This window comes from Lacrimispora sphenoides JCM 1415, assembly GCF_900105615.1.
Classification (GTDB): domain Bacteria; phylum Bacillota; class Clostridia; order Lachnospirales; family Lachnospiraceae; genus Lacrimispora; species Lacrimispora sphenoides.
Genome location: NZ_LT630003.1, coordinates 4,056,887 through 4,114,557 on the forward strand (window position 1 = coordinate 4,056,887; position 57,671 = coordinate 4,114,557).

Sequence of the window (57,671 nt, forward strand, 5' to 3'; positions counted from 1 at the left end):
TAAAAAGACTGGGAATGCCATTAAAAGAAATTAAAAAGTATATGGATGAAAGAAATCCTGTAAAGCTTGTTGATTTACTGGAACAAAAATCAAATGAAGTGTCTAAGGAAATTAAAAAGTTAAAAAACACGAAACGTGAAATCGACTCCCTTAAGGAATTAACAGAAAAGGCCCTATCCGTGGAATATAATACCATAGGAACGGCTTATCATAAAAGCATGAAAGCGCTATGCAGTACCTTAATGGATAATGACAATGACAACTCTTATCCGAACTTTTTAACAGAGCTGATCGCATTCCGTAATAACAGCAATGCAAGTATGATAGATTTTCTGGGAGCATCGCTTACCATTGATAATATCCGTGATAAAAGATTCGACAGCTTCTCCTATTTGTATACAAAAACGAATAATGCTGATAAAAAAAACAACACTCTGGTGCGAAAAGAGGGTTGGTATCTCCAGGTTTATTATAAGGGAAGTTATCCAAGGATCAGTGAAATGTATACAGAGATTATGCAGTACGCAAAGGAACATCAGATAAACCTCGGAAAAAATGCTTATGAGGAGTATCTTATATTTGAGATAGGCACTAAAAACAGAGACGACTATGTTACGTTAATATTGGTAGAAATTGAGGATGACTTGCAGCCAAAATAAAAGGCCCGGATAATTATCAGAGCCTTTTAGGCAGTAAAGCTTATAAATTTTGAATTAACAGCATCTGCAGTTATTATCTGTGGCTATTGCGGAAAGTCTTGCGCTGAAGGTAGGATATTTCTGCAAATAATTTTACACACGGTTTGCAGAAAGGTTTGGAGAATATAATATGCCAAGAGACACAATATATAAATGACCATAGACTTGACATATCTTTTTTCGTGTGCTATATTACTGTGAAAGCAAAATTGAATAAAGCTAAAGTTTTCTAGGGTTCCGTAATAAAAATATTAGTCTGGTCCAAGGGAAAACGCATGACGGTATATTAAGTCATGTAACACGGTGGGATAAAAGCCTGGGAGTATATATACTCCCAGGCTTTATTATTTTGCTCTGAAAAAGGAGGGATAATGAATGTGAATAATGTAAACCAGTTAAATAAATCAGTACCTATGGTGTTAATTGATATCTTCTATTCCATATCAGATTAATCCGTTATATGTTTTCATCATAGGGATATCAGTTTTTATGATTTCCTTGAAAGAGAGGGTTTTATGCATAATCTGCATACTTTCCAGCGGGATTAACTGTTCTCTTATGATTAATTTTGGACTACTTGAAAGGAGTTTCTTTTATGCGTATTTTATCAAATTTTATAAAAAGGAATAAAGCACTTACTCTTTTTACGCTGCTGTTCCTGCTGTTACAGACATTGTGTATTCTTTTAATTCCATATTTCACGGAGGAAATCGTTGATATCGGTATTGCACAGAACGATATCAACGTTGTTTTATCCATTGCAATAAAGATGTTAATCGCAGCCGGAGTTGGCGTTCTTTTCTCAACATCGTGTACATACTTTTCCGCTCGACTGTCTTCTCTTTTGGGTAAAACTATCCGGGAGGATTTGTTTTCACATATTCAAGCGCTTTCTCTGGAGGACCAAAAGAAATATGGGCCAGCTTCTTTGGCTACGCGAAGCAGCGGTGACGTTGCCAATATTCAGCAGGTCTTGGTTATGATTATTCAGATGATTCTTCCTGGGCCGTTTATTGGAATCATCGCAGTGATTATGACTGCCCGTGTTTCGATAGAACTGGCTGTAACCGTAGCTTTGACTATTATCCTCTTTTTCGGCGCTGTCGTTTACATCTTCTATAAATGTATGGGTAATATGAAAGCAATACAAGTGCGAATAGATGCAATGGTAGCGAAATTGCGCGAAGTCTTTGTCGGTGTAAAAATTATCCGTGCTTTTGACAACGCTGTCTACGAACAGAACCGGACGGATGACACCTTTGAAGCACACGCCGATAATATGATCCAGATCAATCGTCGTTTCGCTTTTATCAGCCCTATTGCTTTTCTGGCCTTAGGTCTTGTGCTGTCCGCTGTATTGTGGCTAGGTATTTTTGATGTGGCAGATGGAACCGTGCAAATCGGAACCATCACAGCGGTGATCGAATATGTAACCCTAGCGCTTCTGCAGCTATTGGCAGGTGCACTGGTTACGGTTATGATTCCCCGCTCCGTAGCATCGCTGGCCCGAATTGAAGCTGTGCTAAATCATGATCCGGCTATTTCGGATGCGCAGGCTGTGGAGGACAGCAAATACAATGCCGGTGCCCATGAGGTTGTTCGGTTTGATCACGTTTGCTTTCAATATCCCGGTGCGGAAAACGCTGTTTTAAACGATATCAACTTTAGTTGTAAACGCGGACAAACCTTGGCAATTATCGGGGCCACCGCTTCCGGTAAAAGCACGATTGCTAAAATCCTGATGCGTTTTGATGATATTCAGGCGGGTTCCATCCGTTTGGGTGATGTAGATATCCGAAATCTTTCGCAAAACTTTCTGCGAAGCCGTATGAGCTATGTGCCGCAAACCGCATTCCTCTTTAGCGGTACGATACGGGACAATTTAAAGTATGCCGATGCTGCGATTAGTGATGAGCAGATGTACAGGGCAGCTAAAATTGCGCAGGCCGATGAGTTTATAAGTCAGTTGCAGGACGGCTACGAGTCCTTTGTCGCGCGAGGGGGAGGCAACTTCTCCGGCGGACAAAAACAAAGGCTCTGCATCGCCCGTGCTTTGGCAAAACCGGCAGATGTGTATATGTTTGATGACAGTTTTTCTGCACTGGACAATCAAACAGATGCTAATCTTAGAAAAGCGATTAAGCAGAATTTGCAGGATGCGGCAATTATAATCGTAGCACAAAAGTTGAGCAGTATTGTGGATGCTGACGAGATTATCGTTTTGGATAAGGGCGAGATCGTGGGGAAAGGCACTCACAAAGAGCTGTTGGCCCAAAATGCTGTTTATCAGGAATTTGCACGATCGCAGCAGCTCAAAGGGAGGGATGAATAAATGTCTAACAACAAAATGAACCATAAAAATGCAAAACAGCCATTACGGTTGTTCTGGGATTTGCTAATGTTGCAAAAAGGGAAAGTCTTTCTTACCATTTTTGCTTGTATCTTTGGCAGTATGCTGTATACAGCTATACCATGGTTTATGGGTATTGCCATTGATAATATGGTGGCAATCTTAAAAGAGTTTGCTCTGCCTAATATTAATAAAGACATGGTGATCGCTGCCATAGGCACACCGGTCTTAATCATCATTGCTGCATCTGCACTCTCCTTTCTCTTTTCCTATATCGCAGAAAGGTTCATGGCAGATGTTAGCGAAGAAACATCTCTATATCTTCGCAAGGAGATAAGTAAGAAGCTTACCAATCTTCCCTTGAGATTCTATGATAGAACAAAAATCGGTTCGCTCCTTAGTATTTGCAGTACGGATATTGACAAAATCTCCGAAATCCTGGTCATAGGGTTTAACCAGTTTATGTTGGCCTTTTTTGACTTGATTTTCGGTATTGCTATTATGCTCTGGATCAGCCCCAAGCTAACGGGTATTGTTTTAGTAGTGGTTGCCTTCAGTATGTTTACTACCTTATTCATCTCAAGGAAAAGTCAGGCTGCCTTCAGGAAAAACCTTGCTACACTAGGTAACTTTAATGCGACTGTGGAAGAACTGTACAGCGGCAGCCTTCTTATCAAAGCCTTTAATACACAGGATGCCTCCATTGAAAAAATGAAAGAGGTCAACGAAAAGCAATACCATGCGCATTTGAAAGCGCAATTTATGAACTATGTCATTTATCCAGCGGTGCGTTTTATCAACCAATTGGCATTCATTCTAAGTGCTATTCTAGGAGCGATATTGGTTATCCGAGGAATGATTACCCTTGGGGTTGTTCAAGCGTACTTGCAGTATGTAAGCCAGGTGTCTGAGCCTATGACGCAATTTGCGTTTGTAACGAATTCCTTCCAAGCAGCGTTAGCATCCATAAGCAGGGTTTATGAAATTCTGGATGCCGAGGAAGAAATTCCGGACAGTGCAAATTCTATTGAGATTAAAAAGCCTAAGGGCGAGATAGCGTTTCAGGGAGTCAGCTTTGGTTATGAGCCGAACAACCTATTGATGAAAAAGGTGAATTTTATTGCCAAAGCAAACCAGACAATCGCCATTGTCGGCCCTACAGGTGCGGGTAAAACCACTTTAGTCAATCTCCTAATGCGGTTTTATGAGATTGATAACGGTAAAATTCTCTTTGATGGAAAAGATACATCGCAGATGACCCGCCAGCACCTAAGAAGTCTGTTTGGCATGGTCTTACAGGATACATGGCTGTTTAAAGGAACCGTTGCTGATAATATTGCATATGGAAGAAAGGATGCAACGCGGGAGGAAATCGTTGCGGCTGCAAAGCTTGCTCAATGTGACAGCTTTATCCGAACGCTTCCGGACGGCTATGATACGGTCATCTCCAGTGAGCAGAGTGTTTTGTCCCAAGGGCAGCAGCAATTGCTTACGATTGCCCGTACTGCACTGGCGAATCCCCATGTCCTGATTTTAGACGAGGCTACTTCCAGTATCGATACGATTACGGAGATACGCATTCAAACTGCATTGGCAAAATTGATGCAAAACAGAACCAGCTTTATGATTGCTCACCGGTTATCCACTATCCGCAATGCCAATCTGATTTTGGTGATGAAGGACGGTGATATCATTGAAACTGGTTCTCACGATGAATTGATTGCCCGAGACTCCTTTTATGCTAGACTTTATAACAGCTAAAGTGAAAGTTAAAAGTGCTTTTTACGAATACTGAGTTTTCCGATTAAAAATATTAGCACATTTATAACGACCTGGCTTATTGTGGCAATAAATAATAAGAGTCTGGAATTTGAAAATTATTTCTCAGGCTCTTATTATTTATCCGTAAAAAATGCTTGTCCAAGATACTTTCCTCTTATTAATATACTTTTTTTAAAAAATAAAGTGACTTAAATCATAATATTTCCTGGACTCTCCCCACTTGTCCATTCGTTAACATCACTTTGATACCATGAGGGTGAAAGCTGCTGTTTGTTAGTATTTTTCCAACAATTCCCTCTGTTAGTTTTCCGGTTCTTTGGTCAGATTTCAATACAATTTTTACTGTTGCACCTATTTTAATATCAATTTTATTTTGTCCGTTCATTTTTATCCTCGCTTTAGCATCGGGCGGGTTCTTCCTTTTCCAACTATGAATTCATTGTCATGTTCCCTCATATTGCGTATATCATCAATAGTTGTCTTACCCCAATTATTATAAATATCATTTCTTATGGCATCAAAATCATTAAATTTATTAAAGAAATCGATTGACTTTGCTAATGCTATAATATTATCACACTAATTAGTAAATATCCATACTATTACAAGAACTCATTGGGGGCATTAATATCAATGAAATACGTAACAGGTCAGCCATGATGACGGAGCGCACCAATCTGAAAAACTACTGCTTCAACCGAAAAACCCGTGTTGAAAATTAATATAGAAAAGGCTTTAGCGGTTTAATTACAAATCAAAAAATAGCGGAAACCCTGATAAAACCTAGGTTTCCGCTACCAATAAAAAGAGCGCGAGACGGGACTCGAACCCGCGACCCCGACCTTGGCAAGGTCGTACTCCACCAACTGAGCCACTCGCGCATATAAATTATAAATTATATTCATTTGCTACAACACTGGAATTATATCATACGTTTTTAATAAATGCAAGAGGTTAATATCATTTTTTTGTTGTTTTGTACTATATATTTCCATAAATCCCTTCTAATTTCAACTCTTTTGGACATACACTTCTCAGTCCGGACATAGCCGATGAATTTGTTCTTCCCCTTCTATTTCTTTATACCCAGGGATATATCAAAGGTCGACTTCTACCATTTTTTGTTATATACTATTACTCATAATCCACAACATAAATCGTTCACGCCTGTTTCGGAGGGATCATGGATTTTAAGTCTTGTATTGATAAAGAGCATAGTATTTTAATGGAAGGCGCTCTGGGTGAGCGGCTTAAGAGAGAATACCATTTGCAGTTCAATGACCAAGTGGCTATGGCAGATCTTATATACGATGCCAAAGGACAATCTGCTCTCGCCAGTCTATGGCAGGAATACATCCATATAGCAGGATGCCATGGCCTGCCTTTTTTGGCTACTACGCCTACCCGCCGTGCAAACAAAGAACGGGTGGCCTTAGCTGGCTATTCCTCCTCCATTATCACCGATAATGTGAAATTCCTCCGCAGTATGCAGCAAAAAAGCGGCATAGAGATGTATGTCGGCGGGTTGATGGGCGCTAAAGGGGATGCATAAATTGACGGAACGGCAAATGCTGATGCCATCGCCTATATTGACGGTCTGGTCCAGCCGAAACCGGTCTGCTATATGTCCAATTGCGTCCACCCGGGAATTGTATATCAGGCGCTGTTACAGCCCTTTAACCAGAATGCCCTTGTGCACCGTTTTCGGGGAATTCAGGCTAATACTTCGCCATTGTCCTACGCAGAACTGGATGGCTCTTTGGATTTAAAATGTTCAGACCCAGAACCATTTGCGGAAGAAATGATGAAGCTGCGCCGCATAAGCAGCATGAATATATATGGAGGCTGCTGCGGTACAGATGGCAGACATATGGAGCAGGTAGCCCGCAGATTACGGGCATAATCGCCGGTTCGCTCCCGGCACCTGCAGCATCAAATTGAGTAGCTTTTTTCAGCAAAGAATGATAAAATATAGAAAGATATTGCATACAAGTTTCAATTCCTGTCCTGTCCATACCTGGTATCATATAAAACCATGTACCAGAAAAGCCTTATGTTAATCTTTGATGGCAAACAGGACAGCCACCAACGCCCCAGGCGTTATTTATTTGATTTGTGCCGCCAGTCAAGGCGGCAGAACGGAGTTTTACATGTCACTCATACCGTTTCAAAAATTGCCGCCCCGGAGACATACGGAAGATGCACGCCAATATGCATACCGGATTATCCGGCATTTCATTTTGAACCTTCATCTGCCCCCGGGCCGTAAGATGAACGAGGTAGAACTTGCAGATGCTCTGAGCATAAGCCGGACGCCGGTCCATGATACGCTCTACAAGCTTTCCCGTAAAAATCTGGTGGACGTCATCCCACAAAAGGGAGCCTTTGTATCCAGAATTGACATTAACCGGATTGAGCAAACCTTATGGATTAACAAGCAGCTTGGGACAGCCATGCTTCAAAACATCTTCATCCGAAAAGTGAAACGGCCTCAGTTTGATATTCTTTATCATAACCTGATGCAGCAGGAGGACTATCTGGCCCAAAAGGACTTATCCCAGTCCGTCCGGCTGATCACCGAATATTATCATCTGCTTTATGATCTGGCGGGCAAGATGGACTTCATCTGGGAACCCGTCCAGAAAGCCGGAATGGACTTGCAAAGACTTCTTTACTTATCTGCCTCCGACGCTTCCGTAATGGAAGACTTTCTCAGGGATTTAACTGCACTTACTGATGCGCTTGCAGAACGGGATACAGACCGGGCATGCACCATTTACCATCATCATCTGGCCCGGATCCTTTTGTTAATATCCCCTTTGAAGGAACGCTATCCGGACTATTTTATTGAAAGTAATAAAGAACAGACAGATACCAGTTTACAGGAACAGAAAGGGCTTCTTTATGAAAAATGAGATCTATCAAAATATGTTCACACTGGCTGGAAAGAAGGCCCTGATCCCGGGAGGAACCGGAGGTCTGGGAAGCGCCATTGCCAGAGCCTTCCTGCAAAACGGAGCTGATGTGGCTGTATGCGGCGGGCATCCGGAAAAGGCTGCCCATCTTGAGGAAGAGGCAAAACAGGCCAGCCGCAGTTTTTTTTCCCTGCGCTGCGACATTCGTGACCGGGATGATGTATCAGATATGCTTGATCAGGTGGACAAGGCATTTGGCCGAATCGATATCCTGGTTAACAGCGCCGGGATGAACCGGCTGCTTCCGGCGGAGGATTACGACGAAGATACCTTTGATCAGGTAATGGACTTAAATGTAAAAGGCATTCACACAGTAACCCGTGCGGTAGGAAAGCGTTTCATGATTCCCAACCGGTATGGGCGTATCGTCAATCTCTCTTCCGTAAAGGGCTTTATCGGCGCAAAACAGGATTATATCGCTTATTGCACCAGCAAAGGCGCAGCCAATATGTACACAAAGCAATTAGCCTGTGAATGGGGAAAATACGGCATTACCTGCAATGCCATCGCACCCACCTTTGTGCGGACGCCTATTAACTCATTCCAGCTGGATGATCCTGCATTTTTAGAAAAGCTGACGGACCGCATCCCTCTTGGGCGCATCGGCCGTGAAGAGGATATTGCTGCCGCCGCACTGTATTTATGCAGCGATGCCGCCTCCTTTGTGACCGGCCAGATCCTTGGTGTGGACGGAGGCTTAACGGCCATGCAGTAACAGGCGCCTGTAGATGAAAGAATCCATTAATCCATAAAACAGGAGGAACTACCCATGATTTTCGGAAACATATATAAACCCATGCTGGAGGAACAGTTTGCCGTGCTTCCGGCTCCCCTGCGCAATGCCATCCGCTTTTTAAAGGACAACGATATGGCAGCTCATGAACCAGGGGTATTTAATATAGAACTGGACGGCCTGCCCATTATTCTGCAGGTCCTTGATTTAGAAACAAAAGGCCGGGAGGACCTTCGTCCGGAAATTCATAGAAAAAATATTGACGTACAGTTTCTTGCCAAGGGCGGTCCGGAAGAGGCCGGTTTTTACAGCAAGGAAGAAACAGGGCAGGTGGACGAGGATCTTCTTGACACTCCCAGGGACATTCTTTTCTTTTGCAATGATCCTGAAGCTCCGGAGGGACGCATCCGCCTGGTTCCAGGCTCCTATGCCATTTATTTCCCTTGGGATGTCCATATCCCCGCTATCCAGGCCGGAGACAGCCCTGCGGCGATCCGTAAGATCGTTATAAAAGTACCTCTTGAAAGCTGCCTGCCCGGTGACGTCCGGCAGGGGGAATGATCATGAGCCTGAACAAATATCTGAATGAACTTTCCATGAAGGATCCTGACCTGCGCCGTATGGCTCTTGAAAGGGTTCTGGAGCAGGAACACCTGCCTTTTGAGCGCCAGGAAGAAGCGCCCTCCCCCAATGCTCCCAGAGGAATCATCAATTATCTGATTTCTCCGGAAGACAGCAGGCCCAGCCTCTTGTTCTGCGCCCATTACGATGCGGTTTACGGAAGCTTTGGAGCCAATGACAACGCTGCTGCCCTTTGCATCCTGATCGCTCTTGCCAAAGCCCTGCGCGCCGAAAACTTTCCTGTACGTTTCGCATTTTTTGACGGAGAAGAAACAGGCAATACGGGAAGCCGTCATTATGTCAGCCAAATGGACCGCCAGGCCATTACCGGTGTGATTAATCTGGATGTATGCGGTTACGGCGATACCATTGCAGTCTATGACCGGGGGAATGCAAAAAAAGAGTCTGTACGCACTTTCTGCAGCAAGGAAATCCTGGCGGCCCACAACGGCCTCCTGGTGAAATTTTTACCAAAGAGCGACGAAGCCTCTTTCACCGGCCTTCGAATTCCTGCAATCAGCATAGCCTCAATTCCCCGTTGGGATATCCAATATCTAAATGCCCTATCCAATCTGGGCAGTGGATTTTTAGGCCATCCCCCGGAGTTTGATATGATCCTCAGTCAGATGGATGTCTCAAGCACCATGCACGGCGGCTACCGGGACTCTCCTGAATGGGTTGAGCCGGAAGCCATGACGCGTATATATGATTATCTTATGGATGCGCTGCACGCGCCGGCAGATAAGAAAAAGCGGTTCCTTCTGTTTTAAAAGCAGAAGGAACCGCTTACTTTATTTCAAGATAAATAATTAAAAATCAAAGGTCAGAACGATCTTACGAATGGACGGATCATGGCTGTCCACAAGGTCAAACGCCTCCTGGGCACGAATCAGGGGGAAGGTATGAGAAACAGAACCGCTAAGATCCAGTTTTCCCTCATTGATCAGTTCAATGGCCTTTCCAAACATCTTATTCTGCAGACGGGAACCTCTTACATCAAGCTCCTTAGAGGTAACGGCAAACTGAGTGATCTCCGTAGGGGACGTAGAAAATCCCATGGTCATGACCCGGCCGGCATTTCCGGTAGCCTGGAGAAGCTGGGTCAGGGAATCCTTGCTGCAAACGGCATCTATGGAAACCGTGGCTCCTCTCATGTGAGTATACTCCTTAACCTTTTCCTGAAGGTCCTCCTTCAAGGTATTGATCGTATAAGCAGCCCCGTTCTTTTTAGCTGTTTCCAGCTTATCATCCTGGATGTCCGCAACAATGATATGGTCACAGATCAAACGGGCGGTCTTTAATATGGAGCTTCCAAGAGCGCCGGAACCGTAAATTAAAAGCATGTCATCCTTGTCTAACTCTGCACGGGTGCAGGATTGGATGCCAATGGTAGCAGGCTCGATCATAACAGCGTCTTCATCAGAAAGGGAATCCGGAAGTACATAACAATCTGATTCCGGTACGGCTATGTATTCACGGTAGCCTCCGTCAATGTGAACGCCGCGTACAGCCAGATGGTCGCATACATTCCCTCTTCCGATCCGGCAGGGATAACAATGGCCGCAGCTTGTCACCTGGTTGATGATCACACGGTCACCCACCTTTAAGTTCTTGATTGAGGGTCCGGTTTCCGCCACTTTTCCCACCATCTCATGTCCAATGACCCTGGGATAAGTAGCCGCAGCATTGGTTCCATGATAAATACCTACATCAGAGCCGCAAATTCCCGCAGCGGTCATTTTAATCAGCACGTTATTTTTTTCGTCCATTACCGGCATTTCTACATCGATGACTTTTAACTCATATGGTTTTACAATCTGTACCGCTTTCATAAGTCTTTAAATCTCCTTTATAATTTTAAGCCTGATCCTGTAGCTTGTATCCAAAAAACACTAACGGATTTCCAGATACTGCTTAAGCACCTGATCCATCTCAGCTTTCTTCTCTTGAGTCAAAGGCAGCATGGGCTTTCTCACTTCTCCGGCCGGAATTCCCTGGCTGGAAACGATATACTTTAAGCTCGCGCACAATCCGTTCTTTAAAAGTACATCCAGGATGTTGTTGCATTTGGTCTGGAGGATTCTGGCTTCCTCCTCCTTTCCTTCCAGATACTGCTCCATCACACGCTGAAACTGGGGCAGCATAAAATTGAAGCTGCTTCCGATAAAGCCGTCACAGCCAAAGGCAAGGAAAGCCACCATACAGCTTTCAAAGCCTCCGAAGCACTTAATATCCGGATTTATATTCCTCATCCGCTCCATCTGAAGCAGATTAAGATTGGTATGCTTTACAGATCCTATTGCACCGGATTTTAAGAGCGCCTGAATATCCGGATGGGAAACTTCCAGCTCTCTGTGGGTGCTGGATGGGATGTTATAATAGAGAACCGGCTGGCCGATTGCCTCAGCAATATCGTAGTAATATCCTGCGATCTCCTTCTCCGAGAATCCAAAGTAAAGCGGAGGAGTCGCTGCAATATTCCGAATGCCCATATCCTTTGCCTTTTTTGCATAGAATACAGCCTCCTCCGTACTGATGGATCCTACATGAGCGAATATATCCGCACGGTCTGCATATTCTGAAGCAAGTTCAAAGGAACGGACCCTCTCCTCTCTGGTCAGCAGAAAACACTCTCCCGAGCTTCCTCCGATAAAGAATCCATCCGCTCCCTCTGAAATGTTTCTCTCCCACAGCTGCCTTGCAGCGGATTCATTGATTTCTCCATTCTCTTGAAACGGAGTGATGGAAGCAACGTATAATTTCTTCATGGTTTGTAATCCCCCTTATCATTTGACTTTTCCCCTGTACATGTATAAGACCCCCTTCTCTGGGTCCGGCTGCCTTCACAAGAACAAAAGATAAAGAGGCTGGTATCCGGCAGCGCATACACCCTGCGGCGGAAAACCAGCCTCTTTCTATATCCTGTTACCGGCTTTTGTCTTCCATAGCGTGTACCATTTCCACCAGGAACTCATGGATCGGTACCGGAATGCCGCATTTCTTTGCAGCCCTTATTACGGAGCCGCTGATCGTATCTACTTCTGTTTTCCGTCCATTTTGAAGATCTGCACGGATGGAAGTGCAGCCGTTAGGAGACATCTCCGATGTCTTCTTCACCTTTTCTATGATCTCATCGTCATCCGCATGGAGGCCCAGACCGCGGGCCACGGAAGCCGCCTCTTTAATCAGGCGGACCGTCATATTCCAGGCATGTTCATTGGATGCGATATACCCAATATCCACCTGAAGGATGCCTGTGACCGCACTTAATGATACATTAGTGAAAAGCTTGTTCCAGATAAGCTGCTGGATATTGGAATGGACATTTACCCGAAAGCCGCAGCTTTCGAAAGCTTCTTTCAGCCTTGGAAGGAACTGCTCTTTATCTTCTGCCAGCATGCCTACGTTGGTATTGCCTGTACCGCCTCGTTTCACATAGCCAAGGCCCAAAACTGCGCCGTTGTCTTCTGTGGTACCGATGACCATATGATCCCTGGAAACAAACTCCTCCAGGATATCCTCGTGGCCGGAACCATTCTGCAGGGTCATCACGTAGGTCCCAGGACCGATCAGGCTTCTGTTTGTATCCAGTGCTGCTCTGGAATATAAGGATTTAACGAACAGAATGACAAGGTCCACAGGCTCCATACCCTCTGTGGAAGTAACAGCATTGGGACGGTAAACATGCTCCTCGTTATCTTCCAGAAGCATGATCCCTTCCTTTTGAATGTGCTCCACAACTGCAGGCGCCGTATCTACCATATATACTTCATTGTTCAGGGACAAATGGGAACCATAGATGGAACCCATGGCCCCTGCCCCTATAACAGCAATCTTCATTAATTTCACCCTCTATTATTTCGAAAATTCCGCAATTCCTTCGATGGCATATGCACGGATCGGGCAGGAATCCAGACCTTTGATCGGCATTGGAGCGTAGGACATGAAGAATGTGTCAGTGGTCAGCTCTTCTAAATTCTTTAATACCTCTAAGAATACCACATCAACCTCCATCAGAACGTCATGGAATGCGCACACATCTTCATTGTTGCTCTCAATGGAAACGCCGTCGCCAAAGCCAACGCATTTTACTTTCTTCTCCTTTAACCACTCTGCAGTCTCACGGCAGATGAAAAGGCGCTCATCCTCTTTCGTGTTAGAAGCAGGAGTGAATGGAGGAAGCTTACGCGGGGAATCCAGGATAACAATATCACCTTCTTTGATGCGGCCGCCGCAGGCTTTTTCTAAATCTTCTCCCTTAATCTTGCCATTAGGCTCCATATGATCGATGTTTACAAGGATCGCACGGCCCATGAAGGTGCTGATCGGCAGACCCTGTACGTCTGTCCAGTTATCATTGTGGTGATATGGACATTCCACATGAGTGCCTAAGTGGCTGGTTAAGTCCATAATGGTGTGGAAATCCGGGATTGGACCACCTGTGTTAAAACGGAATAAATGACACCTTCTTGTCTCAGTTTCCGGATCCAGCTGCTTTGTTAAATCAATGACTCTTAACCCATTTCCCAGTTCATATGCGCTCATTGTTTGTACCTCCTGTGTTAAAAAATAGTTTTTTCTTTCTCTATTTATTATACCAGTATACCGGTATACCGGTCAATCTTTTTTTATTGACTTCATGGTTCTTTTCAGGTATGATAATTTCCGTAACACTTATAGCCAGACAAGGTTGTCTGGTATTTCCAAAAACGACAGGAGTCTTTCATGAACGATACCGGTTCCCTGCAATATCAGGCTTATCATACAATTAAAGAACAGATTCTTTCCAAATCCCTGGACTCAGAGGTTTTGTACTCGGAAACCAGACTGGCAAAGGAACTGGGGATCTCCCGGACCCCTCTGCGTGAGGCACTTCAGTATCTCTCTCAGGAAGGTTATATCACCATCATACCCAGCCGAGGATTCATGATCCGGCGTCTGGACAAGGAGACCATGCGGGAATCCATCCAGGTCCGCTGTGCCATTGAAGGCTTTTGTGTCCATCTGGCCGCAGGCTGCGAGGATAAGAAACGGCTTCACAAGCTTTTAAAGGATATGGAAGAATCCCTTGCCAGGCAGAAAACCGCTCTCTCCGCAAAGAACTTCCCGGAGTCCTTTACCGAAGAGGACCATCAGTTTCATATGCTTTTAGTCCATTTCGCTGAGAACGGCGAATTTGATCATCTGTTCCAGCGTCTTCTTTATACCATTCATCTGACCACTGCCAATGCCCTGACCGTTGCCGGCCGTGCACAGGCAACCTATGAAGAGCATTTAACCTTTTACCAGCATCTGAAAAAAGGGGATAGCCTCCAGGCCTATCAGGTCCTGATCAATCACCTTATGATGCCTTTGACCATGAATATCATTTAACGTTTTCTGTCCGACCTGGAATTACAATAGGCCGGACAGATTTGTTTTTTAAAGAGCGATCTTTACTACGACCTTCTTTACATCACAGGGCTTTCCTGCCGCGCAGCGGGGCTTATGGGCATCTTCAGGGGCCACAATGATTAAATCTCCTTCTTCCAGCAGAACGCTTCCGCTAAACTCGGGTTCTTCATAGAAGATCACATCGTTTTCCTCGATCCGTTCCTTCACCTTTAAGCCGTCTCTTTTGCAGACGCCGAACTGTTCCCTTCCGGAAACCATGTACTGAATATCAAAATATTTCTCATGGGTCTCAAAGGATCCCTGCTCCGCAGGAAATGTGGTGTATTCCTGTACATTAGCCACCACGATGTCTCCCATGACCTGATAGCTTCCTGCCGGTAAAGAACGGATATCCGTTTCTCTCAGCCACTCATAGGCTGCCCGGAATTTTTCTTCCAGATAATCGTATGTTTCTGCAACTGAAATATTAGAAAAAAGCATAAGTTTTCTCCCTTCTGCTCCCCATGAGGAGCAGTTCCTTTTTATTTGCTTGCAATATCCTTTGTATCCAGATTGCCTTCTGAAATGGCAACCACCTGGGCCCATACAGTCTCATCCACGGATACGCCATCCTTCATGCTGCGTTCCCTGGTAGTAATGGTACGTTCTCCCGGACAGGTAACCTGGCCGCCTTCCCGCTCAGGATGGCTTGCATCCGCTGCAGCAACACGCCGGTTAAGCATTTCCTGGATTTCTTCCTTTGTTCCGAAAAGATATGGATCATAAGCAATGAAAATCTGACAGCAGCCAGTGCAGCTTCCTCTTCCTTCCTCATCCATATCAAATCCGCTGTTTCCATTTGCCATAAGAGCAGCTGCCAAATCTAACGCAATTGCCATGCCGCTTCCCTTCCAGTATCCGGTGGGAAGGATCCGTCTGCTCTCCTCGATGGCTCCCGGATCATCCGTCAAGTTTCCGTCTTTATCAAAGCCTCCGGGGAATGGAAGCTTTTTGTCTGCCAGACGGTAAACTCCAAGCTTTCCATAAGCATACTGGCTCATCGCCATATCAAGAACAATCGGGCCATCCTCTCTTGGAATGGCAATGCAGAATGGGTTATTTCCGACACCCGGCTCATCGCTGCCCCACAGAGGCATACAGCTCTCCGTATTGATCCAGCTCATGCCCATGAAACCTGCTTCCGCCATTCTCCAGGCATAGGTGCCGCCACGCATCCAGTGAGTCGTATTTCTAAGAGCAACACATCCGATCCCATGTTCCTTGGCAAGCTCCATGGCCCGGTCTGCACAAAACATTGCATTGGTAATACCGATTCCTAAATGTCCGTCGTAATTTTCAACGGCTCCTCTGGCCCCTATAAGCTCCGGCTGACCCTTTGGATCCACCCAGCCCTTCTGCACATATTCTACAAAACGCGGAACACGGTTTAGTCCATGGCTCTCTACTCCATCGGCACTGGACTGGGCATGGATAGTTGCGCAGGCCTCAGCTTGTTCCATGGTAAGCCCTGCATGTAACAACGCCTTTTTTATTGTTTCTTTTACTGTTTCAAATGGAATTTTTAAACTCATATCTTCTCCTGCTTTCTCTTAAGCGGTCCGCGGCGTTCTCCCCGCACAGACCATCATCTCCTCGTAAAGTCCGCTGGCTTCTTCCGGTGAATAGCCATAGACCAAAAATACATCCATTATATAGGGGGAATAGGTGATTCCCATGATTTCCTGGGCAAACCCCATTGCCGCAATTTCACTGAAGGCGATCACGTTGGAATCGTTATGAAGAAAACCAAGGGACCATAGTCTGACTTTTTCTGTCTTCGTGAAAATTTCATGTTTGTACTGCTCTTCCACGAAATGAAAAAGCTCATGGGCCAGCAGAAGGCGGCTGATATCAAGCCCCTCTGCTAACACCTCCGAGATCCCCGGTCTTTCAAAGAGCTTCTCTCCTTTTTTCACCGCATCCAAATAGATGCAGATTTTATTAGGAACCCTGTATTCAGCGAAAAGCACCCGGTCGGTTTTCTCCGGGAATTCCGGAAAGGAGATATCCATTCCCATGGCTTGTGCCAGCTTCTTAGGATCCCTGGTCTGGTACTTTTCACGAACCTTCTGTGCATATTCTCTGCCGCAGGCCAGGCTTTTCTCCATCCATTCCTTTCGCTGCTCCTCATTAAACCTTCCATTTAAAGGCTCTCTGGAAAATGCATAGGAATACCATTCCGCCGGCTCAATTTCCGCTAAGTCATTTACCATATCCTCGATTGGACGAACGTCAAAGTGGGGGCGCTCATACACGCTTGTCCTCTGCTTTCCGAAAAGTCCATCTGTAATGGGCTTTAGGGCATTTCGAAACTCTTCTTTCTTCATAATCGATTAAATCTCCTGTACGGAAGCTATGATCAGAACATCTTCCTCTGGCTCCCGGTCACCTAAGTCCAGATTCATAAGAAGCATAACCTGCTCCAAGTCTACTGCACTGTAGTCGCATACCCTGGGTCCGAAACATACAAAGAAATCCGGACGCAGCACGGTATCCGTCTTAAATACGGCATTTTCCTTCCAAAGCTTTTCTACAACCTCTTCGTAATCCTTTGCCTTGCATTTCTCTACAACACCGTCGGAACACTGCACTTTAATGAATCCCTTGCTGTCTACAATACGCAGAGGCGTTTTACCGTCTTTCTCTCCTTTATAAACATAAAACTTGTCTGTCATCTCAGCCAATTCCACATTGCAGATCTTGGGACCGAAATCCTGTAATGCAAGCTCGCAAGCCTCCGGCTCCTCGCAGGCCTTTAAGAGATCTGTGGTCTTTACCTCTGTGGATCCTGTAGCTATGGCCGTCACCTTTCCGGTCTGGCTGTCGATCTCTATATGGATCTCTACTGAATCAGGAGAAGCGCCTGAACTGACTGCCAGATCTGCCGCCTCTTTTTTCAGCTCACGGATGTCTTCCTGTGTTGGGTTTGGGATGACTCGCTCAACCACGTCGCGGACCATGGACAGTGCCACGCCAATGGAAGAAATTACTTCCGCATTTTCCGGGATGCTGTACTGCAGTCCCATCTTGCCTGCGCAGTAAGGAACCAGGGAAGCAGCACCGCCGCCGCAGCCTACCAGTTTCATGCTGTCATGATCCAGTTTGTACTTTTCAGCCAGAGAGTTTATGCAGGCGTTGATCTTTTCAAAGTCCTTATCCAGAATCTGGGTAGCCAGTTCTTCTACTGTTATGCCAAGCTTATCAGCAACAGGCTGCATAGCTTTTATGGCGGAATTTGCATTGCCGTGGGCAAAGTATTTTTCATCAATAAGTCCCAGGACATTTGCAGCATCCGTATTGGTAAAGCAGATGCGTTTTCCATTCTTTAACCGCAGGGTCACATAGTCGCCCGGATCTCCTGGCTTTGGACTGACCATTTCGATCTGTGGATCAACGATCTCTTCTTCCGGCATAAAGCAGGCATATTCACAGCCGGCGATATGGGCGGAACGTGGGCCTACGTCTACCACGCATTTATCATTGACACGGACCATGGAACCGCCTGCGCAGCCTAAGATCCGAACATCCAGAGAGTTGATATAGGTGTCGTGACCGCCGATTTTGGCATAATCCACGCCAGGACGGCCGTTCTTAATGACTCCGATATTGGTGGTAGTACCTCCAACCTCAAAATAGATGGCATTGGAAGCACGAAGATACATGAGGGAGCCCATAACTGATGCTGCCGGACCGGAAAGTGCCGTTAAGATCGGGCGCTTTCTCATTTCGCCGATCTCCATAACACCGCCGTCACCTCTCATAATCATTAAGGGCACGTTGACGCCCGCAGATTTTACTGAGGTTTCTGTTGCATTTGCAGTCATCATCATCTTCGGCAGAATGGAAGCATTGATTGCCGCCGTACGGGTACGGCGGGTAAGTCCGTAAAGTTTTGTAATATCGGAAGCCATTGTTACAGGCACATTTTTCTTCTTTGCGCAGTCATGGATCATCTGCTCTTCCCCCATACTGTCCACTCCAAAGGCCATGGATGCTACCATTACCTGAGAGCCCTGGGCAAGCAGATCATCGATGTTCTTATTGATGATATCTTCTGTCAGCATTTTTTTCTTAATAAATGTATTATACACCTTGATCATACGGCCGACTTTTTCATCCAGCATAATGTCTTTTAAAGCCAACTGGCGCTTTGCCAGAAAGCCCTCAAGACCACCCCCTGCTACTCCTACGACTCCAACGCTTGCCACATCGCCCTCAATAAAGGCATTGGTAGCCTGGGTGGTGGAGTGAGCCACGAAAACCACATCTTCCGGAGAGATATTATTTTCGTTCATGCAGTTCTTAAAGCTCTGCACAACACCGGCAGCAACGCCGTCTTTATGGTCATGTGTCGTTTTTACTTCGTTTTTTCCGATAATTTCATGGGTATCGTTATCCATTGCAACGCATTTGGTATAGGTACCGCCTACGTCAATTCCCATACGAACCGGTCTGTGTATTCGTTCTGCCATTAATTTTCCATTCCTTTCTATTTCCTAGCCACGCATTCTGGCATAAAGGTATACTTGTTAGGTGTTTGCACCTTAGTTTTAACAATATTGATTCTCTCATTCAGATGAATTGTGAAAAGCGTCCGGGTGCGCAAAGGCGCGCCCGGACCTATGGGGGATCTATCTTAGATTAGGAGAGTTCGAGTTTTCATATTTATTGTGCAGCTCGGTTTGCATGCTGCTTATCGAACAGCGAAAATATTCCTATGATAGGAACCATGTGGCTCCAAGTCCGCCTAGCATAATAAAGATTGCGACATACTGCAGCACACCGGTAAGATATGCATTGGGGATGGATAGCTTTAGGAAATCTCTTGATTCAACCTTTGTATAAGCAAGTCCCCATGCAACCCATGACTGGGTGATACAGCTTCCGATATTTACTGTAATTGTCGGAATAGCGAATACCGCATATAAGAACGGTACAGAGAAGGATGCAACATTGGATAACACACCAAGGGTTGCAGCTCCACAGCCTACCAGAGTCATCGGTCCACGGAATAATCCCATGCAAAGCAGAGCAGCGAACACGATACAGACTACGATCTCGCTCTTTGGCATTACGTTACCTAAAATCACTTTAAAATAAGGAGAAGCATAAGCTGCTACCTGGTTAAACATAGGCAGAGTAAGAAGGAAACCTACTAGTGGAGCGGTATCAACCACACCATCATAGAACAGCTTGTTAACAAGCTGGCAGTTCTCTTTGAACGTTCCATTCATTCTTCCGCAAAGGAACAGAGCCAGGAATCCGGCGATTACAAAGCCGCCGATTACGGAGAAATCCAGCCAGATCTTAAGAACAACAGGTACAACAGGAAGAAGCAGTGTGTAGAAAGGAGCATTCTTCTGTTCAGATGCTGTACTGCGGGTCTGAGCAGCCCATGCATGTACGGTTTTTGCACGCTTTAAATAGAATGCGGCCAGCACTGTTGTTGCAACCAGCATGATAATCAGGGCAGCATAACCCCAGTGTGATGCGTACCAGCCAAGGGTAAACTCCGGCATCTCTTCTGGTTTAATAAAGAATGCACGGTACTGTGCAAAGTTTACCGGGTTTAAGTAAATACCTGATGCAACGGAACCCATAAAAGTAAACAGTGCAACAGACTTGGGAATTCCCAAAGACATAAGAATTGGAAGCACGATAACGCCGATTGCGATAACCGGGCCAGCTCCTGTCATGGCAGTGAAGATCAAAGCCGTAACAATGTTTAACAGAGCCACTGTAACAAATGGCTTATCTCCGCCTAATTCAACGGTCTTACGGATCAGAGTGGATGCAATTCCGGTATCCATAAGCACGCGGCCAAACCAGGCACCCCAGCAAACGTTTACAAGAGTGGTTCCCCAACCTTCAGGGGCAGACTGGTAAATCTTGTTTAAGGCAGCGATCAGTGTGTTGTCTTTTCCAAACTGCAGAATTGGATTAGACGCCAGGAATGACTCACTTGCAAAAAATGTTCCTCCAATTGGAAGGATGGTCCAAAGAAGCGTAATCAGCAGGAAGCCGATCATCAGGTTATGACCCTTGATGCAGTAATACGCCAGGCCAAAGAACGAAATTAATAAAATGATTCCAATAATGTACTCCAAAATAATACCTCCTATGACTTTTTATTCTCCATACAATGCAAACTCTTTTGCCGCTCCCTTAAGGCGGCAGTCTCTCTCAAATCTTTACCCATACTCCTTTCATCTTTTCTGCCCATGCCTTTTGGACATAAAGGTATGCCCGCAGGGCGTTCATCATAATAATAAATATTTATTTCTATCCGGGCCGGTTTTTACGCCTGTCCGTAAAAGAACTGCGGATAGATTCCCCGAAGCGTTCCCGCATTCCAAAGAACCGAATTAAAGTGATTGGCGCAGATCAGGCATGCAGCTTCCGCATCCCGGCGCTTTAGATTATCAAGCAAAAGACGTCCTTCCACCTGGACATGCTCAAGGCTCGTCAGGGAAGACATGTCTGTCTTATAGTTAAATGTTGTATACTGAAGATAATTCAAACGCAGCAAATCACAATCCATGGTCCTAAAAACCTCCCAGACATACTCATGACCGCAAAAGGTCGAAAGCAGATAATGAAGCTGCTGCTCCACGATCAGAAAATCAATGGGATTTTCTTTATCAACCTCGAATTTCTGATAGCTAAGGACCTCCTCCAGCTGTTCAAGCTGAGATTTTGTTAGACCCTGGCGGCAGATTTCCTCAATGATTGCCTGTTCCAGCACATTATGAGAAAAAACAGCTTGCCTGATTCGTTCGCTGTCAAGCAGCGTGACCTCAGTTCCTCTCTGAGGATAAACGACAATATATCCTTCCTCTACCAGGCGGGAAAGTGCATCTCTCACCATCGTCCGGCTGGCATTCATCTGACTGGAAAGAATATTTTCACTCAGGCGTTCACCTGGCCGAATATCCAGATTCAATATCTGCATGCGCAGTTGATTGTAGATGTCGCTTCTCTGGTCACCTTTTCCTACTTCCACTTCCATCACTCTTTTGCCTCCCTATGAAAACTGTTGTATCTAATTGCACACAAGCATTTGTCAGGATTGCACATCAGTATCCCGCGAAATGCATATCAGTACTTGAAATACGCGTTTTTGCATTCATTTTTTATTTGTTTACTTTGTAAAATATATCATATCCGATATTTAAAATCAACTATTTTATTAGCATTTTCTACATTATTTTTTAATCTTTTGGCATACTTATGGTTTTTTTCACAAATAAGCGCCATATTTTCCCAAAAATACTCTAGCTAAAAGATTGCATACAAGTTGCCTTGCAATCTTCAAAAATCCGCCTCTATCGTAGTGCAGAAGGCGATAAACAAACCCTTTTCATAAAGAAAAAGGAGCCTCGCTCCATGACCGGGATCCAGTCATTTTGCGAAACTCCATATAGAAAAATTATAAAAGTTTACAGGCTTGATGGAATGTTTATAGTTCTCGTTGAATACAATTGATGCTTTCCAGTGCATTTTGAATGTCCTTGCAAATCAGTGGCTGCATACTGTTTTTATATCTTTGTGGATTGGCTGTTTCCAGCGCATCGATGATGCACTCAGCCAAATGGCACTTGCTTACAGCAATCTGAGGAAGAACCTTAATACACTGTCTTGCCGTGACGGGCTTCTCGTCCATCACATGAATTAAAAGCTCATCGATTATTTCATCAATCTGGTTGTCCCTGTCCCATTTGGCATTGGAGGCAATCAGGATAATGCCTCTTGTTCTGACATATGAGTTTGGATCATGAAGCATTTCCGTGAAAACGTCAAAATAGGGGTAAACAGCATCGGAACTGCCGCATTCCTCCTCAAGCTGTTTCATGCATTGATAAGCATAATTATTATCTTGATTTCTTAACCCATTTACTAATTCTTCGATTTTATCCATTGCCGTTACCGTCCATTTCTCTGCGATGCTTATACTCCCTTTTCCAGTTTGCCGCGGTAATCCGCGATTCCGCCTATATCTGTAACAGAATAACCATAGGTCCGCAGGTAACGGCAAGCCTGTCTGCTGCGGGATCCGCTGCGGCAATAAACAAATACCGGATTGTTTTTGTTAAGCTTAATGGATTCCAAACGATCCAGCGGCATATTAACACTGCCGGGAACATGGCCATTGGCATATTCCTGTACCGTACGTACATCCAGCAATACTGCATTGGACGTGTTGTTTGCCTGCTCAATTCCTGAGGCAAAATCCGAATGGTTAGAAAAAAAGTTAAATATGCTCATTTCGGCATCTCCTTCTCATTTAAAATATTCTTATAACGATGATTTCATTATAATGGTTATAGGGCAATGTCTCAGTGACATTGTTACATAAATGAGAATTATTCTTATTTTCAGCATGGTAAAGAGTATGGCTGCCCAAGTCACTGGTAGTTTCGCTAGCGGCTTCGCTGCTTGATAACTACATCACCATGGCCTTTTTTTATCTAGCCACCCCATGGATTCCCAGTAATTCACATCTGCCGGATTAAAACGAAACTGTTTGTGCATAAACCTCATGACATAAAATAGAGTTTTAACCTTCAAAGAAGATGTTACAGGTTTACTTTTTCTCTTGATTGTATCCGAGAGCCTGTCAATTTCCTTTTGCAGTTTTGCCTTCCTTTTGCCGGCCACAGTATCCCAATCGCTTCCATAGACATTCCTTCCGAATGTATAAATATGCGAAATGCCCCAAAAGGTCATGCTATCCTTTAAATCCCGAAGCGCAGACCTGGTACCTGCGCCTGCAGCCGTGGAAATGAGAAGAACCTGCTTATGAAACATTTCCTTTCTCGGCTGATGGGCCATCCATTGGTATCCAAAATGGTCAAGAAATGCCTTCATCTGCCCCGGAACGTGATAGACGTAAACTGGTGCCGTAAAAATCAGTAAGTCGGCTTCAAGCATAGACTCTAAAATCGGCTTCAGATAACCATAATCCGGACATTTCCTATAATTGGTAAAGCAGTTCCAACACCCAATGTAAAAATTTGGCATATCGTTTGGGAGAAAAAATTCCTTTACGGAGTCTGTTCCTGAAAGATTCCGAATAAATCTCTGTGCAATGTTGTAAGTACTGGATTTTGACTTTCTCTGCGTTGCATAAATCACGGTAATCTTCATGGCTCAATCCTCCTATAAACGCAATACATCCAGTTATTATTATAACATATAAGTAAAAAATATAACATTATTGCTTTAATTTTGGTTACAAGCAATTGTTAATGATTAATCACTTGACGTATCCATTCCTAAATATTATCATATAACCGTAAGGTATAAATGAATGATAAATCCCTTTAGACTATCTGGCATTTCCCAACATAAAAGGAAATGAGCTGATCAACGGGGAAATAGGAAGAGAGGATCATAATAGACAATTAATAAACTAGTTAATATGAAGAAGGGAGTTAAACAAAATATGCTGAAAATAGCATTATGCGATGACAACCGGTGTTCGATTAATCAATACGCGGAGTTAATTTCCCAAATTGCGGAGAAGCATCAGATAAAGATCCAGCTTTCCAGTTATCTTAGCGGAGAGTCCTTGCTTTTTCATTTTTCCGAAGCCCCTGAACAAACAGATATTATATTTTTAGATGTCATGATGGGTAAAACAGACGGGTTGGAGACGGCACGTAAACTGCGGGATTGCGACTGCAAAGCCCAAATCGTCTTTTTAACCAGTTATGAAGATTATGTTTATGAGGCGTTTGATGTAAATGCTCTCCAATATCTTTTAAAAGATAACACAAGTTCAGAAAAATTTGAGGAAGTTTTCCTGAAAGCAGCAGAGCTAGCCTCAAAAAAAGATGATGAATTATTTACTTTTGAATTTGACGGCAAGACAAGCGCGATCCCGATCCATCAAATATCTTATTTTGAAATTTGGCAAAGAATTGTAACGGTACATTACAGCGAAGGAAAAACGGCCAAATTCTACGGCAGCATGGAACGCATAGAAAAAGGGCTTTCTGGAAAAGACTTTGTGCGGTCACACCGTTCTTACCTGATTCACTTGCCCTATATCGTGACTTTCAGGCAGCAGGTCGTCCAGTTAAAAACCGGAGAAACAGTTCCAGTAGGAGTCACTTACGTTCAATCCCTGAAAAAGGCATTTTCTGATTATATTTCGCGTTTTCATATTTATGCTTCCAAAAATTTATCTTAGAAGAAGGAGAAGCTATGATCTATATTGTTATCCCAATAGTTCTCCTGTATTATTATTTTTTTCTGCTTTACTACCGTAAGCTTTTTCCTATGCAAAAGAGAAGGCCTATTCAAGTTATGCTTATTCTGGCAATTATAGCCTCAACGTATATCTTCCTAAACCCATTAGGCATACGATGGCTAAGGCTTCCGATAATCATGATCGCAATGACCATAGGGCTACGCTTTTCCACCGGCATGGACTTGCTGCAGGCAGTCTACGGCGGAAGCTTCTCAGTGTTAAACGCTTACTGCTTCCGCGGCATACTTGCAGTAATCAGCGCGATTATTTTCTGCGGCCATGATCTTTCTAATATAGAGACTTACTATGCAAGTACCGTTATGGTCCTTCCTTTAGTGCTTTTATTCCTTACAATCTTAAATAAGACCATTCTCCCCGATGACAAGGTAAAGCTCTTTTTGCATAACCGCAATCAGCTTAAATATGTCGTCACATATGAAATTACAGCCGCAGCAAATTTGGTTGTCATTAATTCCGGACGTGATTTATTTCCTTGTGATATATTTTCAACCGATAGCTTCTTATCTCCTTACGGCTGGTGGTATGTAAAAATAGGCTTAGGAGCTTATGTCCTTACCATTGGCATGCTCATCTACGCCATTTACCAATCGGTCCGGAGCACGGAACTGCAGGAGTACCAATGCAGAATGGAAATGCTGGAGGAGCAGTACGAACGTCAGGTGCGGCATTACAAATCATATCAGAAATACACGGAAAGCTTCCGGGCCTTCAAGCATGACTACCGATCCATGATGGTAGTATTAAAATCATTGATCCGGTCAAATGATAATGAAAAGGCTCTTCTTCTGATTGATGACATGTTTGAAGAGATGCAGAAAAAAGTGGTTGTCCATAAAAAATACTCCGACAGCGTTGTTCTGGACGCCATGCTTCAGGATCTTACCAATATTTGCGAAGAAAATCAAATTCTTCTTTCATCAAACGTTTTTATTCCTCGTAACACGGGGTTGTCGACAATTGATGCAGTCCGTATTTTTTCGAATTTTACAAACAATGCAGTGGAAGCATGCCAAAAGGTCCCGGTTTCAGATCGGTTTATAGAAATTGTCAGTGCTAACGAACTGAAGTGGGTCACGCTTCAGGTGGTCAATTCCTATGACGGCAAATCACACGTACATAACGGAAAATTCCTTACAACCAAGCCAGAAAAGCAATGTCATGGACTGGGGCTGGTAATCGTGGAACAAATTGCAGAAGGTTTAGGTGGATTTGTAATATATGAAGAGGATTTTAAAAACAAGAAATTCCTGGTCAGGGTCCATATTCCAAGGTTAAGCGAGAACCTGACCAAATGAAAAAGAATTGGGGCAAGCTGTTTCCTGCCTTGCCCTGATTTACAATCCCGGCCAGTCAATCGGATATTTGCATTCTCCTTCGCTGCTTGATGAGGCTAAATCTGCTCTTTCTTTTTGCTTTTTTTGCATGCATACATTCTCCGGTCCACTTCCTGCAAAAGATTTGACGTAGTATATCCAGATTCTGTGTTAAAAGACAAAATGCCGTGGCTGAACGACAACCCATAGGGCTTTGAAGCTGTGCACTCCAGCGTTTTCAGTAAACAGTGCATACGTGATATGATTTTTTCAGCAGTATTCTCCATACAGTTTTTAAAGATGATGAAAAATTCATCGCCGCCATATCGGCAGACAACATCCGAACTGCGAACAGAGTGTAAAATCACCTTCGCAATGCTCTTAATGGTATAATCACCCTCATCGTGTCCATATGTGTCATTAATTACCTTTAAGTTGTCAATGTCAATAAAGACCAGGCAACTTGGAACGTCGCCGTATAACAAGGTCTTTTCCAGTTCCTTCAGCCCTGCTTCCCGGTTATATACACCCGTCATGATATCTGTCGACGCAGTCATCTGCAAGCGGTGTTCTCTGGTTTTCCAATCACTGACATCCTCGATAACATACAGGTACAGGACCTGACCATTGGGCAGTATGCACCTGTTTGACATAATCCGATACCATGTATTATTGCTGTCATCATAAACTTCACGAAAAACCGGAAAGTTATCCTGCTCTCCGAGCTCTGCGATCAATGTCAGCAGGGCATTGCCCTGAACCTGCTGAATCGTTAAATATTCAATATCCCTCAATATCCGTTTCGCAGGGCGATTGGCATATACCACATGTCCGCCAAAATCTACCTCTAACACAGAAATATGAAGGAGATCAAGCGCCTGAAGGATTTGATGATAACGCCAGCTGCTGACAGGAGCTGGAATCTTCCCGGCAGCCTCCCCGTTATCTCGTATCGATGCGCCTGCAACCCGGTCAATCAATCCATTAAACATCTCAAACAGTTCTCCGGTATACTCAAGCTTGCTGACCACATATCCTTCTTTAAGCAGTTTCCCGCTTTGGGTAAAAACAGAGAGCCGCGAGTGCAGCTGCTTTAGGGGACCGGACAGATAATTGTGCCTGGTAGGAAGTGGTCCATTCAGCCTTCCTTCCGATAAGTCAATCGCCAGATGGTTCATTTCATTGATATCATGAGTCAATTGATTGATCTGTCCAATAAGTTCCTGCCATTCCGGCGAAGAGTCCTCTGCCTCCAAAAAGCCGCATTGTTTCCCAGACAGCAAGTTATCTAAAAAATTTTGTATTGTTATAAGCATCGTATGATCTTCCTGGTTCATCCCCTGCCTCCTAATCATGACTCATACCTATACTCCTGCCGCCCCTTATCCAAGGCTCTCAGCCGCAAACCGGCAGGTTCGGTCTCCGGTAGACCAGCAGTCAATCTCTTTCACTCGGAACTGACAACCGCTGTAAACTTCCAGAATCCCCGCTATAAAGCCTTCATCATAATCACAAACCGTCTTTCCTGAAATGGGAAGGCCGGAACAATCCAGATCCTCTGAAACGGTCAGTGTAAATGACAGGGAATCCATATCCATTCGTTCCATACGCAGGATACCAATCTTCAGCTCCATCAGCTTATTCGTTAAATTGGCGATGAAGAAATCAAAATCGCCCGAAAGATCCAGTACATTTTTTGCCAGTTCTTTACCTGCCAAGTGCCCGGCAGCCCTAAACAGGCGGCTGGAAGTCTCCTCGTCATATTCACGGGCCAGGATATCCTTTAAGGTGTATTGCAGCAGACGGTAAACAAGCACCGGTACATCAGAGCCCATATTCTTTCTTCCCTCATTAATGTTTCCAAGGGATTCCCAGGTGAACTGAGATGGTTTGCTTTCATAAATCATAAAAACTCCTCCTTAATATGTACTGTAAAATGATAACAAAGCCCCCCGCCGATTCTGGACAATCGCATACGAGAGAAAGTTCATAACTCTTTACCGGCTTACATCAGACTTGGAAGGCTTACGATTCATAGGGAGAAATATATATTCATTTTATTGTACAAGATTTATTTTGCTATTATGAACAATCTGTTTCAAATTGCCTTTTTAATGTCCTAAATAATTCATGGCAGAGTATAAAGTCTACCCCTATGGAGGGACCGCGTATGTGTCATGATTTAACGTCCGCTTATTACTCATTCTGAATAATTTGTTGTAAAGTTTGCTTTCTCTTGTATTCTCCTAAGAAAATTATGGATCTTTTCAGTACACTATTAAACTAGCATACCAGAAAATCTTTTATGTTATCTATCAATGTTCCAAAATATCATTTTTATGTTCCAAAGTGAATAAAATAAAATTCATTACTGCAAAATTATTGAAAATCCGAATATTTATATCATTTTATTATAGAGGGAATAAGGATTAAGAATCGATCAAGAATGAAAAGAAACCCATTCTTGACTAATGCCAAAAATAGGTTTCTTTTGCTAAAGCGGGTGATGGGAATCGAACCCACGTATCCAGCTTGGAAGGCTGGTGTTCTACCATTGAACTACACCCGCACGGAATTTCTGAAGTTTTTCAAAAGTGCTTTGAAAAGCACAATGCCCAAAGCCGGAATCGAACCAGCGACACGAGGATTTTCAGTCCTCTGCTCTACCAACTGAGCTATCTGGGCATAACCACCTGCAACACGAATAATTCTACAAGATTTCTACCATATTGTCAAGACAAGTTTTCTAAATTATCTCAAAAAAATATAATTCTCAGTAAAATCTTTAAAACATATCACATGCCTGGTCAAAACTTACACACCTTGAATATCTGGAATTCCACATTTTCTCATTATAATATTTGTAGGATTGTTCCGCCGTCATATACTCATTATCAACAGTTGTATTGCAATAAGCCGGAACAACAATTTCAAATCCATGTTCAAAACCGCACTTTATTGTTGCATCTATGCAGTAATCGGTCTGCAGACCTGTAATCATAATAGTATCTTCGTTTTTAGAGCGCAGGTATTTTAATAAACCAGTATCCCTAAATGCACTATTAACATGTTTATCAAATATCTTTTCCTCATTCATTGGAGCAAATTTTTCAAATATTTCAAATCCTTTTACGCCCTTAGTCAGCTCAAAACCATCATCGTGACGAACATAAATAATCTCTATGCCCTTGGTTCTTGCTAAATGAATTAATTGCTTCATGTTATTTACAAATGTTTCATATTGAAACAATTCATTTGTAACAATCATATCCTGTGTATCTACTACCAACAATACCATTTAAATACCCCTTTATTCTATTGTTTTCCAGAGCAGCTGTCCATTTTCGAAAATCACTTCCATTCGCCCGGTATCCTTTAGCCAGGAAAGATAAGAGCGGATCGTGCTGCCAACGAGTACATATTGCTCAAAATTCATTAACAGACCATAGTCATTGAAAAGCTGCTGTAAAACCTTTTCAAAGATAATCGGATCTTTACAAATTTCAAGTATCTTATCTGCTATTTCATGTACCTTGTTAATGTTAATCTGAGCGAGCGGGGCGATATCATCCGTTGCTTCTGCGTGGGCAGGGATGAAAACCTTTGCTTTCAGGGTCTTTACCATTTCCAAGGTGTCAAGGTAAGCGGATACATCATAAATAAACCCGATCTGGTATTTTTCCAGTGTTTCTTTGCTCGACAGACAGTCTGCCAAATAAACGACGTCATCCATATCTCTAAAACCCACCATATCAAAAAAATGACCGGGAAGAGGAATCACACTCATACCCTTCGGAAGAACCCCCTCTGTAAGGTGTTCTGCACTGCTTTCCTGAGCCATCAGGAATTTGTGCTTTAAGTCCTTTGGCGGGAATCCGCCATACAGGAAAGAAGGCTCAAGGATGGTGTGGTTCGTAAAGTCGCATTCAATACCGGGGGCATAAACTTTGCATCCGGTTTGATTCTGTAAATACTTATTGCCTCCGATATGATCGGCATTTGAATGGGTATTATAAATTGCCGTCAGCCGCCAGCCATTGGCATCCAGTATCTGCCTGACTTTCCGCCCGGCATCTTTGTCACTTCCGCTGTCAATAAGGCATACTTCCGTATCGTTAAGCTTAACAATGCCAATCTTTGCCGGGCTTTGAACATAATAACTATTTGTGCTAACCTGATTTAACTCATACATTTGGGAAACCTCCATATAGTAGAAATCCTTTGAAAACTGTAGTTTTAATGCTGATAATGATCTTACAGGAAAGGAAGAGTCGGATCTTTCCGGACAGACCTTCCTTTCCGCTCCGAAATCCTGTCTCCTTCTTCCACCCTTCCGCAAAGCAGCGGGCTATGTTCATCGTATAATGTGCGTCTCCTCTTCACTGCCTCCACACTGTCATTGGCATAGCAATACTTACAACCGGCCAGGCAGGTGTCATAAGTTCCCACTTCAACGCTTTCCATGCATCCACATTCTGTTCTTTGATTTTTATCCTTCCTCCGGCATACCGGACCGCCGATTAAGTATTCCGCCATCGCAGGGTCAATGCAGCTTCCTCGTGAAATCCCGGCAGAACTTAAATCAGCTATTTCCGCACATGCTTCAATCCTGAGTCCGTAAGTACCTGCAATCGCAGCCAGTCCTTTGCCCAGCCTTTTCATCCCTTCTTCATCCAATTCTTCTACCGGGATTCCCTTCATGTTACGTTCCGTCTTTCCATACTTGTCCAGAAAACTGATCACTACTTTTTCCGCAGAACCGCATACACCTCTGGCGATTTCTTCAAAGGCCCGCAAATGGTATTCCTCTCTGTAACGGCCGTTAAGGAATATGGGATCATACCGCCAGACCATACGGCTTTTTCCCACTTTTTCTGCCGTTTCCCGGAAAATATCGATCAAATGCCTTTTATCCGGCAGTCCAGGCTCAACATCATTTCCATATCCCGTCAATGTAAATTGGATATAGTAAGGGATGCTTCCAAGTTCCCGGATTCGTTTCATCATAGGCTCCGGATTTTTTGTCCAGAATACCATAAGCTCCACCTGCTCCGGAGATAGGTCGATCCGGCTGATCTGATGGCTGTTCATGGGGTTTTTTACATAAAGATACCCTTCTTCCAGCCTGTTAAAAAACCAATCCGAATAAAATTGTGGAATATCAGTCCGCCTGCTGACACTGAGTATCATAGTTCTCACTCCTGTTTCTTCTTAGTAAGATCATTATAAGCATTCCATACGCCCGCTTCAACCTCTTTCACTTTTTTAAGAATTTCGAATATGGCATCTGTCTGGAATAAGTTGGCATAATGTTTTGCCTAATAACTGGGAATTCTGATATATGAAATGAAGCCGTTTTCTATCATCATCTACAATTGGAGGAACCCCATGAAAAATGAACCTGTATTTTTAACTGACAAAAATCATAACGTCATTTTGGAAGCCATCTCTGGTACTCCCAATGCTGCGCTTCCGGACAGTTTGAAACCTTTTGAAATATTGGAACCTAATACTTCGGATGGTGCCACGGAAAAACATGTTCCGGTCATTGAGACAGAAGGAAATCATGTGACTGTAAAGGTGGGCAGCACGTTCCATCCCATGACCGAGGAACACAACATTTCCTGGGTCTGCTTACAGACAACGGCAGGAAGTGTCATGAGAGTAAGCTTAAGCCCTGACTGTGAACCGGTGGCCTGCTTTACTCTGGAGAACGGTGATTCTCCAAAAGCCGCTTTTGCCTACTGCAATCTTCACGGATTCTGGAAAACAGAGGCGTAACGAAAAAAGTATTCCCTGAAGTACACTCAAGGAAAGAGGCATTCTCTGTTTCCAATATCGCCGCAGGATCATAATCCTGCGGCGATTCTTATGCCCTCCTTCTATCCTTTTTGCTTGGGGCGATCGCAACCAGGCCTTTCTTTTCAAGGCTTTTAATCAACTGCGTAACGTTTTGCTTCGTAGCCCCTAATTTATTGGCAATATATTTATTGTCTTTTAGTATACAACGATTTGAATCATTTATCAACGTTCCTACCGTTTCTTAAAAAACTTGATAGTTTCCTGAAACGAATCATACTGTCCCTTTGCATTTCCCTCAACCGTTCCGCCAGAAGTAAATATTCCGCCATTCATGGGCATTTCGAGGGTAAAACTAATCGGAATCACAAAATCCTCCAATAATATTTATTTACAATTTATCGGTAATCGTTAGGCTTAATGCTTAACAATTATCCTTTTTGTAAACTTCCTTTTTGGAGGATCGTAAACCAGGATTAATTTTTTAATTATCATTTTCTTCGTGGGAAACAGTTTCCTCAAATAGTTGGAACTTTGCAACCTCCTGCCTTAACGCCTGGGCCTGTGCCTCCAGTTCTTCACTGGAAGCCGAGCTTTCCTCCGCTGCTGCCGCATTGGACTGCACCACGGCAGATACCTGGGATAGTCCTCCCAGGATCTGCTCCATAGCCTTGGCCTGTTCCAATGAGGCTGATTCAATTTCCTCCATAACCTGTTCTACAAGAATGGATTTATCGGCGATCTCCTTAAGGATTCCTGCCGTCTCAGCCGTCTGCCTTTTTCCCTCTGAAACCGCTTTTACCGTATTCCCGATCAGCTGGGCAGTCTGTTTTGCCGCATCAGCAGATCTGGCTGAGAGGTTCCGGACCTCTCCTGCAACCACCGCAAACCCTTGACCCGCACTCCCGGCCCGGGCTGCTTCAACTGCGGCGTTTAAAGCCAGAATGTTGGTCTGAAATGCGATATCCTCAATCATTTTTGTGATACCGGATATTTTTTCAGAAGATAAGCTTACCTCTTCCATAGCCGAATGAAGACTCTGCATATGCCGGTTCCCTGCGCTGACCCTTGATCCGGATTGCTTTACATAATCGGAAGCCTTCCGTACATGCTCTGAATTCTTACCTGCCATTTCTGAAACATCTACTATGGAGGCATTTAATTCCTCCACCGTTGCTGCCTGTACGGCGGCTCCGGATGCCAGTGCCTGGGAAGCACCGGAAACCTGTCCGGCTCCTGAATTGACCTCTTCGGCGGAAGAACGGATATTTAATATGGTATCATTTAAACGGGAAGCGATGATTTCCATGGAACTTCGTATGCCGTTAAATTCCCCTGGATACTCACAATTACTTTGAACCGTCAGGTTCCCATAAGAAACCTCCTGTAAAAACCGGGATATATCGTGGATAATATCTCTGTATTTCCCTGCCATTTCATTGACTTTTTCCCCGATTCCCCCTATTTCATCGCGGCGTTCCATATTAAGATCAATGCTCAAATCCCCGGCGGATAACTGGTCAATGGAATTTACCACCTGCCCAATGGGTTTTGTTATCCGGTCCGTGATCCGAAGCATAACGAAAACCGCGAATATCAGAGAGACAGCTCCCAAAATAACAGCATTTAACATAGAGGTTGCAACACCGGGCATAAATTCAGATTCTGAAGCGGTCACATTCACCGACCAGCCATTGGTGTTACCCACAGGGGTATAGGAACCGAACCGATTTTCCCCGTTCCAACGATAGAATCCGAAGCCGGTTTCGCCGTTTACCATTGCAGCTTCCAGCTTTGCAATCTCTCCATAGACAGCTTGACTGGTTTTTGCAGACTCTGCGTCATTTTGCTGTGATAATACCAGGGAAAAATCCTCGTGGGCCACTTTCGTGCCTTCCCGGTTCAAAATATAAGTACTTCCGGTATCCCCAAGCTTTGTGTCCGCAATCATCTCCTGGAAAACAGAATAAGGAAATTCAATCATGACCACCAGATCATCATAGGGGTATGCATATTCAAAGGAGGCAGAATCTTTTTGAAGGATCGGATCGGATAAAAAGGGAGTTCCGTTTTTTGCCTGCAGGTATGCATTGTCCTGCTCATAGGATTTCCCATTGACAACAGAGGTTCCGTCAGACGAAATGATATCGATGTTATTAAGGCCGTACTGGGAACATGAGATCCGTAAAAATATATTGATGTTGCCTCCTTTTTGCACATTCCCCTTCATATAAAGGGCAATTGACTCGGATATGATGGAATACTCTTCCAGCTTCTGAGTTATTTTTTCAGAAACCAGTTCCGATGTTTCCTTTAAACTCTTGGCCAGTGATTTCCGGGTCGTATGATAGGTCTGATAAATGGAGCCTACGGACAGTATAAATACAATACAGATGATACATCCAATGGTGAATGTTACCAGTTCTTTTTTTATTCCTTTGTATTTCCTTTTCATATTACGTTATCCTCCGATATCCAGTTTGCCCCTCTGACAATACAATTTATAGCGGCCTAATGGGTATATCGGATAATTTTCAGATAACTATATGAATTTTACTAAAGTTTTACACTTATTTGGACAACTTTTTACATATCAGGTACGGTCAATTTTATCAGGTGATAATTGACAAGAAGCTTGGAATCATCTCACCCTCATAGTAGAATAATATTAATATTGAATGCTTATCATACAATGACCTTCTATTTTATCTAACCGGAAGGAAATATATTGTCCGTCTCTTACGAAAGGAACGGCTGCTTCTCCCGGAACCAAGGCAACGGCTGCCGGCTGCTTATTACCTGTATATATTTTAAATTCCACACCATACAGGGGGATAACATCTTCTACCGTACAGATATCCTCAGATCGTTTTTCTGTAATGTAATGAAGGATATGAAGAATATCCCGTTTCTCTTGTTCCTGATGATTTAAGGCTGTTATCATAGTAGAGGGTCCGTTATGGCTCACTAATTTATGTTCCAGGCATAACGCAACCGCATCCTTTAGCATTAGCTTGCACCATTTGGCGGCATTTTTCCGGTACAGTTTAAAGATGGGATGTGCAAAATAAATCACATTTCCATTTCGGATCACTTCCGGATATCCAACCTTCCCGGAAGAAGGTGCATGCTGGTGAGAGCAGAAGGTTTTTCCGGAACGGTCGAAATAAGGTTCTATTTTATCCATTAAAACCTCCCCGCCGTTTGCCTCCACGTTATGACCTCTTAAGTACATGACGTACTCTTCTTTATATAAATCTTTTCCAATGATCTGATTCGGCATCACAAATTCCCTGTAATACGGGGATTCCTCTTTCCATGTAATACCGTATATATTATCTTTGCTGTATTTATTAAGGCAGGAATCATAAGAACCGATTACTTTACCGCCATTGGCAATATAGTTCTTCATCACTTTTTCCAGCTCTTCATTGTAATAAATACAATCCGGTAAAATAATTAACTGATAGGAATCCATGGGCGTCTTGCTGTCAATCACATCAAACTGATAAGAAAGCTCCTGAAGCATTCGAACCGCTCCAATTAAAGAAGGAGAAATCCCCAGGTTATATTCTCCCTCAGGATAGAATTCTTCCGGTGTAAGGATTGCGATCTCCGCAACCGGCTTTACCTCCCTGCAGTAAGGTTCTTTTTCCCTGACACTCTTATATACCTTTCCAATCAGGTCATAAGCTCCTTCTGATAACCGGCCTCTTGGATGAAGCTGGTCTCCGATGGAACAGCCTGCCCCCATTGCCAGCATGTGAAAACATTCCAGCTCTAAGGCCGCCTGATTCTTCAGGGAATGGAAATCCCCCCAGTAGGTATGGAATTTTCCGGTCATTCCTATCATGTCCTTTCCCAGGGTTCGTGCATATCGGCTGGTAGCGGGAAAATGGTCATAGCCCCAGCCTCCGCTTGGTAAGGATTCCAATTCCAGATGGCTGTACTCCTTAAAATTATCCTTAGATGCCGGCCCTACATGGGAGCTGTTATAGAAAACAGAGGCCTCAGGAACTCTCTCTTTAATAACCGTTGTAATTTCTGTTTTAAATTCCTCTAACATTTGCAGAGAATATTTTAATCTTACTGCCTTTTTTCTGCTGTCCAGACGAAGTTCCTCCATTTTCTTTTTACAATGGTCACAGCAGCAATCTACCTGAAATAAAATATCCATAAAGAATCCGTCAATGTTCTCCACTCCCACCACATCCATGATATCATGGAGATGCTCTATAAAGAATTTACGATAACCGCTGCTTAAACAAATTGTATGATAAAAATGAGGTTCTTCCACATTCTGGGTATTGATATAATTCCCCTGCTCGTCTACAGAGAGCCATTCCGGATGTTCCCGCATAATGCGGCCGTCCCATTGTACCGTGGTATAAATCGGCACTTTGATTCCCCTGTCATGACAGGCCTTTATCTGATCTAATAACAGATTATGATTGGTAAGGCCGGGATGGATGAGGTCTGGGTGTTTTCTGGATGGATAATACAGCCAGCCATGATGACATCTTGCAAAGCAGGTAATGGAATCCACATTGGCTTTTTCAAGTCTCTTGGCAAATTCCTCCCCATTAAAATCTGTACCAACCTCTGGTATGTATTCACTGGTGTGAAAATCCAGATGAACCTGTCTGAATCTTAAATCGCTCATTGCTTATCCTCCTGATCTGAACATTGTTTATTCTTTTACAGCCCCTGCTGCCAGTCCGCCCTCTACTTTTTCCTGGAATAACAGGTAAAGAATCAGTGGCAATGCAACCGTAATTACGATAGCTGCCATTAATGGACCGTAATCACTTCCTCTTTCACCGTTAAAATTCAGCAGCCCCAGGGAAATAGGCTTCAATTTTTTATCGTTGATAAACAACAGCGGGAATAAAATATTATTCCAAGCCGATAAGAAATTAAAGATTGATATAGTAGATAATGCAGGAATACAAAGCGGGAGTATCACCAGCCTGTATACCTGGAAATACGTTGCGCCATCGATTACTGCCGCTTCCTCCAAAGAGCGATTGACGCCTTTCATGAAATTAGTCATCACAAGAATACTAAAAGGAAGACTAAAGGATACGTAGATTAGAATCAGGGCCAGTATATTGTTTTTTAAGTTCAAGGCTCCAATAATATAGGCAACAGGCACCAATACCGTATGCATGGGGACCATCATTCCTACGGTAAAGAATAAAAGCAGAAACTTATTCCCTTTAAAATCGAACCTGGATAAAACATATGCCGCCATGGATGCCATAATTGCCAATATAATAACAGTAGCGCCGGCCTGCAGGATACTGTTGATAAAATACCGGCTCATATTGGCTTCTTTCCAGGCTACGATATAATTGATAAACTGCGGTACCTTGGGCAGCGCAAATGGGTCTGAAAAGATTTCAAGTTTTGTTTTCACAGAGGATAATAAGGTAAAAACCATCGGCATGGCAAATACCACTGTCATTACCAGCAGATAAAAGTACATGATGATTTTACCAAGCTTGCTCTTTGATTCTGTTTTTTTCATAGCTCTCCTCCCTTAATCGTGTTTACGGGACATGATAAAATTACTTCCTAATGTTCCTGCCAGGCAGGCAATCAGAATAATAATGCCAATTGCGCTTCCAAGTCCATAATGGCTGTATTTAAATGCCTCATTGTACATTAATGTTGTAGGAAGATTCGTCAGACCGTTTGGACCTCCGCCGGTCATTGCAAATACCAGATCAAAAACTTTTACAGAACCGATAATATCCATCAAAATGCACATGGAAATTGTGGACTTTAGCATAGGAACCGTAATCTCAAGAAACTTATGAACGGAAGTAGCTCCGTCAATGGAGGCTGCTTCATATAGCTCATCAGAAATTGTCGTAAGGCCGGCAAGGAGAATGACCATATAATAGCCGATACCAGCCCATATATTAACAAATACAATGGTATTCATTGCGGTTGCAGGATCCACCAGCCAGGGAACCACCCGGTCGGCCAGACCGATGTTCTTTAACAACGCATTCAGGGAACCGGTAGGCATGAATACAAAGTACCACATCAAACCCACGGAAGTTAACGGAAAAACCGTAGGTACAAAAAAGAGAGCTTTAAATGCCCGGTATCCTTTACATCTTGTATTAATTGCAACCGCCGTTAATAAAGCAATGGGCGTATGGAATAATACGCTGAAGAATACCATTTTCACCATATTTTTAATGGAAAGTAAAAAGTCCGCATTATGAAACGCATCGATATAATTTTTAAGTCCAACAAATTTAAGAGCCGCACCCGAGATACCATTCCACTCAACCAGTGAAAAGTAAAATGCCAGAATTAATGGTACAATTTGAAATAATAGATATACGATCAATGCCGGCAGCAAAAACAGTGCTATGTATATTTTCACTTTCCTGTTTTTTAATGTTATCAATGAAATTCCTCCTTATAATGAAAAGGAATTTCACAATTCATTTGAATTATGAAATTCCAGGTCATTTATTTTGCATTATCAATCTCAGCCTGGATTACTGCTGCCGCATCCTGGGCAGAGGCCCCTGTAAATAAGCTTACAATTGAATTTCTTGTTCTATCCTGCATGGAAGTCAAAGGATCAAAGTCGAATACGTCTACGCCGATTCCTTCCGACGTTCCTCCAATCTCTACATTCTGGATAAATAAGTCGGTACATTTTGACTTATCCAAGTCCAGATCGGTTCTTGGAATTAAGAAAGCTGCCTCTTCTGCAAATCTCTTAGCTGCTTCTTTACCGGTCAGCATTTTTAATAATTCAATCGTCAAGTCTAATTCTTTTCCTTCTAATTTACCGCTTACCATGTAAGGACTCAGGATCTGCATATCCTGATTTTTAAATTCAGGTTTTTCTTCAAAATAGGGAAACTTCGCGACTTTAATATTATCTGACACAGGAGTGGCTGATTTATCTGTAAACGTACTGATGTTCCAAGGTCCGGTAATCACCATTGCAGCTTCCCCCTGCTGAAATTGAGTTAAAGCAATATTATCTGTGATACCTGCAGCACTTGGATCAAAGGCACCTGCATCGATTAAATCTTTTTCAAACTGTAATGTCTTTACGACACCCTCATCCGTCCACTTCATCTCTCTGTTTCCTAATAATTTTGCTGCTTCTGTTCCCATCCATTTATAGAAGATCTGGTCATGTAAATGACCTGCCATATAGGTTGACTGTGCTCCCATAGCGATTGGGATAATTCCGTTTTCTTTTAACTTAGCAATTGCGTCTAACAGCTGTTCCCAGGTCTCGGGGAATTTTTCAATTCCTGCTTTCTTAAAAAGCATTTCATTATAATAAACGCCGATCAGGCCAGATTCCATTGGAATTGCATAGGTGCCTTCATGTCCCGGTACCTGATAATAGGAAAGGGAGCCCTCCGTAAATCCACCGCTCCATTCTTTATCTGCATCAAGATATGGCTGAAGATTTAATAATAAGCCATTATCGATATAGTCGGAAAGATTTGCAACCCCCTGGATTCGGAAGATGTTAGCCATGGTTCCGGAAGCAATATCAGTCGTCAGGATATTATTAAATGCCGATTCATCACCCTGGGAGTCGTCAATGATGGTCACTTCCGGATGTTTACTTTTAAATTCATTGATGATATCGTTATAAATACCTACCTGAGTTGAGGTTCCTGCCATTCTTGTTAAGAGTCTGATTGTTACCTTTTCATCACCAGACTCCTTGCTTACGCTGTCTGTTTTAGACCCGCAGGCTGTCAGCATAGAAAGACTCAGTACGCCTGCTAATGTTAAAGCCATTACCTTTTTTATTTTCATAAATTTGTTTCCTCCTTTTTATTTCATATTTCCATCCCTCTTCACGATCCCATTATAGAAAAATATCACTATACAATGAATGGTCATTTTATAGTTTTTATGTATATTTTACATACCACTTTGTAAAATCCACCGTTTAATAGTTCAAGTACACAAATTCAATATGGACACAGCCAATAAAATGTACTAATATTACTGTTATATTTAAGTCTTCCATGAAATCAAAACACGCTTTGCATACAGAAGGGGAACCATATGAAGGCTCAAAAAATAACTTCTATTAATTCGAGATTTTTCCGGTCTATGTTTCAGACGCTGCTGTTATTCATTATAATATTATTGATTAGTACTTCTGTCGTATTTTATAAACATACTCTGGCATTAGAGACTAATTCTGCTGTCCGGCAGCTGGATTATATTTCCAGTCAGTTGGATTATTATCTCGCATCTGTTAATAATTATTCCAAAACCATTATAACGGATAAGAGTGTACAGGCCATTGTATCTAAATTTAATAACAATAACAAGGAGTTTAATGCCATTGACCAGATGAATCTGAAAACCGAGATCAATCATATCATCCAGTCCACTCCCTTTATTCATTCTGTCAGCATCTACTCACCGGAATATGCGCTGATTGCTACCACAGAAATATATCCCTATCCGTTAAATCTTCGGGATACTTCTGCTTCAGACCGGAAGATCTGGATACCAGAGATAAAATACTCCAATAAGGAGCGCGACGCGGAGATACATGTCCTGTCTCTCATGCTGCCGTTTTACAGCAGCTCCACAGGTACCATGCTTGGGTATGTGGAAATCGCCATTCCTGAAAGTACTATTTCAGATATCTATAAGGATAATGCAAGCAGCTTCAGCAGGCTTTTTATTGTAGACTCCGATGGCAATGTACAAAGCTCAGACGGCTCCGTTCCATTAATGAGGCGCTATGAGAATGTAAAGAAGCTAAACTACATCAACAGGAGCAATTACAAACTGACTAAGAACACGATTATTTTTTCTGAACATTTTCCTGAGCTGAACTGGTATCTGGTCAACGAAATCAATCTGCTCTATTTTTTACAGCCAACCTTTACCACCTTGGGAATATCCATTATTATGGCCCTGCTCTGTATTATTGCCTGTCTTAATGTCTCCCGTAAAGTATCCCGTACAATTACCTCTCCGATCTACCAGCTGATCTCTCATACCCAGAAGGTAAAGGAGGGGGAATGGATTCCAGTCAATGAATCCTATCATGATAGTGATATCGGACTTCTGTTCGAGGAATTCAACAGCATGATAATTGCCCAGAAAAAGTTAAAGAATGATTTACTGAATTCAGAAAAAATAAAGAATAAAATTTCCCTGGATCTGCTTCAGCAGCAGGTTAACCCGCATTTTTTATATAATACACTGGACAATATCTGTTCTCTTGCAGAAATAGATGAAAAGGAGACTCTCATTGACCTGGTCATGAATCTTTCTGCGTTTTACCGTCATGGCCTAAGCAACGGTCATACCCACATTACGGTTAAGGAAGAACTGGCCATAACCGAAGCATATTTAAGAATCATGAAAGTAAGATACTATAACCGGTTCGACTTTCATATCACCTGTGATTCCAGAATATCAGGCTATCCCTGTCTCAAGCTCTTATTACAGCCCATTGTGGAAAACAGTATCTATCACGGAATCAAAGAGCTGAATGGAAAAGGGCAATTAGATATTCTCGTAACTGAAACTCCTGATTCCATTTTATTCACCATCCGGGATAACGGAATTGGAATCCGGGAAGAGAATTATGAAAGCATATGGACTACAGGTAATACTCATTTTGGTATTAAAAATATTCACCAGAGAATCCAACTCTATTACGGCAGCGAATATGGGCTTACCATTGCCAATCACCCTCAGGGCGGCTGTATCTCTACCATAACCATTGGAAAAAAGGAGGTGTCCACTGATGCCACTTAATATTATAATTGCAGATGACGAATACTTTATCAGACAACGAATTATCAAAATCATTCCGCGGGAAGAACTGGCCATTCATTTTATAGGGGAGGCCGAAAACGGGCTAGAGGTTCTTGAGTTATTAAATCAGCATCCCATTGACCTTATCCTGCTGGATATTAAAATGCCCCGTATGAATGGAATTGAAGTAGCGGAATCTGTATACCGCAATTACCCTTCCACCAAAATTATTCTATTATCTGGTTATAATGACTTTGAATATGCACGTTCCGCGATGCGGTTCGGAGTTATGGATTATCTGTTAAAGCCTGTAGACGCTTCTACCTTAACCGCTGTTTTAAAGGATACCAAAGAAAAAATAGAATTGTTAAAAAAACAACAGAAACAAATTCAAAAGTATTATCATTTTGAAAAATGCACGTTTCTTTCCAATGTATTAAATGGTTGTCAAAGCATTGAACAGTTAACTGCCAGATATCCTGAGGTATCAGCTTATGATTACACCCTTTATTTAGGTGCTTTTATCTATGAAGAAAATGAAGATTTTATATCAGAACTGGTAGCAAAGATCCGCCGTCATGGACTAGACTGTGAATATTTTAAGGAACTGGATTATGCCTATACCATACAGTTTTTCCTTCACAAGAAAGAGGAACGGCAGCAGTTAAAAGAAGTTTTGGAAAATGATATGCCAAAATGCCGCTCCTACACATTTTTAGCTCTGGGAGACTGTATCCCATTGAAAGAATCCTGGCTGCCTGATTATAAAAAAAATCTTTACGCCCTTAACCACCGGTATTTTAATCCTGAATCAAAGCTTATCCTGACAGAAGAACTTACCTGGGAAAATAGATCCGCTGATTTATCAAAGGTAAGGCAAACGATTCTATATTATTTAAACAGCAAGGATTCAAAGGGGCTGGAAGCTTATATCAAAGACCTGTTTCAGCCGTTGGAAGAAACGCACGATGTGAAATACCTATACTTAATCGTTACGGAATTTTTTACCACTTATCATATCCATTATGGCGGCCAGGTTGAATTCAGCCACAATCCGGCAGAATCTGCCTCCCAGATCATTGATGAAGAATATCGGCTGGGCCAGGTTAAAAGTACCATTCTTTCATATGGGCGGTTATGCATGACTGAAAGTGAAACCATCCCTTCCGACCTCTCTTTAAGCAAAAAAATCATTGCTTATATTGATAAACATTATTCCGATCCAGAATTAACCGTAACCCGGCTCGCGAACTTATTTCAATTAAATCCTTCCTATATGGGCAGTGTCTTTAAAAAAGTAAATAATGAATCCCTGCTTCAGTATATCACCATAATACGTATGGAAGCTTCTAAGAGATTATTGGAATCCAATCAATATAAGATATCGGACATTGCGGAGCTGGTAGGATATACAGATGCTTTTTATTACAGCAAACGTTTTAAAAAAATGTTTGGTTATTCTCCGAAGGATCATTTGCATCGTAAAAAATAAAATAATAATCAGATCCTGCCGAAAGAAGAACAATCAAGTTAACAAAGTCAAAACGCCTGACGAACGCAAGGTTTCGTCAGGCGTTATATCGTTGTGAATCCGCACCTCAAAAGGTATGGCGGTTACGCTTCCAGCTTTTTCTTTAACAATAAATTTTTCCCGGATATCCCCGGCTCTGTCATTTGTACCGGATCTAATATATGGTCCAGTTCTTCTTCCCCTATAAGCTTCTCCTGCAGAATCAGAGTTCTTACGGGTTTGCCGCTTAACATGGCTTTCTTAGCAATATCTGCCGCCTTTTGGTACCCAACATGGGGGCAAATCGCTGTGATGATCCCAATACTGTTATCTACCAGGAAACGGCATCTTGCTTCGTTCGCCGTAATGCCGGATACACAGTTATCTACAAATGTTTGTACAGCATAGGCAAGAGTGTCAATAGACTGGAACATGCAATAAAAAATGATAGGTTCAAATGCATTTAATTCCAATTGTCCTGCCTCTACGGCCATGGTGATGGTTACATCATTCCCAATGATATTAAAGGCAACCTGGTTTACAACTTCAGGAATCACCGGATTTACTTTTCCCGGCATGATGGAGGAGCCATTCTGCTTCGCAGGAAGGTCGATTTCATGAAAGCCTGTTCTTGGTCCGGAAGACATCAGGCGAAGATCATTGGCTATTTTAGACAATGTCACCGCGCAGGCCTTGACAGCACCTGATACGGCAACAAAAGAATCAAGATTTTGTGTCGCATCTATCAGATCTGCCGCCTGCACTAATTCCATATTTGACACCTTCGCTAAATTAGGCACAATACGTTTCAAATAATTTACATCAGCATTGATTCCTGTCCCTATGGCTGTTCCTCCCATATTCAACGTACACATTTCTTCCATGGCTTTGTCCATGCGGCGGAGGTCACGCATAATTGCTGTGGAATAAGCCTTAAATTCCTGACCTAACCGAATGGGGACTGCATCCTGCATCTGGGTGCGCCCCATCTTCAGGACATGGTCAAATTCATCAGCTTTTTCACAAAATGCCTGATGCAGCCGGAGAAGTTCTATTTTCAGTTTTTTAAGAAGCCTTAAAGAAGTCATTTTCCCGGCACTGGGAATGACATCATTTGTGGACTGTCCACAGTTTACATGATCATTGGGATTTACAATGGAATAATCGCCTTTTTGTCCGCCAAGAAGCTCAATCGCACGGTTTGCTATCACTTCGTTGGCATTCATATTCAGAGAAGTTCCTGCTCCGCCCTGAATCGGATCAACGATGAAGTCTTTGCGGAATTGTCCAGCCAGAATTTCATCACATGCCTGAATAATCGCTTCTGCAGTTTTTCTGTCCAGAAGACCTATCTCAAGGTTCGTTATAGCTGCTGCTTTCTTTATGTAAGCAAGGCTGTTAATGATTTCAGGATGGATGTTGAGACCAGTGATATGAAAGTTTTCTGCCGCACGCATTGATTGTACACCGTAATACACATTCCCCGGTACATCTTTCATTCCTATGGAATCCTTTTCGACTCTGTAATCTATGTTATTTACGCTATCCAATGACTAATCCTCCGTAATCGGTAAAATACCGTTTTGTATTGTATTTATTATAAAATCTATTTATAATATAATCAAATACGTATATTTCTATAATTGGTATAACTTCAAAGTTATATCTTGAAGCAGAGGAGGTTTACAGTGTTTAAAGGGATGGATTATGTATACTTGGTATACAAAGAACAAAGTTTTTCCAAAGCTGCAAAAAAGCTTTTTATATCGCAGCCTTCGCTGAGCGCTACAATAAAAAGAATCGAGCTTAAAATTGGATATCCGATTTTTGATAGAAGTACAAAGCCTTTGACTTTAACCGAATGCGGAAAAAAATATATTAAATCCGTGGAGGAAATGCTCTTTATTGAAAGTGAGTTTTACAATTTTGTAAATGACTGGGGAGATTTAAAAATTGGAGAGCTGATCTTAGGAGGAAGCAGTCTTTTTTCTTCATGGGTACTGCCCCCTTTAATGGGCGAATTTACAAAACGTTTTCCAATGGTTAAGGTAGAGCTGATTGAAGAGAGCACAGCAGAGTTGGCATCGTATCTTCAGAACGGCAGAATTGATTTGATGATTGATAATTGTTCTCTGGACAAGGGAATATTTGATAACAGTATATACAAGGAAGAACATTTGCTTCTGGCTGTACCGAAAACCTTTGAAATTAATCGAAAAGCAGAGCAGTACCAGGTTCCGGTGCAGCTGATTCTTGACGGCTCCTTTTTGGAAGAAAAGATTAAGCCAGTACCGCTGAAACTATTTGAAAAGGAACCATTTATCATGCTGAAACCAGAGAACGACACAAGGAAGCGCGCGATGGAAATTCTGCAGGAGCGTGACATTACTCCAGATATAGTATTTGAGCTTGACCAACAGCTTACTTCTTACAATATAACTTGTTCGGGAATGGGAATATCCTTTATCAGTGACACTCTGATCGCACAGGTTCTCTCCCATCCGAATGTTGTTTATTATAAGATCGAAAGTAATTTTTGCCGTCGGAACCTATATTTCTATTGGAAGACGGGGAGACGTTTCACCCGGGCAATGGAGGAGTTTTTGAAGATTGCGGGGAGTAGTCAAAAAATGAATGAAAGGGCATCCTATTAATTTAGTTTTTTCTTATTTTAGACAACAAAAAACCTTGTACTCCATAACAGTGTACAAGGTTTTTCTCATCATGCCGGCGACCGGAATCGAACCGGTACGGGAGGTAAGTCCCGCAGGATTTTAAGTCCTGTGCGTCTGCCTGTTCCGCCACGCCGGCATTCTCATATACCGTTTTTGTTCTTTACAACGGTACGGACTGGGTGGAGAAGGATTCGAACCTTCGAAGTCGTCGACAACAGATTTACAGTCTGCCCCCTTTGGCCGCTCGGGAACCCACCCATGCTCTTTTATTAAGCAAGCGAGTGTTATTTTATCACAGGGACATTAAAAAATCAAGGTTTTTTTAGAAAAATAAAATTTCTATTCCCGTTCAGCTACCAGCAAAACAGAGCTTGTTCCCGGCATGGAGACAAGCACCTGACCGTCTTTCACCTCATAAGGAATTTTACCTACATTATACCCGTTTTCATAGGTCAGCATGTACCGGGACATGATTTCCCCGTCCTCCATTCCCAACTGCCATACAGGGATCCCGATCTGCCGTTCTTCCGGAAGATTGTTGACCGCCACGGCGCAAATGCTGTCCTTTAAGAAACGCCCATAAGAAATAAGGTGTCTCCCGGCCAGAAGCTGTTTTAAGGACCCAAGGCGCAATGCCGGTATGCTGTGATGAAGTCCGGTCATATACCGGTGAAACTCGATCAGTTCTAAATCCTCCCGGCCCCAGGGATAGGTTCTCCGGTTATCCGGATCCGTCCACCCGCAGACACCCGCCTCGTCTCCGTAATAAATTGTGGGAGCGCCGGGCCAGGTCATCTGGATCATAACCGCTTCCCTGAAAATTCCATTGTTAATACCCTGAGAGGCTGCTTCCGGGCCCAGAGTGGAAGTCCGTCCCACCCGGCCGTTGGTTCTGGTCATAAAACGGGAATGATCATGATTTGACAGCTCATTCATGGCCACCTGTATGGATCCTGTCATCATGCGGCTCATATGGTAATTCATGGACTTAAAGAAACTTTCCCCATCTCCGAACAGATTGGGGTTTCTTTCGTCGCTGTGCTTTTCCATGCCTGTCAAAAACCAGGTTACAGGCTCCATGAAAGCATCATAGTTCATGACCGTATCCCACTGGTCCCCCTGGAGCCAGCTGGACGGGTCCCCGTAATGCTCAGCAAGCACAATAGCCTCCGGATTGGCCTCCTTTACCGCCTTGCGGAAGTCTCTCCAGAACTTATGGTTGTATTCGCTGCTGTGTCCTAAATCTGCCGCAACATCAAGCCGCCATCCATCTACATTGTAGGGTGGCGATACCCACTTTCTGGCGATCTGCAGGATATACTCATACAAAGTCCTGGAGTCCTCATAATTCAGCTTTGGAAGGGTTGCATGGCCCCACCAGCCGTCGTAGGAACCATTATAAGGCCAGGCTTCTTCGTCGTAAAATTTAAAAAACGTCCGGTATGGGCTGTCCTTTGACACATAGGCTCCCGGCTCGTACGTTCCGGACATCTCATAGAGCCGTTCTCCATCCAGCCATTTATTAAAAGAACCGCAATGATTAAATACCCCATCCAGGATGACCCTCATCCCTCGTTTGTGCACCTCTTTAACAAACCGGGCGAAAAATTCATTGCTGGCTTCTAAATTCTCTTTATCTGTAGTACGGATCATGTATTTTTCAGCGAGCCGGTTATCCACTGCATCAGCCCCTACCGGTTGCCCTCCATCCTTAACGATCAGGCCGTAATGGGGATCAATGTAATCATAATCCTGGCAGTCATACTTATGATTGGATGGTGATACAAAAATGGGATTAAAATAGATTACATCAACACCAAGACTCTTTAAATAATCCAGCCTATCCCATACTCCCTGTAAATCGCCGCCGTAAAAATACCCCACATCCATCTGGTTGGGATATTTCCCCCAGTCCTGTACCTTGGATACCGGATGGCCAATATATACGTACTCTCCGTCTGCCACATCATTGGTCACATCACCGTTGCAGAACCGGTCTACGTAAATCTGATACATGACGGCTCCTTTGGCCCAGTCAGGGGTGGAAAAACCGGGTACGATGCGAAAGCAAAATCCTTCCGGATTATCCCCGGAAACACCCAGCCGGTTATAGCAGCAGACTTCTCTGCCCTTATACACTTTAAAGCTGTAGCTGATTTTCTCTTCTCCTGCCGTCAATCTATGTTTATAATAATCGAACCGGCCGTCGGACTCTGCCTTTTCCATGACCGTCTCTCCGCTTAACCCCTCCTGGATATAACAGACCTGGTCCACATTGTCCTTTGCCGTCCGGAAAATCAGAATCACATCATCTCCCACACGGGGCTCTGCCGGGAATCGGAAACTTTCTGTCTCATCAGTAAATAATGCATCTCTATTTAACGCCTCAGCCTGGAAGCACATATGATTTTCATTTCCTTTCTCGTCATCTATACATTCTATTTTATCCGATTGAATCAAAATATACAACCCTGCCTTTTTAAGTTAAAAGCAGAAAAAACGGCCAGCGGGGCAGCTGACCGTTTTTCGGAGAAGGTATTTCGTTTCTTATGGGGTGTAGCAAAAACTATATAATGTATTGGGGGGGTTTACGATTATTACTATAACACGACTGAGAAAATAAGTGTGCACAAACATCATTTTTTTACCTTTGATTTTTTATGCATTTTTCCTTTCGTCCAGCACTGAACACAAAAAAGCACAGATTCCTGGGCGGAAACTTAGATATTTTCCCGGACTCTGTGCTTTTATCTCGTGAAAGCCTGCAGAAGGTACTTAACCCTCCGCTACTGCAGAAAACAAATTTTCAAATTCTTTCTGGCCAATCTTTTCTTTTTCCATGAGCAGCTTACAGCAGGCGTGGAGTACCTCTTCATGTTTTAAGATAATATCCTTTGCCTTTTCATAGCACTCATCAATGATCCGTTTTACTTCATTATCAATGGTATTGGCCACCTGGCCGCCGTAGCTCTTTGCATGGGCCAGATCACGGCCGATAAAGACTTCATCGCCCTCATTGCCATAATTGATCATACCCACTTTATCAGACATTCCGTACTGGGTCACCATGGCCCGGGCCGTAGCGGTTGCCTGCTTGATATCCTGGGAAGCTCCGGTGGTGATATCGCCGAAAATAAGCTCCTCTGCGATCCTTCCGCCTAAATCCACCATGATATCCTGGAGCATCTTGCCCCTGGTGTTGAACATATGATCATTTTCCGGTAATGGCATGGTATATCCGGCAGCACCGACTCCCGTAGGAATGATGGAAATGGTATGCACCGGTCCTTCATCAGGAAGCAGATGGAATAAAATCGCATGGCCTGCTTCGTGGTAAGCCGTAATCCTTTTTTCCTTTTCGGTTATTACCTTGCTCTTTTTCTCGGCTCCGATTCCAACCTTTACAAAAGCTCTGTCAACGTCAGCCTGATTGATAAATTTCTTGCTGTGTTTGGCCGCATAGATAGCGGCTTCATTCATGAGGTTCTCCAGATCTGCACCGGTAAATCCCGCAGTCGTCTGGGCGATCCTCTTTAGATCCACATCTTCTCCCAAAGGTTTTTCCTTGGAATGAACCTTTAAGATTTCTTCTCTTCCTTTTACGTCAGGCCTACCGACCCCTACCTTCCGGTCAAAGCGTCCGGGACGCAGAATTGCCGGGTCCAGGATATCTACACGGTTTGTAGCCGCCATAACGATGATCCCTTCATTGATCCCGAAGCCATCCATTTCCACCAGAAGCTGGTTTAAGGTCTGCTCTCTTTCGTCGTGTCCGCCGCCCATACCGGTACCTCTGCGGCGGGCTACCGCATCGATCTCATCGATAAATATGATACAGGGGGCATGCTTTTTTCCTTCTTCAAACAGGTCCCTCACGCGGGAAGCGCCGACACCTACAAACATTTCCACAAAATCGGAACCGGAAATGGAGAAAAACGGTACCCCGGCTTCTCCTGCCACTGCCTTGGCAAGGAGGGTTTTTCCTGTTCCGGGCGGTCCTACAAGGAGGATTCCCTTCGGGATCCGGGCCCCTACACTGGTATACTTCTGAGGATTCTTTAAGAAATCAACGACTTCTTCCAGCTCCTCCTTTTCTTCTTCAAGTCCTGCTACCTTGCTGAAGTTCACCTTGTTGGCATCCTTTGCAAGATGAGCCCGGCTTCTTCCAAAATTCATCATTTTGGCATTAGCGCTTCCTGCCCCTGCCCTGGCATTCATCAACATGAACAGAAAAACCAAAACTACCGCCGTTAAGATTAACGGAAGCGTAATCGTCAGGAATAAATTTTCCTTTTGTACCGCATCCACTGTATAGGTAATTCCATTGCGATCCAGACGATCCTGAATCTCAATGACATTGGACACATTGGCCTGTTTTGTTGAGTTGTCAGTCATGGTCATCTCGATCCTCCCCGTTGGGGGCGGGTCGTTCTGCCTGATGGTTGCCGAGACTATGGTTCCATTATCAATTGCCTGCATCAGCTCCTGGTTGGTGATAATTCCGCTCTTTTGGGGCAGCCTACTGGCAAAGAAAAGCATGATGACCAGAAGGAGCAGAAAGCCCAAGCCTCTGAATGGTTGCTGTTGTTTCAACATGCTGCCTCCTTATTGCTGTTCTATAACTCCAATATATGGTAAATTCCTGTATATCTGATCGTAGTCAAGGCCATATCCAACGATAAATTGATCCGGTACGGTAAAACAGGTATATTTCACCTTGACCTGATCCTTCACCCGGCGCTCCGGTTTATCAAGAAGGGTACACAGCTCAATGCTTTTTGGATTTCTCTGCTTTAATACCTCAATCAGATAGGCCAGGGTATTGCCGGAATCAATGATATCCTCCACGATCAATACATCCTTTCCTTCAATGGGATCATCAAGGTCTTTGGTGATCTTAACGATTCCGCTGGTCACCGTTCCGGCGCCGTAACTGGATACGGACATGAAATCCATGGTAAGAGGCAGATTGATCCGCTTTGCAAGCTCACAGGTAAAGAAAACACCACCCTTTAAAATACAAATCAAATGAAGTGGTTTTCCATCATAATCTCTGCTGATCACTTCTGCTATTTCTTTTACCCTTGCCGCTACTTCTTCCTCTGATAACAATATACGTATCTTATCATCCATTGTTTTTTCCTCCGTCTAACTGCATTTGTATTACTGTACGGGTATCATCTGTTATCTTATAATATTCACTGATCCGGTATCCGATGACCCAGAGGACATGGGAACCATCCGCTACAAGCGGTATTTTTTCCCGTTCCTCTCTCGGTATCTTCTCATGAATCATAAATTCCTTGACGGTTTTTCTGCCGCCTCCGGCCAGTGTCATGTAATCCCCGGTTTTTCGATACCTAACAGACAGCGCACACTTGATTTTATCATAATCAAACCATTTCGTATACCTGTTTTTGGGAATTTCCTGACCTTTTTTGTAGGGAAAGATCTTAAATTCCAGTTCTGGAAGAAAAACAGTCTTTTCCTTATCCACCAATCCTTCCTGTTTTTTCCTTTTTATCCATAATTCATCAAAAATACGCACAGCAATAAGCCCGCAGGGCAAATCCACCTGCCTGCCGGAAGAACCAAAAAGAAGCGCTGCTGCGCTTTCCACGTGAGTCATCGTAATATCCTTCATGGATTCATTGACAGACCGGATCATGATCCGGATCACATAGTTCTTTATAATGTCATCTTCCGCCAAAAGAGCCTTTGTATCAACTCCCCGCGCCGTTATTGTTCCGGCCTCATCCGTTTCCCCGATTCCCCAGGCCTTTAATATGGCTTCTGCCTGCTTTTCCAGATACGCATCTGCCTGTGCAGCCAGCTCTCCCGCGTGAAGGATGTTCTCCCCTGCACGCCTGTTGACTTCTTCCGTGATCTCCGGCAAAATCCGGCTTCTAATGCGATTCCTCACATAATCCGTCTGGGCATTGGTAGAGTCCTCACAATAAGATATCCCATTTTCCGCCAGATATGCAAGAATTTCCTCCCTTCCAACAGACAGCAGCGGGCGGACAATTTTGTCCCGTACCGGGCGCATTCCTCCAAGCCCTTTTAACCCGGTCCCCCGGAACAGGTTATAAAGAATGGTCTCCGCCTGATCATCCCTGTGATGGGCCACCGCTATTTTTGTCCCTGAAAAGTCAAGGCGCTCCTTTTCAAATATCTGGTAACGCAAATGCCTTCCTGCCTCTTCCACTGACATACCATGTTCCCTGGCATAAAGGGCTGCATCCACCCGGACACAGGCAAAAGGCACTCCCATCGATTCTGAAAGCTTACCAGCGTAATCGCTGTCTCTGTCTGCCTCTTTCCCCCTTAAGCCGTGATGGACATGAACCGCTTTTAATTCCAGCCCCAGCACTTCCTTAAGCTCGTTTAAGACTACAAGAAGACAGACCGAATCGGCTCCTCCGGAAAGCGCCACAATGACGCGGTCCCCCGGAGAAAACAGCCGGTTCCGTCTGATATAATCTAATATCGTTCTGTACATTCAGCCACCTTCCTTAGTTGATTTTCTCCCCTCTATATTATAAATATACCCACAAAACATGTCTGTTGCAATTATTATTTTCTTTTCCATATTCCGGCAGTGAGAACGGTCATATCATCCGCCGCCTTATCGCTGAAGGATCTTGCAAACAGGAGAATCCGATCAGCCATATCCTGAGGATTTTTTACCGGCATTCCGGCAATGAATTCCTGCAGCATCAGTTCCTTTTCGTCTGCCGGAAGAGCGTCTAACACACCGTCGCTCACCATGATGATCCGGTTATCATCCCATAGCTTTTTAGACAGGAGAACCGGTTCCACCGGATTTAAGATTCCCATGGGCACCTCACCTGCTTCCAAAAGCTCTACTCCCTTTTCACTGAGAATATAGGTGGCTGCCGCCCCCAGCTTCATGGCCTCCATGATCCCGGTTTTTAAATCAATGCAGCATAAATCCAGGGTGGCCGGATGCTGGGAGATCCCGGTGAGAAGCAGGACCGTATTGACCATTTTAAGGGCCGCCCTGGTGGAAAATCCGGCCTCTAGAAGTCTTTGAGTCAGCTCAATGACCTGCCTGCTTTCCTCTTCGGCCACTCTGCCGCTTCCCATGCCGTCTGACAGGCTCATGATAACTTGTCCCGGCTGGACTTGTCCAAAGGTATAATTGTCTCCGGATACCTCTTCTCCGCTTTTGACTGCTTTGGCCACACCATAAATGACCCGGTACTCTCCCTTTTCAACAAACCGTATGGTGTCGGCCTGCTTGGTCACTAAGTTCCTGCCGTCAGGGGCAACCGTCCATTCCCCTTCCTCTATGGCATTTTCCAGGATCTCCGCAGCCTCCTTTACCGTCACACACCGTCCGTTCAAGGTCCTCATTGTCAGAAATGCTTCCCTCTGATGATTCTCGTATTCTAAAATGAGCATCTTCTCAATGATAATATGGTTGCGGCGGAAAGCCCGCTTAATTTCTTCCTCCCAATCCGGAGTTATGTCAACAGAATGTTCCACCTGATGGGAAAACTCCTCCAAAATCACAGCCAGTTCTTTAAATTGGACGATGACTGCGTCACGGCTTTCCAAAAAACGGTTCTTCCATGCCAGATTCATAGTGGCTCTGCCAAGCCCCCGGTTCAGCTGAACCATGTAGTCATCCTTCCTTTTACAGGTTTCCAGAAAAAAACGGGGCATGTCCCCGTAGTCCACACTCCCTTTTTGTTCAAATGCACGAACCAGATATTGCAGATAATATTGATTGTCCTGTTCTTTCCCGGAATACACAATGCATTTGTTGCAGCCTGCGCATACCATAGCCGCCGCCGTTTCAAGGGCCGCAATGCCGTCTTCCTTTGTAAGTCCCTGTTCTGCTGACAAGTCATCTGTACAAGCTTTGGCAAGCTCTCCCAAAGAGCTGGCCATGTCGTTTAATCTTTTTGCCGTATATACATTCACATCAGCCATATCATGATGTGCCGCCTTACGTCTGAACACAAAAATCCCTCCTGCCTGTATCATGCTTTAAACCAGATTATGAAAACAAGTTTTCATAATCGGATGGACGGTGCAAAAGCAGCACCTTTTATGAGAAACTAAAATACAGTTTCTCATAATCCACATTATATACAGGCAGAAGGAAAATATTTGTCAAAACAGCTGACTCATGATCTAAAATTGTACGACAGCTTTCCCCTTTATTGTCCAAGCTCTTTGGACATAGGGGGGACTACTGCCTGCGCGACGGCTTCAGTAATATCTCGTCAGGATTTACAAGTCCCAGCTTCTGCTTTGCGACTTCTTCAATATATTGTTTGGTTTGGACATAAACCCGGTATTCCTCTAATTTTTGAGACCGCTCCTCTTCCTTGTCCACCTGGGCCTGAAGATTTTCCAGACGGAGCTCATACTCCCGCTCCTTCTCTTTTAACGTGACTCCCTTAATGGTAACAATCACAGCAAGGCTGAATACGACAAAGGTAATGCCGATAATCGTCATTCGATTGCCCCACCTATCTTTTCTCTTTCGTCTTGATTTTCCCATTTTGTCCATACAATCACCAATCACCTTTAATGCCGGTTCTTTCTTCGGTTACAACCATCCACTTTTATTTTAAGATATATTCGGAAATGTTTCAAGAGTTTTATGAAATGTCTGCTTATTATTTTATCATATAAAAACATTCCTATAAATACTCCAGCAACGGCGTACCCTCTTAATCCTCCGTCATTCTGTTCATACAGCAGAGAAAACGTGGCTAAGGCCGCATAAACCCAGTATATCATGTCCTCTATTCCTATAAACACATAGGAATGAGGAATAAAAATACGGAAAATGCGTAACAGGTCATATGTTATCATAAGCCCTGCGCCTGTTAAAAAGCTGTAGAGCAGAAGTTTTACTTCGTATACGATATGAACGCTCATATGACTCCTTCTGGGCATAATTTTCTTAGCAAAGCGCCGGCTGAGCTTAGAAAATCAGCCGTTCGATGAACCACCAGGGGAATCGAACTTCCTTTTTTATTTAAACAGTCTGGAAATCATGGATTCTCCAGACCTGCGCAGAGCTTCATTGGAGGAATAGGTAAGACTTTCAATATTGCCGTTTAAATCCACTTCCCCTTTTTCAAGCGTCAGGCGGCTGACGTGGAGCCCCTTTCCCTTTAAAGTCAAAAGTCCCATGTCCGTATCAAGAACTACCTGGTTTTCATCAAAGGACACCACTTCCCGTATTCCTGTCATCGTACCGGAACCCCGGTTTTCTATTGTGAGCCTGTGAGGACGGATATTCACCTTTTCTTCCATACAAAAACCTCCTAATATACCTGTCTAAAGTATATTAGGAGGCACGCTCCAATATTACTGAAATTTATCGTACGTATCGAAACTGTGAACTAGAGATAGCGATAAAGCTCTTTCGCTTCTTCCTTTTTAACCGTTTCCGCTACATCAAGAACCTCAACCTTTACAGAGCTAGTCCCAAAATGGATCTCTATGATGTCGCCTTCCTTAATGTTTAAGGAAGCTTTCGCAGGCTTTCCGCCTACAAGCACACGTCCTGCATCACAGGCTTCGTTCGCTACGGTTCTTCTCTTGATCAGACGAGAAACCTTGAGAAACTTATCCAGTCTCATGGATTAAGCGTTTACCATATCCTTTAAAGCCTTTCCAGCTTTAAATTTTGGTGTCTTAGAAGCAGGAATATTCATAACTTCGCCGCTCTTTGGATTTCTTCCCTCTCTTGCCGCTCTTTCAGATACCTCAAATGTACCAAAACCAACTAACTGGATCTTCTCGCCTTTAACCAGTTCTTCAGATATTACATCTGTTAAAGCTTTAACTGCCTTCTCTGCATCCTTTTTGGACAGCTCTGCTTTTTCTGCGACTGCTGCGATTAACTCTGCTTTGTTCATTGATATCTTCCTCCTAGAATGTAGCACCAGGCTACGATTTTTCGCATAACACGATTACTATATCATTTATAGCTGTTTCTCCCGTTTTTGTCAAGGTTTTTCGCACTTTTGTAAGGCTTTCTCCTGCTTTTTTATTGCCTCCCAAAGCGCTTGTCCCTCCAGCTGCAAACCAGCATTTTCTCCGCCAAAAACATGGGGGTGTCTGCGTATCATTTTTTTACAGATTCCGTTTACCACATCATCAGCAGAAAAGTCTCCCCGCTCCTTTGCAATCTGGCTGTAAAGCATTACCAGAAACAGGATATCTCCCAGTTCTTCGCAAAGGTTTTCCATATCCTCATGATCGATGGCATTAAGAACCTCCCTGCTTTCCTCTTCAAGGCATTTTTTCAGACTTTCATAGGTCTGCTCTCTGTCCCAGGAACAGCCTTTTTCGGATCGCAGTTTATTTGTAATATTTACTAAATCTTCAAAAGTATACATGATCAGCCTCCTTTTGCCGTTATTATATCATGACAAGGCAGTCCATGGGATCTTGCTTTTTTTAATTCTGAAGATTTTCTGACAATTGTTTCTCCCCCCTGTTAAAAAAGAGCCTGTTCTTATATAATAAGAGAGATTATTTAAGGAAGTTCGATTTGCCTTTGGCTCATCAAACGGCCAATCTTCAAGAAATAGACTATACAAAGGAAAACGGAGGTAACCATGAAAAATTTCAGCATATGGAAAAAAATAGCAGCTTGCGTATTATTTTTAAACATTGTATTTACCGCATTTACCACAGAGCTCTTAACACCCAGCGTTTCAGCCGGAGAGCTGACAATGCGGGGCATGGGCTTTGGACCGGCCCTTAATATCGGACCGGGAAGCAAAATTTTTAACGGCGGCAGCTTATCCCTGCTATCCGATTACGACAACCGGCAAATGCTTTCCATGATTTTACAGGACAAAAACGGAACTCTTGTAGTCATTGACGGCGGTTGGGATATTGATGCGGCCCATTTAACGGAAGTGCTCCGTTCTAAGGGCGGGCATGTATCCGGATGGTTTATTACCCATCCTCATTCAGACCATATAGGGGCACTTGTCCAGATTCTGAATAATCCAGACAGCCAGATCACCATTGATAATGTCTATTATTCCCTGGCGGACTTATCCTGGTATGAAAAAGTAGAACCTTCCAGGAACAGTATGGTGAACAGTCTGATATCCGCCCTTGCAACACTTCCCGCCGAAAAGCTGCACACCGTGCAGAAGGATCAGGAGATCCAGCTGGGCCAGATAAAAGCAAAGGTTTTAAACAATCCCTATCTTCTGGATGTCACCTCCGTAAATAACAGCTCCGTTGCTTATAAATTTTTTCTAAATGACGTAAGCATCCTGGTGCTGGGTGATATGGGACCCGAAGCTGGTGAACTTCTGGCTGCAGAACGAAGCGCAGAGGATTTAAAAAGTGATATCGTTCAGATGTCCCACCACGGTCAGTACGGCGTTAATCAGAATGTATATTCCATCATTAAACCTCAAATCGCCCTCTGGCCCTGTCCGCTCTGGCTGTGGAATAACGACAACGGCGGCGGAATCGGCAGCGGGGACTGGAAAACACTTGAAACCAGGAAATGGATGGAAGAGCTGGGAGTAAAGGTAAATTATTGTATTAAAGACGGAGACCAGATCATCTATTAACCGGTTTCCGCCTAAAAAAGAAACGGCAGATGCCGTTTCTTTTTTTGTCATTACCTCTTTACTGTCTATGCTGTCCGGACGGAGAGGTATGCTTAAAGGGCATATCTCTCCCGG

The 57,671-nt window shown here is 43.6% G+C and carries 55 protein-coding genes, 5 tRNA genes and 1 riboswitch (1 of these 61 cut by a window edge); of the genes, 17 read left to right on the forward strand and 43 right to left on the reverse strand.

The window, feature by feature from the left end:
• From BMX69_RS18385 to BMX69_RS18395, 3 genes are all read left to right on the forward strand, one after another.
• Positions 1–659, forward strand: the 3' portion of a protein-coding gene (locus BMX69_RS18385; RefSeq protein ID WP_100043165.1) for a MerR family transcriptional regulator. It extends 181 nt beyond the left edge of the window; the window shows 659 of its 840 coding nt (coding positions 182–840); the start codon falls outside the window, past its left edge; the stop codon is at positions 657–659.
• Positions 660–916: 257 nt separating this feature from the next.
• Positions 917–1,023: riboswitch (guanidine-I (ykkC/yxkD leader) on the forward strand.
• A 270-nt stretch (positions 1,024–1,293) separates the two neighbouring features.
• Positions 1,294–3,030: an ABC transporter ATP-binding protein gene (locus tag BMX69_RS18390; protein ID WP_100043166.1), complete on the forward strand. Its 1,737-nt coding sequence runs from the start codon at positions 1,294–1,296 to the stop codon at positions 3,028–3,030.
• Positions 3,031–4,809 (forward strand): ABC transporter ATP-binding protein, encoded by a 1,779-nt coding sequence (locus BMX69_RS18395; RefSeq protein ID WP_242941296.1) that lies wholly within the window; start codon positions 3,031–3,033, stop codon positions 4,807–4,809.
• Between the two features lie 214 nt (positions 4,810–5,023).
• On the opposite strand, the gene BMX69_RS18400 is transcribed toward BMX69_RS18395, so the two are convergent.
• Positions 5,024–5,215 carry a YwbE family protein gene (locus BMX69_RS18400; RefSeq protein WP_054790464.1) on the reverse strand — a complete coding sequence of 64 codons (192 nt, stop codon included), beginning with the start codon at positions 5,213–5,215 and terminating at the stop codon, positions 5,024–5,026.
• A gap of 423 nt (positions 5,216–5,638) precedes the next feature.
• Positions 5,639–5,711, reverse strand: a tRNA-Gly gene (locus BMX69_RS18405).
• Between the two features lie 302 nt (positions 5,712–6,013).
• Here BMX69_RS18405 and BMX69_RS25045 point away from each other — a divergent pair.
• The 6 genes from BMX69_RS25045 to BMX69_RS18430 all read left to right on the forward strand — a co-directional run bounded on the left by BMX69_RS25045 (position 6,014) and on the right by BMX69_RS18430 (position 9,929).
• A complete protein-coding gene (locus BMX69_RS25045) occupies positions 6,014–6,382 on the forward strand; it encodes a hypothetical protein (RefSeq protein ID WP_330387471.1) in 369 nt (122 codons plus the stop codon).
• The gene (locus BMX69_RS25050) at positions 6,383–6,733 is read left to right on the forward strand and encodes a homocysteine S-methyltransferase family protein (RefSeq protein ID WP_330387738.1); all 351 of its coding nucleotides are present in this window, start codon (positions 6,383–6,385) and stop codon (positions 6,731–6,733) included. It begins immediately after the preceding gene.
• A gap of 163 nt (positions 6,734–6,896) precedes the next feature.
• Positions 6,897–7,745 carry a GntR family transcriptional regulator gene (locus tag BMX69_RS18415; RefSeq protein ID WP_242941297.1) on the forward strand — a complete coding sequence of 283 codons (849 nt, stop codon included), beginning with the start codon at positions 6,897–6,899 and terminating at the stop codon, positions 7,743–7,745.
• Positions 7,735–8,520: an SDR family NAD(P)-dependent oxidoreductase gene (locus BMX69_RS18420; protein ID WP_100043167.1), complete on the forward strand. Its 786-nt coding sequence runs from the start codon at positions 7,735–7,737 to the stop codon at positions 8,518–8,520. The genes BMX69_RS18415 and BMX69_RS18420 overlap by 11 nt, the downstream gene beginning before the upstream one ends.
• 54 nt (positions 8,521–8,574) lie before the next feature.
• Positions 8,575–9,099, forward strand: coding sequence for a NanQ anomerase/TabA/YiaL family protein (locus tag BMX69_RS18425; RefSeq protein ID WP_100043168.1), 525 nt, complete (start codon positions 8,575–8,577; stop codon positions 9,097–9,099).
• Between the two features lie 2 nt (positions 9,100–9,101).
• Positions 9,102–9,929, forward strand: a complete 828-nt coding sequence (locus BMX69_RS18430; protein ID WP_100043169.1) for a M28 family peptidase — start codon at positions 9,102–9,104, stop codon at positions 9,927–9,929.
• Between the two features lie 39 nt (positions 9,930–9,968).
• Here BMX69_RS18430 and BMX69_RS18435 read toward each other — a convergent pair whose 3' ends face one another.
• The 4 genes from BMX69_RS18435 to BMX69_RS18450 all read right to left on the reverse strand — a co-directional run bounded on the left by BMX69_RS18435 (position 9,969) and on the right by BMX69_RS18450 (position 13,704).
• Entirely contained in the window at positions 9,969–10,991 is a 1,023-nt protein-coding gene (locus BMX69_RS18435; RefSeq protein WP_100043170.1) for a zinc-binding alcohol dehydrogenase family protein, read from the reverse strand.
• Between the two features lie 60 nt (positions 10,992–11,051).
• A complete protein-coding gene (locus tag BMX69_RS18440) occupies positions 11,052–11,927 on the reverse strand; it encodes a dihydrodipicolinate synthase family protein (RefSeq protein WP_100043171.1) in 876 nt (291 codons plus the stop codon).
• Positions 11,928–12,084: 157 nt separating this feature from the next.
• Entirely contained in the window at positions 12,085–12,999 is a 915-nt protein-coding gene (locus tag BMX69_RS18445) for a ketopantoate reductase family protein (protein WP_100043172.1), read from the reverse strand.
• Between the two features lie 15 nt (positions 13,000–13,014).
• On the reverse strand, positions 13,015–13,704 hold the full coding sequence (locus BMX69_RS18450; protein ID WP_054790460.1) for a cyclase family protein: 690 nt from the start codon (positions 13,702–13,704) through the stop codon (positions 13,015–13,017).
• A gap of 180 nt (positions 13,705–13,884) precedes the next feature.
• Between BMX69_RS18450 and BMX69_RS18455 the strand changes: the two genes are divergently transcribed.
• Positions 13,885–14,532 carry a GntR family transcriptional regulator gene (locus BMX69_RS18455; RefSeq protein WP_025230315.1) on the forward strand — a complete coding sequence of 216 codons (648 nt, stop codon included), beginning with the start codon at positions 13,885–13,887 and terminating at the stop codon, positions 14,530–14,532.
• Positions 14,533–14,580: 48 nt separating this feature from the next.
• On the opposite strand, the gene BMX69_RS18460 is transcribed toward BMX69_RS18455, so the two are convergent.
• The 9 genes from BMX69_RS18460 to BMX69_RS18500 all read right to left on the reverse strand — a co-directional run bounded on the left by BMX69_RS18460 (position 14,581) and on the right by BMX69_RS18500 (position 23,739).
• Positions 14,581–15,033, reverse strand: a complete 453-nt coding sequence (locus tag BMX69_RS18460) for a NanQ anomerase/TabA/YiaL family protein (RefSeq protein ID WP_100043173.1) — start codon at positions 15,031–15,033, stop codon at positions 14,581–14,583.
• A gap of 41 nt (positions 15,034–15,074) precedes the next feature.
• Entirely contained in the window at positions 15,075–16,124 is a 1,050-nt protein-coding gene (yiaK, locus tag BMX69_RS18465) for a 3-dehydro-L-gulonate 2-dehydrogenase (protein WP_054790458.1), read from the reverse strand.
• A gap of 18 nt (positions 16,125–16,142) precedes the next feature.
• Positions 16,143–16,919 carry a hypothetical protein gene (locus tag BMX69_RS18470; RefSeq protein ID WP_100043174.1) on the reverse strand — a complete coding sequence of 259 codons (777 nt, stop codon included), beginning with the start codon at positions 16,917–16,919 and terminating at the stop codon, positions 16,143–16,145.
• Between the two features lie 6 nt (positions 16,920–16,925).
• Entirely contained in the window at positions 16,926–19,064 is a 2,139-nt protein-coding gene (locus tag BMX69_RS18475; protein ID WP_100043175.1) for a hydantoinase/oxoprolinase family protein, read from the reverse strand.
• A gap of 243 nt (positions 19,065–19,307) precedes the next feature.
• The gene (locus BMX69_RS18480; RefSeq protein WP_100043176.1) at positions 19,308–20,699 is read right to left on the reverse strand and encodes a citrate transporter; all 1,392 of its coding nucleotides are present in this window, start codon (positions 20,697–20,699) and stop codon (positions 19,308–19,310) included.
• Between the two features lie 191 nt (positions 20,700–20,890).
• Positions 20,891–21,601 (reverse strand): GntR family transcriptional regulator, encoded by a 711-nt coding sequence (locus BMX69_RS18485; protein ID WP_054790497.1) that lies wholly within the window; start codon positions 21,599–21,601, stop codon positions 20,891–20,893.
• A 450-nt stretch (positions 21,602–22,051) separates the two neighbouring features.
• On the reverse strand, positions 22,052–22,510 hold the full coding sequence (locus BMX69_RS18490) for a hypothetical protein (protein WP_054790457.1): 459 nt from the start codon (positions 22,508–22,510) through the stop codon (positions 22,052–22,054).
• Between the two features lie 29 nt (positions 22,511–22,539).
• Entirely contained in the window at positions 22,540–22,857 is a 318-nt protein-coding gene (locus tag BMX69_RS18495) for a rhodanese-like domain-containing protein (protein WP_025230323.1), read from the reverse strand.
• A 183-nt stretch (positions 22,858–23,040) separates the two neighbouring features.
• The gene (locus tag BMX69_RS18500) at positions 23,041–23,739 is read right to left on the reverse strand and encodes a flavodoxin family protein (RefSeq protein WP_100043177.1); all 699 of its coding nucleotides are present in this window, start codon (positions 23,737–23,739) and stop codon (positions 23,041–23,043) included.
• A gap of 298 nt (positions 23,740–24,037) precedes the next feature.
• Between BMX69_RS18500 and BMX69_RS18505 the strand changes: the two genes are divergently transcribed.
• A complete protein-coding gene (locus BMX69_RS18505) occupies positions 24,038–24,787 on the forward strand; it encodes a LytR/AlgR family response regulator transcription factor (RefSeq protein WP_100043895.1) in 750 nt (249 codons plus the stop codon).
• Between the two features lie 197 nt (positions 24,788–24,984).
• Entirely contained in the window at positions 24,985–26,163 is a 1,179-nt protein-coding gene (locus BMX69_RS18510; protein ID WP_166433209.1) for a sensor histidine kinase, read from the forward strand.
• Between the two features lie 95 nt (positions 26,164–26,258).
• Here BMX69_RS18510 and BMX69_RS18515 read toward each other — a convergent pair whose 3' ends face one another.
• The 7 genes from BMX69_RS18515 to BMX69_RS18545 form a co-directional block, all read right to left on the reverse strand.
• The gene (locus BMX69_RS18515; protein WP_100043179.1) at positions 26,259–27,518 is read right to left on the reverse strand and encodes a GGDEF domain-containing protein; all 1,260 of its coding nucleotides are present in this window, start codon (positions 27,516–27,518) and stop codon (positions 26,259–26,261) included.
• Positions 27,519–27,563: 45 nt separating this feature from the next.
• Positions 27,564–28,088 (reverse strand): V4R domain-containing protein, encoded by a 525-nt coding sequence (locus tag BMX69_RS18520; protein ID WP_054790453.1) that lies wholly within the window; start codon positions 28,086–28,088, stop codon positions 27,564–27,566.
• A gap of 591 nt (positions 28,089–28,679) precedes the next feature.
• Positions 28,680–28,750: transfer RNA gene (locus tag BMX69_RS18525), tRNA-Gly, on the reverse strand.
• Positions 28,751–28,793: 43 nt separating this feature from the next.
• Positions 28,794–28,866, reverse strand: a tRNA-Phe gene (locus BMX69_RS18530).
• Positions 28,867–28,966: 100 nt separating this feature from the next.
• A complete protein-coding gene (locus BMX69_RS18535) occupies positions 28,967–29,479 on the reverse strand; it encodes a cysteine hydrolase family protein (protein ID WP_054790452.1) in 513 nt (170 codons plus the stop codon).
• A 12-nt stretch (positions 29,480–29,491) separates the two neighbouring features.
• Positions 29,492–30,373, reverse strand: a complete 882-nt coding sequence (locus tag BMX69_RS18540) for an MBL fold metallo-hydrolase (RefSeq protein WP_100043180.1) — start codon at positions 30,371–30,373, stop codon at positions 29,492–29,494.
• Positions 30,374–30,435: 62 nt separating this feature from the next.
• A complete protein-coding gene (locus tag BMX69_RS18545; protein WP_100043181.1) occupies positions 30,436–31,371 on the reverse strand; it encodes a DUF1848 domain-containing protein in 936 nt (311 codons plus the stop codon).
• Between the two features lie 198 nt (positions 31,372–31,569).
• Here BMX69_RS18545 and BMX69_RS18550 point away from each other — a divergent pair, with 198 nt between their 5' ends.
• The gene (locus BMX69_RS18550; protein WP_038280284.1) at positions 31,570–31,962 is read left to right on the forward strand and encodes a desulfoferrodoxin family protein; all 393 of its coding nucleotides are present in this window, start codon (positions 31,570–31,572) and stop codon (positions 31,960–31,962) included.
• Between the two features lie 88 nt (positions 31,963–32,050).
• Here the strand turns inward: BMX69_RS18550 and BMX69_RS25270 are convergent, their stop codons facing one another.
• From BMX69_RS25270 to BMX69_RS18580, 7 genes are all read right to left on the reverse strand, one after another.
• Positions 32,051–32,209 (reverse strand): MarR family winged helix-turn-helix transcriptional regulator, encoded by a 159-nt coding sequence (locus tag BMX69_RS25270; RefSeq protein ID WP_278280690.1) that lies wholly within the window; start codon positions 32,207–32,209, stop codon positions 32,051–32,053.
• A gap of 5 nt (positions 32,210–32,214) precedes the next feature.
• The gene (locus BMX69_RS24950) at positions 32,215–32,349 is read right to left on the reverse strand and encodes a hypothetical protein (RefSeq protein WP_278280691.1); all 135 of its coding nucleotides are present in this window, start codon (positions 32,347–32,349) and stop codon (positions 32,215–32,217) included.
• Positions 32,350–32,464: 115 nt separating this feature from the next.
• Positions 32,465–34,435, reverse strand: coding sequence for a methyl-accepting chemotaxis protein (locus tag BMX69_RS18560; RefSeq protein WP_100043182.1), 1,971 nt, complete (start codon positions 34,433–34,435; stop codon positions 32,465–32,467).
• 213 nt (positions 34,436–34,648) lie between these two features.
• A complete protein-coding gene (locus BMX69_RS18565; RefSeq protein WP_100043183.1) occupies positions 34,649–36,643 on the reverse strand; it encodes an alpha-amylase family protein in 1,995 nt (664 codons plus the stop codon).
• Positions 36,644–36,670: 27 nt separating this feature from the next.
• Positions 36,671–37,510 (reverse strand): carbohydrate ABC transporter permease, encoded by an 840-nt coding sequence (locus BMX69_RS18570; protein ID WP_100043184.1) that lies wholly within the window; start codon positions 37,508–37,510, stop codon positions 36,671–36,673.
• Positions 37,511–37,522: 12 nt separating this feature from the next.
• Entirely contained in the window at positions 37,523–38,407 is an 885-nt protein-coding gene (locus tag BMX69_RS18575; protein WP_100043185.1) for a carbohydrate ABC transporter permease, read from the reverse strand.
• A 65-nt stretch (positions 38,408–38,472) separates the two neighbouring features.
• Positions 38,473–39,798, reverse strand: coding sequence for an ABC transporter substrate-binding protein (locus BMX69_RS18580; RefSeq protein ID WP_054790448.1), 1,326 nt, complete (start codon positions 39,796–39,798; stop codon positions 38,473–38,475).
• 255 nt (positions 39,799–40,053) lie between these two features.
• On the opposite strand from BMX69_RS18580, the gene BMX69_RS18585 reads away from it, so the two are divergent.
• Together BMX69_RS18585 and BMX69_RS18590 are read left to right on the forward strand one after the other, a co-directional pair.
• Positions 40,054–41,775, forward strand: a complete 1,722-nt coding sequence (locus tag BMX69_RS18585; protein WP_100043186.1) for a sensor histidine kinase — start codon at positions 40,054–40,056, stop codon at positions 41,773–41,775.
• A complete protein-coding gene (locus tag BMX69_RS18590) occupies positions 41,765–43,267 on the forward strand; it encodes a response regulator transcription factor (RefSeq protein ID WP_100043187.1) in 1,503 nt (500 codons plus the stop codon). Before BMX69_RS18585 ends, BMX69_RS18590 begins: the two co-directional genes overlap by 11 nt.
• A 122-nt stretch (positions 43,268–43,389) precedes the next feature.
• On the opposite strand, the gene BMX69_RS18595 is transcribed toward BMX69_RS18590, so the two are convergent.
• Positions 43,390–44,835, reverse strand: coding sequence for an aspartate ammonia-lyase (locus BMX69_RS18595; RefSeq protein ID WP_278280692.1), 1,446 nt, complete (start codon positions 44,833–44,835; stop codon positions 43,390–43,392).
• Positions 44,836–44,973: 138 nt separating this feature from the next.
• Between BMX69_RS18595 and BMX69_RS18600 the strand changes: the two genes are divergently transcribed.
• A complete protein-coding gene (locus BMX69_RS18600) occupies positions 44,974–45,939 on the forward strand; it encodes a LysR family transcriptional regulator (RefSeq protein WP_100043188.1) in 966 nt (321 codons plus the stop codon).
• Positions 45,940–46,010: 71 nt separating this feature from the next.
• Here BMX69_RS18600 and BMX69_RS18605 read toward each other — a convergent pair.
• From BMX69_RS18605 to BMX69_RS18665, 13 genes are all read right to left on the reverse strand, one after another.
• Positions 46,011–46,096, reverse strand: a tRNA-Leu gene (locus BMX69_RS18605).
• A 40-nt stretch (positions 46,097–46,136) separates the two neighbouring features.
• Positions 46,137–46,218, reverse strand: a tRNA-Tyr gene (locus BMX69_RS18610).
• An 81-nt stretch (positions 46,219–46,299) separates the two neighbouring features.
• Positions 46,300–48,363, reverse strand: a complete 2,064-nt coding sequence (locus tag BMX69_RS18615) for a glycoside hydrolase family 13 protein (protein WP_100043189.1) — start codon at positions 48,361–48,363, stop codon at positions 46,300–46,302.
• 372 nt (positions 48,364–48,735) lie between these two features.
• Positions 48,736–50,553: an ATP-dependent zinc metalloprotease FtsH gene (ftsH, locus tag BMX69_RS18620; protein ID WP_025230356.1), complete on the reverse strand. Its 1,818-nt coding sequence runs from the start codon at positions 50,551–50,553 to the stop codon at positions 48,736–48,738.
• Positions 50,554–50,565: 12 nt separating this feature from the next.
• Complete coding sequence (gene hpt / locus BMX69_RS18625; RefSeq protein WP_054790442.1) at positions 50,566–51,093, reverse strand: hypoxanthine phosphoribosyltransferase; 528 nt, start codon at positions 51,091–51,093, stop codon at positions 50,566–50,568.
• Positions 51,086–52,462 (reverse strand): tRNA lysidine(34) synthetase TilS, encoded by a 1,377-nt coding sequence (gene tilS, locus BMX69_RS18630; protein WP_100043190.1) that lies wholly within the window; start codon positions 52,460–52,462, stop codon positions 51,086–51,088. Before tilS ends, hpt begins: the two co-directional genes overlap by 8 nt.
• Before the next feature lie 74 nt (positions 52,463–52,536).
• Positions 52,537–53,952: a SpoIIE family protein phosphatase gene (locus tag BMX69_RS18635; protein WP_330387473.1), complete on the reverse strand. Its 1,416-nt coding sequence runs from the start codon at positions 53,950–53,952 to the stop codon at positions 52,537–52,539.
• Between the two features lie 232 nt (positions 53,953–54,184).
• The gene (locus BMX69_RS18640) at positions 54,185–54,508 is read right to left on the reverse strand and encodes a septum formation initiator family protein (protein WP_025230360.1); all 324 of its coding nucleotides are present in this window, start codon (positions 54,506–54,508) and stop codon (positions 54,185–54,187) included.
• 17 nt (positions 54,509–54,525) lie between these two features.
• The gene (gene yabQ / locus BMX69_RS25140) at positions 54,526–54,900 is read right to left on the reverse strand and encodes a spore cortex biosynthesis protein YabQ (protein ID WP_334292466.1); all 375 of its coding nucleotides are present in this window, start codon (positions 54,898–54,900) and stop codon (positions 54,526–54,528) included.
• 78 nt (positions 54,901–54,978) lie between these two features.
• Positions 54,979–55,263: a sporulation protein YabP gene (gene yabP / locus BMX69_RS18650; RefSeq protein WP_025230362.1), complete on the reverse strand. Its 285-nt coding sequence runs from the start codon at positions 55,261–55,263 to the stop codon at positions 54,979–54,981.
• 89 nt (positions 55,264–55,352) lie between these two features.
• Complete coding sequence (locus BMX69_RS18655) at positions 55,353–55,592, reverse strand: RNA-binding S4 domain-containing protein (protein WP_025230363.1); 240 nt, start codon at positions 55,590–55,592, stop codon at positions 55,353–55,355.
• A gap of 3 nt (positions 55,593–55,595) precedes the next feature.
• Positions 55,596–55,898, reverse strand: a complete 303-nt coding sequence (locus BMX69_RS18660; protein WP_268875600.1) for an HU family DNA-binding protein — start codon at positions 55,896–55,898, stop codon at positions 55,596–55,598.
• Between the two features lie 63 nt (positions 55,899–55,961).
• Positions 55,962–56,354 (reverse strand): MazG nucleotide pyrophosphohydrolase domain-containing protein, encoded by a 393-nt coding sequence (locus BMX69_RS18665; protein WP_100043192.1) that lies wholly within the window; start codon positions 56,352–56,354, stop codon positions 55,962–55,964.
• 222 nt (positions 56,355–56,576) lie between these two features.
• Between BMX69_RS18665 and BMX69_RS18670 the strand changes: the two genes are divergently transcribed.
• Positions 56,577–57,557 (forward strand): ComEC/Rec2 family competence protein, encoded by a 981-nt coding sequence (locus tag BMX69_RS18670; RefSeq protein WP_100043193.1) that lies wholly within the window; start codon positions 56,577–56,579, stop codon positions 57,555–57,557.
• The last annotated feature ends 114 nt before the right edge of the window (positions 57,558–57,671 follow it).

Bases quoted from the DNA above. Each gene is read 5' to 3' on its own strand.
- BMX69_RS18390 (WP_100043166.1), top strand. From the start codon at position 1,294: ATGCGTATTTTATCAAATTTTATAAAAAGGAATAAAGCACTTACTCTT.
- BMX69_RS18395 (WP_242941296.1), top strand. From the start codon at position 3,031: ATGTCTAACAACAAAATGAACCATAAAAATGCAAAACAGCCATTACGG.
- BMX69_RS18400 (WP_054790464.1), bottom strand. From the start codon at position 5,215: ATGAACGGACAAAATAAAATTGATATTAAAATAGGTGCAACAGTAAAA.
- BMX69_RS25045 (WP_330387471.1), top strand. From the start codon at position 6,014: ATGGATTTTAAGTCTTGTATTGATAAAGAGCATAGTATTTTAATGGAA.
- BMX69_RS18415 (WP_242941297.1), top strand. From the start codon at position 6,897: ATGGCAAACAGGACAGCCACCAACGCCCCAGGCGTTATTTATTTGATT.
- BMX69_RS18420 (WP_100043167.1), top strand. From the start codon at position 7,735: ATGAAAAATGAGATCTATCAAAATATGTTCACACTGGCTGGAAAGAAG.
- BMX69_RS18425 (WP_100043168.1), top strand. From the start codon at position 8,575: ATGATTTTCGGAAACATATATAAACCCATGCTGGAGGAACAGTTTGCC.
- BMX69_RS18430 (WP_100043169.1), top strand. From the start codon at position 9,102: ATGAGCCTGAACAAATATCTGAATGAACTTTCCATGAAGGATCCTGAC.
- BMX69_RS18435 (WP_100043170.1), bottom strand. From the start codon at position 10,991: ATGAAAGCGGTACAGATTGTAAAACCATATGAGTTAAAAGTCATCGAT.
- BMX69_RS18440 (WP_100043171.1), bottom strand. From the start codon at position 11,927: ATGAAGAAATTATACGTTGCTTCCATCACTCCGTTTCAAGAGAATGGA.
- BMX69_RS18445 (WP_100043172.1), bottom strand. From the start codon at position 12,999: ATGAAGATTGCTGTTATAGGGGCAGGGGCCATGGGTTCCATCTATGGT.
- BMX69_RS18450 (WP_054790460.1), bottom strand. From the start codon at position 13,704: ATGAGCGCATATGAACTGGGAAATGGGTTAAGAGTCATTGATTTAACA.
- BMX69_RS18455 (WP_025230315.1), top strand. From the start codon at position 13,885: ATGAACGATACCGGTTCCCTGCAATATCAGGCTTATCATACAATTAAA.
- BMX69_RS18460 (WP_100043173.1), bottom strand. From the start codon at position 15,033: ATGCTTTTTTCTAATATTTCAGTTGCAGAAACATACGATTATCTGGAA.
- yiaK (WP_054790458.1), bottom strand. From the start codon at position 16,124: ATGAGTTTAAAAATTCCATTTGAAACAGTAAAAGAAACAATAAAAAAG.
- BMX69_RS18470 (WP_100043174.1), bottom strand. From the start codon at position 16,919: ATGAAGAAAGAAGAGTTTCGAAATGCCCTAAAGCCCATTACAGATGGA.
- BMX69_RS18475 (WP_100043175.1), bottom strand. From the start codon at position 19,064: ATGGCAGAACGAATACACAGACCGGTTCGTATGGGAATTGACGTAGGC.
- BMX69_RS18485 (WP_054790497.1), bottom strand. From the start codon at position 21,601: ATGGAAGTGGAAGTAGGAAAAGGTGACCAGAGAAGCGACATCTACAAT.
- BMX69_RS18490 (WP_054790457.1), bottom strand. From the start codon at position 22,510: ATGGATAAAATCGAAGAATTAGTAAATGGGTTAAGAAATCAAGATAAT.
- BMX69_RS18495 (WP_025230323.1), bottom strand. From the start codon at position 22,857: ATGAGCATATTTAACTTTTTTTCTAACCATTCGGATTTTGCCTCAGGA.
- BMX69_RS18500 (WP_100043177.1), bottom strand. From the start codon at position 23,739: ATGAAGATTACCGTGATTTATGCAACGCAGAGAAAGTCAAAATCCAGT.
- BMX69_RS18505 (WP_100043895.1), top strand. From the start codon at position 24,038: ATGCTGAAAATAGCATTATGCGATGACAACCGGTGTTCGATTAATCAA.
- BMX69_RS18510 (WP_166433209.1), top strand. From the start codon at position 24,985: ATGATCGCAATGACCATAGGGCTACGCTTTTCCACCGGCATGGACTTG.
- BMX69_RS18515 (WP_100043179.1), bottom strand. From the start codon at position 27,518: ATGAACCAGGAAGATCATACGATGCTTATAACAATACAAAATTTTTTA.
- BMX69_RS18520 (WP_054790453.1), bottom strand. From the start codon at position 28,088: ATGATTTATGAAAGCAAACCATCTCAGTTCACCTGGGAATCCCTTGGA.
- BMX69_RS18535 (WP_054790452.1), bottom strand. From the start codon at position 29,479: ATGGTATTGTTGGTAGTAGATACACAGGATATGATTGTTACAAATGAA.
- BMX69_RS18540 (WP_100043180.1), bottom strand. From the start codon at position 30,373: ATGTATGAGTTAAATCAGGTTAGCACAAATAGTTATTATGTTCAAAGC.
- BMX69_RS18545 (WP_100043181.1), bottom strand. From the start codon at position 31,371: ATGATACTCAGTGTCAGCAGGCGGACTGATATTCCACAATTTTATTCG.
- BMX69_RS18550 (WP_038280284.1), top strand. From the start codon at position 31,570: ATGAAAAATGAACCTGTATTTTTAACTGACAAAAATCATAACGTCATT.
- BMX69_RS18560 (WP_100043182.1), bottom strand. From the start codon at position 34,435: ATGAAAAGGAAATACAAAGGAATAAAAAAAGAACTGGTAACATTCACC.
- BMX69_RS18565 (WP_100043183.1), bottom strand. From the start codon at position 36,643: ATGAGCGATTTAAGATTCAGACAGGTTCATCTGGATTTTCACACCAGT.
- BMX69_RS18570 (WP_100043184.1), bottom strand. From the start codon at position 37,510: ATGAAAAAAACAGAATCAAAGAGCAAGCTTGGTAAAATCATCATGTAC.
- BMX69_RS18580 (WP_054790448.1), bottom strand. From the start codon at position 39,798: ATGAAAATAAAAAAGGTAATGGCTTTAACATTAGCAGGCGTACTGAGT.
- BMX69_RS18585 (WP_100043186.1), top strand. From the start codon at position 40,054: ATGAAGGCTCAAAAAATAACTTCTATTAATTCGAGATTTTTCCGGTCT.
- BMX69_RS18590 (WP_100043187.1), top strand. From the start codon at position 41,765: ATGCCACTTAATATTATAATTGCAGATGACGAATACTTTATCAGACAA.
- BMX69_RS18615 (WP_100043189.1), bottom strand. From the start codon at position 48,363: ATGTGCTTCCAGGCTGAGGCGTTAAATAGAGATGCATTATTTACTGAT.
- hpt (WP_054790442.1), bottom strand. From the start codon at position 51,093: ATGGATGATAAGATACGTATATTGTTATCAGAGGAAGAAGTAGCGGCA.
- tilS (WP_100043190.1), bottom strand. From the start codon at position 52,462: ATGTACAGAACGATATTAGATTATATCAGACGGAACCGGCTGTTTTCT.
- BMX69_RS18640 (WP_025230360.1), bottom strand. From the start codon at position 54,508: ATGGACAAAATGGGAAAATCAAGACGAAAGAGAAAAGATAGGTGGGGC.
- yabQ (WP_334292466.1), bottom strand. From the start codon at position 54,900: ATGCCCAGAAGGAGTCATATGAGCGTTCATATCGTATACGAAGTAAAA.
- yabP (WP_025230362.1), bottom strand. From the start codon at position 55,263: ATGGAAGAAAAGGTGAATATCCGTCCTCACAGGCTCACAATAGAAAAC.
- BMX69_RS18655 (WP_025230363.1), bottom strand. From the start codon at position 55,592: ATGAGACTGGATAAGTTTCTCAAGGTTTCTCGTCTGATCAAGAGAAGA.
- BMX69_RS18665 (WP_100043192.1), bottom strand. From the start codon at position 56,354: ATGTATACTTTTGAAGATTTAGTAAATATTACAAATAAACTGCGATCC.
- BMX69_RS18670 (WP_100043193.1), top strand. From the start codon at position 56,577: ATGAAAAATTTCAGCATATGGAAAAAAATAGCAGCTTGCGTATTATTT.